This is a genomic window from Nocardia sp. NBC_00565 (genome assembly GCF_036345915.1).
Lineage (GTDB): Bacteria > Actinomycetota > Actinomycetes > Mycobacteriales > Mycobacteriaceae > Nocardia.
In genome coordinates, this window is record NZ_CP107785.1 from 3,318,289 (window position 1) to 3,375,959 (window position 57,671).

Consider the following 57,671-nt stretch of genomic DNA (forward strand, 5'->3'; position numbering starts at 1 on the left):
GACCGGCACGATGCCGAGCTGCTTGTTGCCCAGGCCGAGCAGGTCGAAATTTTCCTTGACCGAATCGGCGGTGAATCTGGTGCCATCGCTGAAGGTCACGTCATCGCGCAGATGAAAGGTGAACTCGGTCAGTCCCGGATTGATATCCCACGACTTCGCCAGCCACGGTTCGATATCACCGGTCGCGGGATTCTGATAGGTCAGCTTGTCGGTGATATTGCTGGTGATCAACGATTCCGGATACGAACTGCCCGAGTGCGGATCGAGGTTCGCCGGCGCGTCGAGCACCGCGAAGCGCAATGTGCCACCGGAAACCGGCGGGCCGGTGTCGTCGCCCGGCGCAACGCGGTTACCGGATGCCGAGCATCCGGTCAGCACCCCGGCGACGAGGGCGGCGACAACGAGAAGCGTCGCCTTCGAAAATCTGCTTGGCACCTGAGACTCCTGAAGAATGACCGACGCCGCTGGCGCACAGTACGAATGGACACCGACCATGACGACCGTCCCGCGGCGGGCACGTGCGGCCACGGCGGCGGGCGAGCTGCGCTCAGCGACAACAGCGGGCGGCAGCCCGAACAGCACGCCGAGACACCGAGCGGCCGCATATCGAGGACCGAATGTTCATACACCGCTCCCTTCACCGCTCGACGAACCATGACCGCACCCGCGATCCACCGTGAAGTCTGCACAGCCGGAAGGGCCGGAACAACCAAGCTGTGCTTCGAGAATCGTTCAGTTTTCGTAAAGCAACGCGGACACGTCAGCGGCGAGCCCGGCGGGCCGGGTCGCCCAGGCCGACGTTGAAGTACAGCTACACCGAGGTTGCAAGCAATCTTGCCGATCCAAACTCGTGGATTGCCCCGCTGCCAGGAATAGCCTGACCTGGAATTCTTCCCCACGAGCGAACCAGTGGTGGTACCGATGACAAGCACTGCAACACAGCCGATTTCGTCCGAATCGACCATTACCGTACTACCCCAGTCGGGCTACACCGGCGCCGAGATCGCGGGGGTCGATCTGGCGAGCGAACTGTCCGACCAGGTGATAGCCGACATTCGTCGAGCCCTCCTGCAATGGAAGGTCGTATTCTTCCGCGATCAATCGATCGGCCATGCCGAGCAGATCGCTTTCGCACGCCGTTTCGGAAAAGTCACACCGGCGCATCCGTACGAGGAGAGTCCGCCGGAGGGGTTCCCGGAGATCCTGCCGATCGACAGCAGGCGTTACGCCGAACGGAACGGCCGCAAGCGCACCTCCTACGACAGCAGCTGGCACACCGATGTCACCGCGCTGGTCAATCCGCCCGCGTTCTCGATCCTGCGCGCGGACACGCTCCCGCCGTACGGCGGCGACACCGCGTGGACCAATCTTGTTGCCGCCTACGAGAATCTGCCCGCCGAGGTGCGCGATTTCGTCGACATCCTGGATGCCGAGCACACCTTCGAGAACCGCGGGACGCAGGGCAGCACGCGGACCGAGCTGATCGCACGTAACCCACTGCGCACCTTCCACCCGGTCGTTCGGGTGCATCCGGAGACCGGCGAGCGAGCGCTGTTCGTCAGCCCGGGGTTCACTCGCAAGCTGAAGAACCTGCGCGGACTCGGACCGCGCCTGAGCTCTCATATCCTCGACGCCCTCTGGGAGGAGGCGACCCGCACCGAATACACCGTCCGATTCCGTTGGCAGCCGGGCAGCGTCGCGTTCTGGGACAATCGCGCCACCGCACATCTGGCCATCTCCGACGCCGGACATCTCGGCCACGACCGCGTCCTGTACCGGGTCACCCTCGAAGGCGATATCCCCGTCGGCGTAGACGGACGGGCGTCGGAATCGGTTGCGGGAGAACCATTCTACGGTTCCTGATCGAGATGCCGAACATCATGAGCCGACCCCGGCTGTTGCTCAACGCATCCACCATGAACACGGTCGGAGGATTGTCAGTATGACCGCCCTACATGTCGAACGCGGATCGCTCGCGGCGACAGCGGATTCCGGGCTCACCGTGGTGGGCATTCGCGCCGCGATCAGCCCGGTCCTGCGGCGACTCGGCGACACCGCCACGGCACGGGAGCAGACGCGTGACTACGCCTTCGCCGAGGTCCGCGCGCTCGCGGACGCCGGAATCGCGCTGGCCGGAATCGCGAAGCAGGACGGCGGCGCCGGTGGCTCGTTGCGTGCGGTGACCGATGTGGTGATCGACGTGGCACGCGCCGATTCCAGTGTGGCGCAGGCACTGCGCAGCACCTTCCTGATCGCCGATCAGGTGGCGGGCCGAGCCGATCTGCCGCACCGCGCTCGCATCCTGACGCGACTGCGAAACCGGGACCTGTTCGCGGGAACCGCGAACGAGCGCACCGGAGGCGCGAGCGGACAGATCAACGCCACGGCCCGGCGCGAAGGTGCCGCCTGGGTGGTCAACGGCGAGAAATACTACTCGACCGGTGGCCTCTATGCGTCCTGGTTCTCCACACAGGCGCTTGCCGAAGACGGTACGGTGGTGCGCTTCACCGTGCCCGTCGACCGTGCGGGCGTCGAGCGACTCGACGATTTCGATGCCGTCGGCCAGCGTCTCACAGCCAGTGGCACAACACGTTTCACCGACGTGCGGGTATCCGATGACGAGGTGACCAGCCTCGGTGCGAGCCAGCCGGACAATCCGTGGACCGGCTCCTTCGCACAGCTGTATCTCGCGGCGGTGCAGGCCGGCGTGGCCGCGCGAGCTCTCGACGACGCGGTCTGGTACGTCCGGGAGAAGGCCCGGCCGATCAAGCACAGTTCCGCGAACAAGAGCGTCGAGGATCCCTACGTGCGGCAGACGGTCGGCGAGATCGCCGCACGTGCGCAGGCAGCACGAGCCGTCGTGTTGTTGGCGGCCGAAACACTAGAGGACGTCCGGGGTCACACCGCACCCGCCGCGCGCGACCCCGGTGCCGCTGCCGCGGTGCACATCGCGCAAGCGGGTGCGGTCGCCATCGAGTCCGCGCTGAAGGCGGCCGAGTTGCTCTTCGACGTCGGGGGCGGCTCCATTACCAACCGCGATCTCGGCTTCGACCGGCACTGGCGCAACGCGCGCACCGCCGCCAATCACAACCCGCGACAGTGGAAGTATGCAGTCGCGGGGGCATATCACCTCACCGGCGAGGAACCACCGACTACCGGCCTGTTCTGACCACTGCCCACCGAACCAACGATCCGGACGGAAGAAATAACACCGATGGCCTCCAGCCCCTTCGATCTGACCTACGCCGCCGCGCAGAATCGCTACGAGAAGGTCCCGTATCGCCGCAGCGGTAACTCGGGCCTCGATCTGCCCGCCTTCTCGTTCGGCCTGTGGCAGAAGTTCGGTACCGACTACGCGTTCGCGACCCAGCGGGAGATCATCCTGCACGCGTTCGACCTGGGCATCACACACTTCGACAACGCCGACCGCTACGGGCCCCCGCACCGCGCCGCCCAGAAGAATTTCGGTGCGGTGCTCGCCAAGGACCTCGCCCCCTACCGTGACGAGCTCATCCTGTCGACCAAGGCGGGCAACCCGATCGGCCCGAGCCCCTACCTCAGGGGCGGATCACGCAAGTCGATCCTCACCTCGCTCGAACACAGTCTGCGCGACCTCGGCACCGATTACGTCGACATCTTCTACCACCACCGCCCCGACCTCAGCACACCGTTGGAGGAGTCGGTCGGCGCACTGGTCAGCGCAGTGCAGCAGGGCAAAGCTCTGTACATCGGCATCTCCAACTACCTGCCCGATCGGACCCATGAAGCTGTCGGCCTGCTCCGGCAGGCGGGTGTCCCACTGCTCGTTCACCAGGCCCGCTACTCGATCTACGACCGGCGACCAGAACAGAACGGACTCCTGGACACCGCCCGCCAGGACGGGTTCGGCCTGATCGTCTACTCACCCCTCGCCCAGGGCCTGCTGACCGACAAGTACCTCGAGACGATTCCCGCGGGCGCACGGGCGCAGAACAGCAGCTTCTTGTCACCGGATGTAATCGATGACAGCTACCGGCAGCGCACATCCGAGCTCAACAAGATCGCCGCGGCCCGCGGCCAGTCACTCGCCCAGCTGGCGCTGCAATGGGTGCTGCGGCGACCGGAGATCACCTCGGCGCTGATCGGTGCGAGTTCCACCGAACAACTCGACCACAACATCGCGGCACTGGACTTCCCAGCACTCACCGACGAAGAACTCGCACTCATCGAGGAGCACGGCGTACACGGAACCGGCCTCAGGCTCTGAGGCCGAATAGCTGGATGACGACCGGATAGTGGGTGCCTGCGCGCTCATTCGCGCAGCAACGGCAGCAGCTGATTGCCCTGACGCTCGATCTCCGGCAGGTACGGAGTGTCGGAGAGGACGAAGTGGGTGATGCCGAGGTCGCGGTATTTGCGCAGCGACTCGGCGACATCATCAGGCGAGCCGACAAGCCAGGTGGTGCCCGCGCCACCGCCACCGAATTTGCCCGGTGCGGTGTACAGGTTGTCGTCGAGTACGTCGCCGCGGGCGGCCAGGTCGAGAAGTCGCTGCTGTCCCACCGCGGTCTGCCGGTGCGGGTTCTGCGCAGGTGCACCCTGGTTTTCGGCCATCTCCGCCACCTTCGCCTCCGCCTCGGCCCAGGCTTGCTCAGTTGTGTCCCGAACGAACGTGGTGATCCGCAGACCGAACTCCAGTGGCGCGTGCTCCCGACCGAGTTCCTCGCTCAGCGACCGCAAGCGCTCGATCCTTTCTCGCACCCCCTCGAGCGGCTCACCCCAGAATAGTTGGACGTCTGCCTCGGTCGCCGCAACCCGCTCGGCGGCTTCGGACGCGCCGCCGAAATAGAGCGTCGGATGGAGCCGGTCTCCGCGTGGCGTAATCCGCGGCGCCACAGTGGAATCGGTTACCTGGTAGTGCTCACCACGGTAGGTGACATTCTCCTCGGTCCACAGCTTGCGGACGAGCTGAATGAACTCTCTGGTGCGGGAATAACGGTGTGCCTGATCGCTTTCGGTCTCGCCGTACGCTCCGAGGTTGTCCTTCCCGGACACGATGTTGACGCGGACCCGACCACCGGACAGATGGTCGAGACTCGCCGCGGCGGACGCGAAGTTCGCAGGTCGCCAGTAGCCGGGACGGATCGCGATGAGTGGCTCGAATGTCGTCGTCCTAGCGGCAAGGGCGGTGGCGACGGTGACCGTATCCGGGCGACCCCAACCGGTGCCGATCAATGCCCCCTTCCAGCCGTGGTCCTCGAGCGCCTTCGCCTGGGCGCTCAGGGTTTCCAAGCTGTTGTGGTCAACCGTGACGGCGTCGCCACGGTGTCCCGGCGTCACCTGATTGGGGATGTACCAGAGAAACTCGAGACTCGAGAGGTGCTTGCTGTTCGGTGCGAGGCCTTCCGCGGCTGCCACAGCCGGGCCGCCCGCCACATTCGCCACTGTCATTGCGTCCCTTCCGTATTCCGCGCCGAGGATGCGGATCACTCGACCGACGATGATCAGCATCCGGACATCGCGATTATCAACCCCGGCTGTCGCCGAAAGCCGTTCACGACGTACGTCATACACGACAAGAACAGGGCCTGAACTGGGATATTTCGATGCGATCAGAGATAAATTCGTCCAGATTCCAGAACAACCAGTGCGACCACTCCCACTGGCGGTTCAGTCGGCGAGGGGCACGGCCACGGCCACTGACTGGCCACCGAATTCAGGACCACGCCTCCTACCAACGCATCCCGCGTGCTAGACGCGAAGCAGGATATAAGCGGCCGTTCCCGAGCCGATGACGGCGGCGCCGTAGCAGGCCAGGATGATCAACGCGCTGAACCGCTCGAGCCGCAAGCCGTCGTACAGCATGTACCGGAAGCGGTGTGCCCAATGGAATAGCGCCAGCACACAGAGTCCGAAAAGGACCAGCCGGGTGACAGGATTGCGCAACACCGAGAGCAGGTATGCGTGGTCGGGCGCGGGAAGCCAGCCCAGTGGGAAGGCGAGGCCGAACAGGAACAGCAGCACCGGTATGAGCAGTGCAGCCGCCATCCCGCCGGCGCTGAACAGCAGCCACCCCAACGGTTCCACGGACTTCCGTTTCGTCATCGCAGCACCACCAAAAGCACGGTCGCCGTCAGCAGACCCCACAGCAGGTAGTGCAGCCCAAGGATCACGACCGGTGCGATGCGCCGGTTCCGCACACGCACCACCATCGCCTTGGGCGCAAGGTTGAACCAGGTGACCGTGTGCAGAAGCACGAACAGCAGGGCGATCATGTTCAGCGCGACCACCCCCGGGCCGGCGCTCCAGTTCAGAAACCGTTGGTACTGCTCGCTTCCGGAACTGACCGCGTTGACCAGAAGCAGGAGGTATACCACGAACCAGGCGACGAACACGCTGCTGAGTTCGCGCAGGACGAAGATCAGGTATGAGCGGCGTCGCATCCACCAGAACGTGGAGATCGGCTTTCGGTACAACCGGGGTGTCGTGGTCATCGTGCCCGCCAAGGCATGAGGAAATCTCGGAGCGATTGCGTCGCCTCGGTCAGTTTGTAGCGTTGGATCGCGCCGGCCGGGTCTACCCCCTTGGGGCAGGCGGTGGTGCACTCGCCGACAAAGGTGCAGGACCAGACGCCCTCGGCGGACGCGAGAACGTCCCGCCGATCTCCGGCTCCCTCATCGCGCGAATCGAGGTTGTAGCGTTGGGCCAGCGCGATCGCCGCCGGACCGAGAAACACGGGCTCGAGCGCGTAGACGGGACAGGCCGAGTAGCAGAGCATACAGTTGATACACATGCTGTACTTCTTGTAGTCGTCCATTTCGGACGGTGTTTGCAGGTACTCACCGTCTTCGAGTGGCCGCTGTTCCTCCCTGATCAGCCATGGCTTGACCTCGGTCAGCTTGTGCATGAAGTCGCTGATCTCTATGACGAGATCCCGGATCACCGGGAAGTTGCGTAATGGCTCGATCCGCACCGGCCCCGGCGCGTAGTCGGTCAGGAAAGTGGCGCAGCTCAGTTGTGGCTCGCCGTTGACGGTCATGCCGCAGCTACCGCAGATGCCCATCCGGCAGGACCACCGGTAGGACACTGTTCCGTCGAGGTAATCCTTGATGTAGTTGAGGCCGTCGAGCACCGTCCATTCCTTGCGCAGCGGAACCTCGTACGACTGCAATACCGGTTCGTCCTCTCGATCCGGTCGGTAGCGCGCGACCTGCAGGGTTATCCGGTCTACCATCGCCATCACCTCCCGTATACGCGTTCGCCGGGAGGCCAGCGAGTAATCGTTACCGGGAGGTACGAGATACGGCTCGAGCCGTCCGGCTGCCGATGGATCACCGAATGGGCCAGGAATCGCTGGTCGTTCCTGGCGGGAAAATCGGTCCGTTGGTGCGCGCCCCGGGATTCCTCCCGCGCCAGCGCGCAGGCAATGATGCATTCCGCCACATCGAGCATGCACGACAGCTCCAGCACCGCCACCAGTTCGGTGTTGAACGCCCGGCTGTGGTCATCGAGGCAAGCGCTGCCGAACCGATCGCGAAGCTCGCGCAACTTGTCGGCCGCCTCGGCGAGGGAGTCGCCATCCCGGTAGATCCCGGCACTGGTCTCCATCGTCGTCTGCATCTCGGTGCGGATGTGCGCGATGCGTTCGGATCCCTCGGCGTGTCGCGCAAGGTCCTGTTCCAGGCGCTCCTGTTCGGCGCGGCCCAGCGCCAGGACCGCCGACGTCCCGCGGGCCGTGGCCGAGCTCGCGTACTCGGCGGCGGAACGACCGGCTCGCGCACCGAAGACCAGCAACTCGGGCAGGGAGTTCGACCCGAGCCGGTTGGCGCCGTTGATACTGACGCAGGCGACCTCTCCGACGGCGTACAGGCCCTCCATGGGTGTCGCGCCATGGATGTCGGTATGGATGCCGCCCATCATGTAGTGGACGACGGGGCGTACCGGGATCAGCTCCCGGACCGGGTCGATGTTCTGGTACTTCGAGCACAGCTCGCGCACGAACGGCAGTTTCGTGTCGATGAGATCCGCACCGAGGTGGCGGATGTCGAGGTGGACGACGTGTCCGTACGGTGTGCCGACGGTCCGGCCCTTATCGAGTTCGTGCACGAAGGCCTGCGAAAGCCGGTCGCGTGGCCCGAGCTCCATGCTTCGCATCACCGGTGCCGGTGATGGCGTCCCGAGGTCGTAATCCTGCAAGTATCGGTAACCGTCCTTGTTGAGCAGCCAGCCGCCCTCCGCGCGCGCTGCCTCGGTGATCAAGATGCCCGTGAACGGAAGGCCGGTCGGGTGGTATTGGACGAACTCCATGTCCTTGAGCGGCGCGCCTGCCCGGTAGGCCAACGCCATACCGTCGCCGGTGTTGATATTGGCGTTGGTGGTGAACGGATACACCCGGCCGCAGCCACCGGTGCACATGATGACAGCGCTGGCGAGAATGGTTTCGACGCGTCCGGTGGCCAGTTCTATGGCTACGACGCCGCACACCTTGCCGTCGTCGACGAGCAATGTGGTGGCGAACCACTCGTCGTACCTGACGATGTCCTGATAGGACAATGCGGTCTGGAACAGGGTGTGCAGCAAGTGAAAACCGGTCTTATCGGCTGCGAACCAGGTGCGGTTGTTCGTCATGCCGCCGAATGCCCGTACCGCGATGTGCCCGTCCGTCCGGCGGCTCCACGGGCAGCCCCAATGCTCCAGCTGGAGCAGCTCCCGCGGTGCTTCCTCGACGAAGGCCTCGACGGCGTCTTGGTCGCAGAGCCAATCGCTGCCGGAGACCGTGTCGTATGCGTGCTCGTCGAGGCTGTCGCCGCGACCGGCGACTGCGGCGGCGCCACCCTCGGCGGAGACGGTGTGGCTGCGCATCGGATAGACCTTGGAAACGATCGCGATACTCAACCGTGGGCTGTGTTCGGCGATGGCGATGGCCGCACGCAGGCCCGCGCCGCCCCCGCCGACGATCACGACGTCGTGAAAAGCGGTCATGGTGGCACCACCCGGGTGTCGTCCGTCAGGCCTCGAAGTCGGCGCTGCGTTCGTCCATCAGGACCTTGCCGTTATGGCGGACGATTCTGATCCGAACGCTGCCGTCATGGAATTCATGCCGAATCCGGCAGCAGCCACAGTCGTAACGCAGATCGTCGATGATCAGGCCCGCATCGTCGTCTTCGCGGTGGCGAGCCCCGGCCCTCAGTTTCCCGCACGGGGCGCGTTCCCTGCTGAACTGCTCGGTGGCGCTGAGCATTTCCACCTCCTGGCAACCCGGTGGCATACCCGGCTGATAGGTGTAGGCAACTAAGCGTACGCGCATTGCGCCCAGGCCGCAGGAGGGTGGTTCTCGCGTCACAACCACTCGTGCAGGACCTCCGCGATACGCCGGAGCGCCGCATCGGTGGTCATCCGCCAGTGCGTCGTGGCAATCGGATGGTTGTGCACGGAACCCGCCACTGCGGCCATCCAGGTCGCGGCGCCGACGGAGCCCGTCGGATCGTCGTGGGCAGCGGTGAAGTAGACGACGTCCCCGTCGAAGGAACGCGCACGATATGCCGCGCTGAGAGCCGCCGAACCGATAGCTGCGCTCACGACCCGTTCGATCCGCGCGGCCCCGAAGGATGCGAACGGCTCGGGGAGCGTGCTCAACCGCTGTGCCAGCTGGGTCAACTCCACGGTTTCGTCCAGGCCGAATTCCGCGGCCTGATCGCCGAGCAGTCCACCGAGCAGTTCCGGCGCCGTTACCTCGATCCCCGCGAGAGTGGATTCGGCGGCGGTGTCGAGTAGTCGACTGTCCATCATGCCCAGCAGCGCCACCTGCGCGCCCTCGTCCTGGAGTTGGACGGCCATGGCATGCGCGAGCACACCGCCGAGTGACCAGCCGAGCAGGTGGTAGGGACCCGCCGGTTGCACCGCACGAATGTGTTTGACGTATAGCCGCGCCCAATCCTCGATCGAATCCGGCAGTGGGGCCGCCGAACCCAGTGCGGGTGACTGCAGTCCGTAGATGGGCCGATCCGCATCGAGGTGGGCTGCCAGCCCGGCGAACGACCACGCGATGCCCCCGATCGGATGGATGCAGAACAGCGGCTCAGCGGTGCCAGAGGTCCGCAGCGGCAACAGCACATCGAATGCCGCGTCGGCACCGGCACCCTCTGCGCCGCGCGCACGCAACTCCGCGACGATGCCCGCCGGGGTGGGGGCGGTGAACGCCCACATCACCGGAATCGTTTGGGCCACCGCCTCGCTCAACCGAGCCGTCAGCTTGGTCGCGATCAGCGAATTTCCGCCGAGTTCGAAGAAGTTGTCATCCAATCCGATGCGATCGAGACACAGTACATCCGCGAAAATCTCGCAGACCATGGTCTGCAGCGCTGTCGTCGGTGCGCGGTAGGCGCGGGTCCCGAGTTCCGGTTCCGGCAGCGCCGCGCGGTCGAGTTTGCCGACCTGGGTCAACGGGACGTCGTCGAGGACCACGATCGCTGCGGGCACCATATGCGACGGCAAGGTCCGCGCGGCCCAGTGGATCAGCCGATCTGGCTCGATCATCCGGTCCGGGGCGGCCACTACGTACGACACCAGAACCGTTGCCCCAGCGGAATTCTCCCTGCCGACCGTGACGGCGAAATCCACTTCCGCATGGGCGGCCAGTACCGCGTCGATCTCGCCGAGTTCGATTCGGAAGCCACGAATCTTCACCTGGAAATCGGTACGGCCCCGATAGTCGAGTTCGCCGTCGGCATTCCATGCCACCAGATCACCGGTGCGATACATCCGGGCACCCGGCTGAAACGGGTTGGCGACGAAACGATCCGCCGTCAGGTCAGCGCGACCGAAGTAGCCCCGCGCCAACTGCACTCCGGCCAAGTACAACTCACCCGCGACGCCGACCGGAACCGGCCGCAACCGCGAATCCAGCACGTACACCTGACTGTTCCACGCCGGCCCGCCGATCGGCACGACCGGTTCATCGAACCGGCCCACCTGATGGCTGGTGATCGACACCGCCGCCTCGGTCGGGCCGTACAGGTTGTGCAGCGACGCCTCGGGCGCCGCCGCCGCGAACCGGCGCGCCAGCGCGGCAGGCAGGGTCTCGCCGATGGCCAGCACCCGGCGCAACGAGTCCGGCAGCCGACCCGTCAGCAATGCGTCCAGCATCGACGGCACCGCGTGCAGCGTGGTCACGCCCGCACGTGTCATCAGTTCGTTCAGGTACGCCGGGTCGCGGTGGCCATCCGGCGCAGCGATCACCAGGCGGCCGCCGCAGACCGCGGCCGACCAGAATTCCCACACCGACAAATCGAATGTCGCCGCCGTCTTCAACAACACCGCGTCATCGACAGTCAAACCGAATTGCGCTGTCTTCCAGACCAACTGATTGACAATCGCACCGTGTGAGACCGCGACACCCTTTGGGCGACCCGTGGAACCCGACGTGAAGATCACATAAGCCGCGTGCTCGGCGCGCAGCGGCGCAATCCGCTCTCCGTCGGTGATCGGGGCCGCGTCCACCGCGGACAGGTCCAGTCGATCCAGCAGCACCACCGGCGCAGCGGAGGTCCCGAAACCCGCATCGGCATTCGTCAGCACACAAACCGGTGCCGCCGTCCCCAGAATGTAGTCGGTCCGCTGCGCGGGTTGATCCGGATCGACCGGCACGTACGCACCACCGGCCTTGCTCACCGCATACATCGCGACGACCAGATCCACCGAACGCCGAATAGCCAACGCCACCCGCGACTCCGGGCCCACACCCAATGAAATCAAGTACCGCGCAACCTTGTTCACGCGTCCATCCAGTTCACCGTAGGTGATCCGAGTGCCATCGGCAGCGACCAGTGCCGTGGACTCTGGTGTGGCAGCGACCGTCTCGTCCAGCAACACCACCAGTGTGGTGGCCGTATTCAGCTGGTGCGCGGTGTCGTTCCACGCCGTCAGGATCCGTGCACTTTCTTCGGCCGCGAGCAGATCGATCGCACCGACCGGTACCTGCGGATCCGCGATCACGGCATCCAGCACCCGCACGAACCGCTCCACGAAACTCTGCACCGTCGACTCGTCGAACAGGTCCGTGGCGTAGGTGAAGAAGCCGCCGATACCCGTCGGCACACCGTCCTCGTCGTAGCTGTCGGCCACGATCACATGCAGATCGAACTGCGACAGCTGTCGATCCGTTGCCAACTCCGCGACGGTCAAGCCCGGCAACTCCATCCTGGCCGGGGCCAGATTCTGGAACGACAGCCCCACCTGGAACAGCGGGTGTCGCGCCGTCGAGCGCACCGGATTCAGCACTTCGACCAACCGCTCGAACGGCACATCGGCATGGGCGAACGCTTGGACGTCGATATCACGTTGCCGCGCAAGCAACTCCGTGAAACCCACACCCGCATCCACCCGGGCACGGAACACCAGGGTGTTGACGAACATACCGATCAGATCGTCCAGTACCGCCTCGCCCCGACCCGCTATCGGTGTACCGATCGCAATATCGTCGGTGCCCGACAATCGGGCCAGCAGCACTGCCAACGCGGTATGCACAACCATGAACAGCGTCGCGCCCTCGGCCCGTGCCAACCCCGCCAGCGCCGCATGCGCACGCGCATCGATGCGCAGCTCCACTCGGCCGCCCGCGAACGACTGCACCGCCGGACGCGGCCGATCTCTCGGCAACTCCAGCTGATCCGGCAGGTCGGCAAGGGCCCACCGCCAGTAGGCGATCTGCTCGGCCGCCATCGACCCCGGCTGGTCCTCGGTGCCGAGCAACGCACGCTGCCACACCGTGTAATCCGCGTACTGCACGGCCAGCGGCGACCAATCCGGGGCCTGCCCCAGCGCACGAGCCGCGTATGCCGACGCCAGATCACGAGTAAGCGGACCACCGGAGTAGCCATCACCCGAGATGTGATCGACGACCATGGCCAGCACGAATTCGCCGTCCGCGACCCGGAACAGCACGGCGCGGACGGGCACCTCGGCAGTCACGTCGAAAGTCGTCGAAACCAGTTCCAGTACAGCCGATTCCACCTCGGCGGCACCGACGGTCCGGACCTCCAGCCGCGGCACGTCGGAGTGTCCGGGCGCCAGGATGACCTGCACCGGATCTGCTGCACCCGAGTCACCCACCCCCGGCTGCGGATACACGGTCCGCAGGATCTCATGTCGCACGACGACATCGGTGAAGGCCTGGCCCAGCGCAGCGATATCCAGATCGCCCGTCAAGCGGATCGCGACAGGAATGTTGTAGGCGGTCGACTCGGTATCGAACCTGTTGAGAAACCACATCCGCCGCTGTGCAGGCGACAGCGGAATACGGTCCGGCCGTCGGCCTGCCACCAGGGCGCGGCGACTCCCGGAACCGGTGAGCTGCGCCACCTCCCGCGCACAACCCGCAACGGTGGGCGCCGTGAACAGCACACGCACCGGAACCCGGGCATCCACCGCCATGCCGAGGCGAGCTGTCACCCGCGTGGCGAGCAGCGAATTGCCGCCCAGCTCGAAGAAATTGTCGTCGGCGCCGATCCGCTCGATGCCGAGCACTTCGGCGAAGACGTCGGCTACGGCCCGCTCCGTTACCGTCGACGGTTCCCGGTAGGTGCGCGCCGCGAACTGTGGTTCGGGGAGGGCATTTCGGTCGAGCTTGCCGACCGCGGTCAACGGGACCTCGTCGAGCACCACGACCGACACGGGGACCATATGCGACGGCAGGCTCCGTGCTGCCCACCGCACCAGTTGATCCGGATCCAGCGCCCGGCCCATCACATACGACACCAGAATCGTGGCCCCGCTGGGGTTTTCGCGCCCCAGGGTCACCACGTAGTCCACGTCGGGGTGTGCGGCGAGCACCGCGTCGATCTCCCCGAGCTCGATGCGGAAGCCACGGATCTTGACCTGGAAGTCCGTGCGGCCCAGGTACTCCAACTCCCAGCCGGTAGCTGCGGCATCCGGTACCTCGACCCATCGGACCAGATCGCCGGTCCGGTACATCCGGTCGCCCGGCGCACCCCACGGATTCGCGACGAAACGTTCCGACGTCGAGCCGGAACGCCCGTGATAGCCGCGCGCGAGTGCCGGGCCCGCCAGATACAGCTCACCGGTGACACCAGGGGGCACCGGGTGCAACCGCTCATCGAGCACCGCCGCCCACCCGCCGGGTACCGGACGGCCGATCGTGACCCGTTGTCCCGCAAGCAGAGTCGTATAGGTGGCGCCGATCGTCGCCTCGGTCGGACCGTATCCGTTGATGAAGCGGCGACCCGGCTGCCACCTGGCCAGCAGTTCGGGAGTGGTGGCCTCGCCACCTGCCGACACCACCTCCAAGTTGTCCAGGCCGGAAGGATCGACAGTGCCGAGCAGCGCCGGGGTGATGATCGTATGCGTCACCCGTTCGCCGCACAGCAGGTCATGCAGTTCGGTGCCGCCGACGATCTCCGGTGCGGCGATCACCAGGGTGGCGCCGCTGTAGAAGGCGCTGGACCACTCCTCGACCGATTGGTCGAAACTCGGCGAACACACATGCAGCATCCGATGTTCCGGCCCGAGTCCGAGCATGTCGACGGTGTGGCCGATGAGTCCGCCGAGCCCGGCGTGGGTGACCGCGACCCCCTTGGGTAATCCCGTCGACCCCGACGTGTAGATCACATAGGCCGGATGCGACATGCGCAGCGGCGCACGACGGTCCGCGTCGGTCACCGCGGCCGCCGAGTGGGCGGCGCAGCGAGCGAGCACGGCAGGATCATCGAACACCAGCCAGTCCACCGCGTCGGGTAGACCGGCCTGCCGAGCGACCGTAATGCCCACCACCGCACCGGAATCGGCCACCATGTGCCGCACCCGGTCCACCGGATAGGTCGGATCGATCGGCAGATACGCGCCACCCGCCTTGGCAACCGCCCATACCGCGGCGATCATCTCGTACGAACGTCGCATCGCCAGCGCCACCACCGTCTCCGGCGCGACACCTCGATCGATCAGTACGCGCGCCAGACGCGACGACAGCTCGTCGAGCTCACCGTAGGTGAACGCCCGCCCCGCGTCGCGCACCGCGACTCGATCACGCCCGAAATCGACTCCCCGGGCCAGCAGATCCGGCAGCAGCCCGACGGCAACCGGGGCGCCGCCATCCATCCGGGTCAGCCACTTGTACTCGTCGTCGGCCAACAGCGGCAGATCGCTCACCCGCGCCGTGGGCTGGTCCACGATCGCCGCCAGCACCCGAACGAACCGCCGGGCAAACATTTCCGCTGTACCGTCATCGAAAAGATCACGCACGAAAGACATCTCGCCGCGCATCTGGGCCGAGTCACCATCGGCGGCCGAGATGGCCAGTGCCAGATCCCCGACCGCATCCGACGGACTCTCGAACGACAGCGCCACCTGGAACAGGGGATGCCGACCCGGCGACCGCCGCGCTCCCAGCAGATCGACCAACTCGTCGAATGGAATACCGGCGTGCGCCAAACCTTGCAGTTCATCCTGGTGCGCGTCCGGTAGGAGGTCGACGAAGCGAGCGCACCGATCCACGCGGGTACGCAGTACCAGCTCGGCTCGGTGGCCGCCCGGCATCGGTGTCCCGATCGCGATGTCGTCGGCGCCTGATAGTCGCGCGAGCACTACCGCCAATGCCGTGCGCACCACCGCGGACCATGTCACGTCCGCCGTGCGCGCAAGCCGTCGTAAACCCAGGTGCACCTCGTTCGGCACCGAGAACTCCACCCGCCCACGGACATCGGACCGCACCGCGATGCGCGGCCGCTGCGTTGGCAGCTCCAGCCGATCGGGCAGGCCCGCCAATGCGGTGCGCCAGTACCGGGACCTGGTGATCGGGTCGTCCAATTCGGCGTCGAACAGCAGCGCGGTATCGGCCGCGGTACGGTCCGGTGTCGCGAGGAGATCGCCGAGCACGCGGCGAAGCCGATCGGCCACGGCCTGCGCTGTCGCGTCGGCGACGATATCGCGCCGGTACTTCACCTGCACCAGCGTGCGGGTATTCAGGAAGACGACAACGGTGATCGGATAGTGCGTGAAATCGGCCCCGCGCATTTCCTCGATCCGCAACCCGTCGATGGCGCCGCTGGCCTGCTGCAGCCCCTCGGCGTCGACTGGGTAGGACTCGAAGACCAGCATGGTGTCGAACAGTTCACCATGGGGGATGGCAGCCGACGGAGCTTGCGTAGTCGGCGGGGTGGGTGAGCACGGCGGGATGGCAGCCGACGGAGCTTGCGTAGTCGGCGGGGTGGGTGAGCACGGCGGGACGGCGGCCGACGGAGCTTGCGTAGACGGCGGGGTGGCGATGCGTTGGATCGCGCCGAGTCCGATGTGGTGATGTTCCAGCAGCGACGCCTGCTCGGCCTGCAACCTGTCCACCAGGGCCCGCACCGTCGTATCCCGATCGAACCGGATCCGCACCGGGATGGCATCCACGAACAGGCCGATCATGTCGCCGATGCCGTCGAGTTGCGGTGGTCTGCCGGAGACGGTCGCGCCGAATACGACATCGTCGCGTCCGGTGCTACCGGCGATGACCAGACCCCACGCCGCCTGTATCACCGTGTTGGCGGTGACCTCGGCCGTAGCCGCGTACGCGGTGAGCGCCGAGGTCTGTGCGGTCGACAGATCGAATTCACAGAGGCCGAACCCGTCGCCGGCTGCCGCGGGCCACGCCAGTTCAGGGGCGAGCATGGTGGCGGTGGCGCCTGTCAACACGTCCGACCAGGCGCGTACCGCGGCCTCCCGGTCTTGCTGCGCGAGCCACCGCAGGTAGTCGCGGTAGGGCCGTACCGGCGCGAGCAGTGCTGTGTCGCCGCCGGTCGCGTACAGGACCAGGAGCTCCTTCATCAACAACGGCATCGACCAGCCGTCGAGCAGGATGTGGTGTCCGGTCAACACGAGGTGGCTGTGCTTACCCACCCCGCCGACTCCGCCGTCTGCCATCCCCGAGTGTCCGGAGTCGGTGGTGTACACAGTGAACCGCAGCAGCGGCGCCACCGCCGGATCGAATCCGCGGCGGCGCTCGGCAACCAGCAGGTCCGGCAGCTCGGCATCGGACACGCCGTCGACAATCTGCCACGGCACCTCGACCCCGTCCACCACCAGCTGCACCGGCGTCCCGTCGACCGTGGGTACGAAGGCCGACCGCAGGTTCGCGTGCCGGTCCAGAATGGTCTGCGCGGCTCGGCGCAACCGACCCATATCCAGCTCGCCCGTCAGCCGCGCCGCCAGCTGGATGATGTAGGCGTCGACCGAACCGTCCAGTAGCTCGATAAGCACCCGCAGCGAGCCCTGCAGCGGCGACAGCGGCAGCACATCCGACAATCCAGGATGGTTCCGCCGCCACTGGTCCAACTCGACCTGGGCGACTCGCACCAGCGGCACATCCGACGGAGTCAGACCGCCGGCAGCCGGATCCGTCGAGTGGGCGGCAATCGCGGTGAGCGCGGCCAGCCAGTCCTCGGCCAGCTCGCGCACCGCCGCCTGGTCGAGAATCGCGGCGGCAAAGGTGAACGACGCCACCATCCGCGGGCCGTCCGAGGTATCGCTGACGATCGTGTTGATGTCGATCACCGCGGACAGTGGGAGGTCCGGATTCGGCTCTGCGGCAATGGCTCCCAGTTCTCCAGTCGGCAACCAGCCCGCATCCGACAGACCGTCGGCCACCGCACCGGCGGAGACGCGGCCGAGGTAGTTGAAGCTGATCTGCCCGAGATCACCGGCCAGCGCGTCGGCGGTATCGGGATTCAGATGCCGAAGTAGGCCGAAACCGATGCCTCGATCCGGCACGGAAAGCAGTTGCTCCTTCACCGATTTCAGCACCGCGGCGGTCGCCTCGCCACCGGCGAGGGCGGCCGCGGTGTCGATCCCGGACAGGTCGATAGCCACCGGACTGACGCTGGTGAACCAGCCCACAGTGCGGGTCAGGTCAGCCCCGGGCACCGCGTCTTCCTCGCGACCGTGCCCCTCGATCCGCAGCCGAGTGACCGGAGCATCGATACCGCGCCGCGCCCGCCAAGAACGCACCGCCATCGCGAGCGCCGCGAGCAGACTGTCGTTGGCACCGCCTTGGTACAGCGCGGGAACCTTGGTGAGCACCGCGTCGGCGACCTCGACCGGAACCCGGATATCGAACACGCCCCTGGTCTCGAAGGCATCGGCGACCGGGTCCAGGGCACGCGCACCGAGCAGCGGATCCGGCGTGGCCAACACCCGCTGCCAATAACCGACCTCGGCGGCACGGTCGGCCGTGGCGGCCGCTTCCACCAAACCGTGCGCCCAGCGCCGGAAGGAGGTGCCGACGGTGGGCAATGCCACCGGCTGCCCGGCGGTGCGCTGCGCCCACGCCAGCACCAGATCCGGGATCAGGATGCGCCACGACACACCATCGATCACATAGTGATGGACCGCGACGGCTACCGCATCGCGCGCATCGGGCCTGCGCAGCCACGTGAAGGTGATCATCCGGCCCGCGGCGGGATCCAACGCGGCCAACGCGGAATCCATGGCCGCGTTGGCAATTCGGTTCAGCTCGGCCTGGTCGACACCAGCGGGCACCTCGACCTCGGCTACCGGCGCATCGGCCTCGACGGCAGCACGCGCCAACACCTCGAACCGCCACGACCCGTCCACCTGCCACACCCGCGAGCGCAGCACATCATGATGATCGAGCACCGCGCCGACAGTGGCCACCATACCCGCGCGATCGATCCCCTCCGGCAAGCCGAGCACCATGCTCTGGGCGAACCGACTGAACGAACCGTTGGCGAGGAACCAAGCAAGCACCGGTGTCAGCGGAACCGCGCCGACACCACCGCCGGGCAACTCCGCCAACACCACCGCCGCCGACTCGTCACCGACCACGGCAACACGAGCCAACCCAGCAACTGTCTTCTGCTCGAACACATCTCGCGCGGTGAACACCATCCCCGCTGCCTTGGCCCGCGACACCAACTGGATCGACATGATGCTGTCACCACCGACCGAGAAGAACGAATCGTCCACCCCGACCCGCTCCACACCCAGCACCTGCGCGAAGAGCTCGGCAAGGCGCGACTCCACCGCACCGACCGGAGCACGCGACACCGTCGACGTGAACACCGGCTCCGGCAACGCTTTACGGTCCAGCTTTCCATTCGAAGTCAACGGAATCCGGTCCAGCACCACAATCGCCGCGGGCACCATATGCGAAGGCAGAATCCCCGCCGCATACTCTCGCAGCCCGACCGGATCCACGACCCGCCCCGGCGCCGCGAGCGCATACGACACCAACGCCGTTGCACCACCTGGCATTTCACGACCCAGGGTGACCACGAAATCGATATCGCCATGCCGGCCGAGCACCGTATCGATCTCGCCGAGCTCGACACGGAAACCGCGGACCTTCACCTGGAAATCAGCGCGACCGACATAGTCGAGCTGCCAATCCGCCGACGGAAGGGCCACATTCCCCGCCCGATCCTCGGGTGCCGCGTACCAGCGCACGAGGTCGCCGGTGCGATACATCCGCGAACCCGGCCCACCCCAGGGATTGGCGACAAACCGATCCGCGGACAACCCGGCACGGTTCCAGTAGCCACGAGCCAACGCGGCACCGGCCAGATACAGCTCACCCGCAACCCCGGGCGGTACCGGATTCAACCGCGAATCCAGCACGAACGCCGAGCTACCCAGAATCGGCTTACCGATCGTGATGTGCTGCCCCGCAACCAGTTCCACATTCGACGACATGACCGTCGCCTCGGTCGGACCGTAGGCGTTGAACAACCGGCGGCCCGGCTGCCACTTGGCCAACAGCTCCGGGGTCAGGACATCCCCGCCCACGAACAGCACTTCCATCTGGTCCACACCGGCCGGGTCGACCGTGCCGAGCACCGCGGGGGTGATGATCGTGTGCGTCACCCTCTCGGTCCGCAGCAACTCACCGAGTTCGGGTCCGCCCAGGACAGTCGACGGCACGATCACCAACCTCGCCCCGACCGAGAACGCGCACATCCATTCCATCACCGACGGATCGAAACTCGGTGAACAGACATGCAGGTACCGATGGTGCGGCTGGAGGCGGTATTGACCGACCGAATGTTCGACCAAACCGCTCAACCCGCCATGGGTTACCGCGACCCCCTTGGGCAAGCCCGTCGAGCCCGAGGTGTAGATCACGTAGGCCGGATGCTGCGTCCGTAACGGCGCAATCCGCTCGCCATCGGTCACCGTGTCGGTGGACTTGCCAGCGCACAACACCGCGGTCGCCGGTGCATCCAGCACCAGCCAATCCACCTCATCGGGTAACCGGTCGACATAGTCCGACCCGGTAATGCCCAGGGCCGCACCAGAGTCCGTCAACATGTGCCGCACCCGATCCGCGGGATGAGCCGGGTCGACCGGCAGGTGCGCACCACCGGCCTTGGCGATCGCGACTGCTACCAGCACCATCTCGTAGGAACGGGGCAGCGACACCGCGACCGGCAGTTCGGGACCGACACCCCGATCGATCAAGACTCTCGCCAACCGCGAGGACTGTTCGTCGAGTTCGCCATAACTGATCGACCGACCCTGGTATCGCACCGCAACCCGGTCCCGCCCCAGGGCGACTCCACGGGTCAGCAGATCAGGCAGCAACCGGGGCGACCGCACATCATCGTCGTGGACCTGGGTCAGCAGGGCCAGTTCGTCGTCGCCGAGCAACGGCAGGTCACCGATCGGGTCCCCGGGGCGGTCTACCGCGGCTGCCAGCAGCCGGAGGAATCGCTCGGCGAAAACCTCCACGGTGCGCCGGTCGAACAGATCGGACGCGAAAGAGAGGTTCGCGGCGATGCCCGCACCGTCTCGGTTCTCCCGAATGTGCAGCGACAGATCGAGCGACCCGCGTGCGACGGGAGTCCGATCACCGGCGGACAACATCGTCTGTACCAGCGGGTGACGCGCATCCGACCGGACCGGATCCAGTAATGCCACCAACCCGTCGAAGGGCAGGTCGGCTCGTGCGAATGCCTGTAGGGCAATGTCTTTCGCCTTCGCGAGCAGATCGTCGAAGGAGATTTCACCTGGCACTCTGGTGCGCAGTACCAGCGTGTTGACCGATCCGCTCGTTTCCGCGGGGGTGCCGATCGCGATGTCATCGGTACCCGATAGTCGCGCAAGCAGTACCGCGAAGGTCGCGTGTACGACGGTGAACACCGTCGTGTCACGTGTCCGCGCGACATGGTGTAGTCGGTGCTGCAGATCCGCACCGATCTCGAACTCGACGCCGGACTCCGCAAGAGAGGACGCCGCAGGCCTTGGGCGATCCGTGGGCAGGTTCAGCTCATCCGGCAGCCCCTCGAGCGCGGTGCGCCAGTAGCGCGTCTGCGAGATCAGATCGCTGCGCTCATCGAAGATCCGATTGATTTCCGCCGGCGTGCGCTCGGGCGTCGCCACGAATGCACCGATCAGCACCCGCAACCGGTCGGCGAGCGCCTGCGCGGTCGCGGTGGTGATCATGTCGTGCCGATGTTGCACCCGCACATGCAGTTGGGTGCCCATCTCGACCTGGACAGCCACCGGATAGTGGGTGAAGTTGCCACCTTGGAGATCGACGACTTCCAGCCCGTCGATCGTCCCCTGGGCCTGCCGCAAACCATCGGTGTCGACGGGATACGACTCGAAGGCCACGAGAGAATCGAACAACTCACCAGCACCAGCGGCCCGCTGAATATCGGCCAACCCGATGTGATGACAGTCGAGCAGCGAAGCCTGTTCGGACTGAAGCCGAATCAGCATTTGCCGCACCGGCGCATCGGAGTCGACCCGAACCCGAACGGGGATGGTGTTCGCGAACAGGCCGACCATTTCGTCGACCCCGTCGACCTGCGGCGGCCGCCCGGAAACCACCGCGCCGAACACGACATCATCGCCACCGGCACAGGCCGCGAGCACCAGACCCCATGCTGCCTGGACCACTGTATTGACGGTGACCTCGGTCGCGGCGGCGAACCTCAGCAGCGCCGCTGTCTCCGCGGGTGACAGATCGGCGGCGCAAACCCCGTGGCCATCGGCGGTCGTCGCGGGCGGCGGCATGGTCGCGGCCAGCCGAGTCGGCGTCAGACCTGCCAGCGCTTCGCGCCACGTCTGCATGGTGGCGTCCCGGTCGTATCGCGCCAGCCAGGCGAGATAGTCCCGATACGGCCTGACTCGCGGCAGCGGCGTCGTAGCGACTGCTTGCGGGTCGCTCGAAAGGGTCGAATCACCGTCGGCCGCATAGGAAACCAGTAGTTCCTTCATCAGCAACGGCATCGACCAGCCGTCCAACAGAATGTGATGCGCGGTCAATACCAGATGTACGCGTCCGGAGTCCGTGCGATACACCGTGAATCGCAGCAGTGGCGCCACCGTCGGATCGAATCCGAGGCGCGCTTCGGCGGCCAGTAGCGACGCCGGATCGGTGTCCGGTACGTCGACGATCCGCCACGGGACCGCCAGACCCTCGGCAACGATCTGGACCGGGGTGCCCTCGGCCGAAGTACCGAACGCGGCCCGCAGGATCATATGCCGATCCAGCACCGCTTGCGCCGCCCGACGCAGGCGATCCAGATCGATCACGCCGGACAACTCGACCGCCAACTGCAGCAGATAGGGATCTGCCGAATCGTCCGAAAGCTGTATCAGGAAAAGCAATCCGAGCTGCAGGGGCGACAGCGGCAGGACATCGACCAGTCCCGGGTGCTCGCGCTGCCAGATATCGAGCTCACCCTGGGTGATCCGCACGAGCGGGACATCCGCCGGCGTCAGGCCACCGGCCGCGGGATCGTGTACATGTCCGGCAAGCATGGTCAGTGCGGCCACCCAGTACTCGGCCAGCTCCCGCACGGCGGCCTCGTCGAGGATCTCCGACGCATACGCGAACGACGCATTCATCTGCGCGCCTGCGTCGGTATCGGTCACGATCGCGTTGATATCCACCACGGCGGGCGCGGGCATCGCCCGATCTTGGTCGGCCTCCGGTGCGCCCCAGTCGGCGGTCGGCAGCCAACTCCGATCCGTCAGCCCTTCCGGCAAGTCGCCCGCAGAAATCCGACCGAGATAGTTGAAACCGATCTGGCCCAACGCGCCGTCGAGCTCATCCGCGACCTCGGTGTCGAGATAACGCAGCATGCCGAAACCGATGCCTTTATCCGGCACCGCGAGTAACTGCTCCTTCACCGCCTTGAGCATCGCCGCGGTCACGTCGCCGTTGTCCCATGCTGCATCGGCGTCGATGCCGGACAGATCGAGCACCACCGGATACATGCTGGTGAACCAGCCGACAGTGCGGTTCAGATCGGCGCCGGCAACGGCGGTTTCTTCACGACCGTGCCCCTCGAGCCGTACTCTTGTCGCCGCGGCATCGACACCTCTTTTCGCCCGCCATGAGCGCACCGCCAGCGCCAATGCCGCGAGCAGACCGTCGTTGGCTCCACCCCGGTACAGCATCGGCAGCTCGGTCAGCACCGCATGGGTGACCTCGGCCGGCACTGCGACGGTGAAATGCCGCACCGTTGCCGCGGTGTCGACGCCCGGGTCGAGTGCCCGCGTGCCCAGCAGCGGATCAGCGACGGCCAGAACCTGCCGCCAGTACGACAGCTCGCTGGTACGGTCCGCGGCGGTGGCCGCCTCGACCAGACCGTGCGCCCACCGCCGAAACGACGTGCCGACGCCGGGCAGGGCGATCCGGTGCCCACCATCGCGTTGCGCCCACGCGGTCACCAAGTCCGAGATCAGAATGCGCCACGACACGCCATCGATCACGTAATGATGCGCGGCGATGATCAGCGCATCCCGGCCGTCCGGTCGAGACAGCCAGGTGCACGCGATCATCCGGGCCGACGCCGGATCGAGCGTTTCGAGGGCGGAATCCATTGCCGCACTGGCAGTTCCGCACAACTCATCGATGTTCAGACCCGCGGGCAGGTCGATCCGAGTGAGCAGCGCGTCCACGTCCACCGCACCCGGCGGCAGAGTTCGGAGCTGCCATCGCCCGTCGGCAGACCACACCCGTGCGCGCAGCATGTCGTGGTGGTCCAGTACCGCGGCAAGCGTGGCCACCACACCGGCTCGGTCGATATGCTCGGGTAGTGCGAGCACCATGTGCTGGGTGAACCGGCCGAACGACCTCCCGCCGGCCAGATAGGCAGCCAGCACCGGCGTCAGCGGAATCTCCCCGATACCGCCGCCGGGAAACTCCGCGAGCCTCGGCACGGGCTCGGCACCGACCACCGCGACCCGCGCCAACCCGGCCACGGTGCGCTGCTCGAACACATCCTGGGGGGTGAACACTATCCCTGCCGCACGGGCCCGCGACACCAGCTGGATCGACAGAATGCTGTCTCCACCGGCGGCGAAGAACGAGTCCTGCGCCCCGACCCGCACACCGAGCACTTGGGCATACAACTCGGCGAGTCGAGATTCCACGGCGCCCACCGGGGCACGCGACACCGCCGCCTCGAACACTGGCTCGGGCAACGCCTGCCGATCAAGCTTTCCATTGGAGGTCAAGGGGATCGCGTCGAGCACAACGATTGCCGAAGGCACCATATGGCCGGGCAATGCGGCTCCCGCGAAGCGCAGGAGTTCTCCGGCATCGATGGAAATGCCGTTCCGCGGCAGCACATAGGAGACCAGTACGGTCGCGCCCGAGGGCGCGACCTTGCCGAGCGTCGCGGCATATTCGATATCGGGGTGATCGGTCAGTGCGGCGTCGATCTCACCGAGCTCGATACGGAAGCCGCGGATCTTCACCTGGAAATCCGAGCGGCCGAGATATTCGATTGCGCCATCGGCGATGCGGCGCCGCACCAGATCGCCGGTGCGATACATCCGCACACCAGGGGAACCGGCTTCCCCACCGAATGGATTGGCCACGAATCGTTCCGCCGTGAGCGCCGCCCGCCCCAGATAGCCCTGTGCCAGCGCGGGACCGGAAAGGTAGAGCTCGCCGGTCACCTCGGCGGGTACCGGCCGCAACCGCGAATCCAGCACCACCGCGCCGACACCCGCGAGGGCGGTGCCGATGGTGATCGGCTGCCGAGGCACCAACTCGGCGCTACCAGTGGCGAGAATGGTGACCTCGGTGGGCCCATAAGCATTGTAGAAAGACCGCCCCGCGACCGCCCACCGCTCGACCAGCCCGGGGCCGAACGCATCACCCGCGACGACCACGACCCGCAACGCGTCGAGTCCGACCGGATCAACCGACTCCAGCGCCGCGGGCGTGATCAGCATGTGCGTGACCCGCTCACGACGTAACAGGTCGGCGAGGTCGGCGCCGCCGAACACCGTTGGCGGGGACACCACGAGCGTCGCGCCGGAACTGAAGGCCAGCAGCAGCTCGAGCACCGATACGTCGAAGCTCGGCGAACAAACGTGCAGCACCCGCGAATCGCCATCGACCGCATAGCGCTCTCGCTGCGCGTTGACCAACATCGCAAGACCTGCATGGGTCACCACGACGCCCTTCGGGCGACCGGTGGAGCCGGAGGTGTAGATGACATAGGCCGGATGCTGTTCGGTCGGTGTGCGCACCCGATCGACGTAGGAGATCGGATGTGCGGGTCGTGCCGCGATCCGCTCCCGGTGCAACGGATCATCGATGTCGAGCCAGTCGATCCCGGTGCCGAGCCGCGAGCGATGCGTCGAGTTGGTGAGCCCCAGTACCGCCCGAGAGTCGGCGATGATGTATGCGCTGCGCTCGGGCGGCAGGGTGGGATCGACCGGCACGTAGGCCGCACCGGTCTTGGCAATAGCCCATACGGCCAGTACCGATTCGATCGAGCGGGTGAAGCCGACGGCAACGATGTCACCGGGGCCCACGCCCCGATCGATCAGTTCCCGTGCCAGTCGCGATGACGACTCGTCCAGCTCCGTGTAGGTGAGTTCGCACTGATCAGCCGGTTCGCCGGTCGGGTTGTAGCTGATCGCAATCGAGTCGGCCGCGGATTCGACCGCGGCGAGCAGCAACTGCACGAAGAGCGGGCTACTCGATCTGCGACGAATTCGACCCCGAACACTGCGACGAACCCCATCCATTCGAGTACTACGTTCCTCTCGCATCGAGCCCGCAGGTTGTGCCGAAACCCACGAACCCGGCTGGATCCCGGCACACCGTTGGCGGACCAGTGTCGAACAAAGCGCGAAGGAATCGATTTTGGAGCATTTGTGCCCTATCAAATCACAGGCAGCGGCGCCACGACGTCACAAGGGCTTCCGTCCGAGGCAGAGCACTCACCAGTTGCTGAATCATAGCTATCTTCGCCGCGACCTGGAGGCCCGCCTGGAACCGGGTAGTCGACGACTAGATCGCTACGGTCTGCAGGGTGAAACGCACCGCCAAAGGCCGGGCCACCAAGCAGTGGATCATCGAGAGCGCGGGACTCGAATACTGTGCCCGACACCAGCACTGACCCCGTGCCTGTCCGCTGTTCGGTAACATCGCTTGCCGTCCGAATTCTGTATCCGCCTGTCCGAGAGGAGCTTTCATCGTGTCGATCGCTACCGGCGGGGAATTGCGGACCGATCTCTACAACGCGAACATCAATGGATTGCGGTACGGACCCTCGCCCTGCGGACTCATGGGTTACCGGTGGCCAGGCCGGATTGGATGCGGGCTGGTCGTAGGCGATGATCGGCCAACCGGACGGCGGCGGGGTACCGGCCGGGATGTACAGCGCTCCGCTAGCCGGCTGGGTCGTCTCATTCGAGCCGCGCATCCAGTACTCGATCACTGCCCCATCGGCATTGGATATCCCGCGCCTGCCGTCGGGTAGCGGGTACTCCGCGATCAGGGTTCCCGGGGTTTCTGCATGCGCCGGTGCGGTATGCATCAGGAGTGCGGCGCGCTGCACGAGTACGCACAAACACGGATGGAGCCGGTATCGAGCCTGGGCGACCACCTGGCACGTACTGAATCGTGTGTCAGGTCGTGATGGAGACGGCCGGGGGTGTCCAGCGGCGGGAGCGCGAAAGTGTGGACGAAACACCGAACTCCGGCTTGAGATGGTCCGGGATGGCGTACTGCATGACGCGGCCGCGGGTGAGGGAGCTGAGTTCGAACAGGGTGGTGAAGTGGCCGAGGCGATCGAGGGCCCAAGCGCCCAACGGGGATTTGTCCTCGATCGTTTCCAGGATTCCGAGCAGGGTGGGCGCGGTCTTGACGGCGGTATCCCAGGCGGTGCGCGGCACTTGCAGCCAGTCGGCGCAGGTGTCTCCGACGAGGTAGCGGATCAGTGCGGAGACGATAGGGTCGAAGAAGGTGCCGGGTACGACTTCTTCGTAGAGGTCGATGAGCTGTCGGGTGAGGCGGACGCCCTCGTCGCTGGGGCCCATATGGCGGGTCATATAGAGGTCGTGGAATTGCCGCGCGGACTCCACATCCTTGGGTGCCTGCTCTTGGTCGACGCCGAGCATGGCACCGACCACACGCCAAGCGTAGAAGTACGCCTCCGCGCCGTCGACGCTCATGTGGATGTTCAGTCGGTGCAGGCTGTCGAGCACGAGGAGGGAAAACAGCAGCTGGCCGCCGATCATGTCCTCCTGACAGATGGGAGTGCCGAATATGTCGGTGTCCCATCGGTTTTCCTGGGAGAGGTGGTGACGGATGGCCGCGTGCAGCAACCGCACTTTCTGGACCGCGGGTATGAAACGGCTGCCTGCCTCGAAGGCATCGGGCTGCATCAGGTAGACGGTGAACTGCCCGGTCTCGGCCATGCGTTTGGAGGGGTACTCCAGCGAATGCGTGGCCGACAGCAGTTTCGCGACGGGCGGCAGAACGTAGCAGGCCGGCATCGCGGCAAAAGACAGTGCGGTGGAGATGTGCACGTTGTTATCGATGAAGAACAGCCTCGCCTTCTCCATCTCGTCCCAGTCCACCCATGCTGGGGGAGCAGAGGTTTCGTGCAGATAGTCCCGGGCAACGTCGGGCAGACCGTCGGGCAGGGGCGCGCCCGCGGTGGAGACATAGCGCATGAGCGTGTTGAACTTGCCCACCTCGCCGTGTTCGAACAGCGTGGCCACGGTGGCATCGGCGATTTCGTCGCCGTACTGCCGCAGTGCATCCAATGACGTTTCGGTGTAGGTCATCTGGGCTCCTGGTTATCACGCGAGGGTTAATGCCGGCGTGCGGTCGCCGCGTGGGCGAGTTCGGTCAGTGCTCGGGCGGCGTGTGCCGCAACGTCGACGCCGCCCAGTGCGGATGTGGCCTCCTCGACCCGCGCGGTGATCATTGCTTCGATGCGGGCAGGAGCCCGGACACGGGTCATCAAATCGCGGATTTCGTGCAGATCGTCATCGCTGGCGTCGCGTCGATTCAACAAGCGCCGCAATTGTTTACGCTGTGAGTGGTCGGCGGCCTGCCAGGTCTCGGCGAGCAGGGCGGTAGGGCGTCGAGTGCGGAGATCGTCGAGGTTCGCCTTACCGGTCCGGGCCGGATCGCCGAACAGGCCGAGCAGGTCATCGCGCAGTTGAAACGCTTCACCCAGCGGTAATCCATACGCGGAGAACGCCTTCAGCAGCCGGGGGTGAGCGCCGGCCAGTGCGCCGCCGATGAGCAAGGGCTGCTCGACGGTGTACTTCGCGGTCTTGTATCGCACCACCTTCAACGACTCGGCGATGTCCGGTGCCGCACCGGTGCAAAGGATTTCCAGGCACTCCCCCGCGATCAATTCCCGAGCCAGCGACGCCCACAGCGGCCGCGCCCGCGACAGGTACGCCGAGGGCAGGCCGCTGGCGACGAAAAGCTGTCCGCCCAATGCCATCAACATATCCCCGACCAGCATCGCGAGCGCCCGGGCGGACGATTTGGAGCTCGGCCGATCCCGCAGCGCTTCCCGCAGCGTGACGTGCGCGGTGGGCAGACCGTGCCGCAGCGGACTGTCATCGATTATGTCGTCGTGCACACTCGCCGCCGCGTGCACCAATTCCATTGCCGCCGCTGCCCGCACGAGTGCGTCACTATCCGGTTGTCCGGCCGCCCGCCAACCCCAGTAGCAGAACGCCGCTCGCATCCGTTTGCCGTGCGTGGTCGCCACCACGATCTGATCGGCTACCGGCCGCAGTTGCGGGTCGATGGCCAGGAACTGGTCGCTCTCCTGCCCGACGAACTGTTCCAGCGCGGCATCGACGCGAGCCTTGAAGGCGCCCGGATCGTAGCGATCAGACATCGCCGGAAGCGCCACGTCGCGCCACGACCTGCCGGGCGAGGATTTCCAGATGCGCTTCGGGCACAGTGGCATACCGGTCCAGCGCAAGCCGTCCGCGCGCCTTCAGATCCGTCTCTACCTCACCCGCCAGCCCCGCCAGGTCCGACCGCCGCAATAGCCCCCGAAGCCGGTCCACCGCAGGCCCGACCCGGCTCAGTGCCAGATCCGCGAGTCCGGCCGCGAGCAGTACGGCGTCCTCTCCGCGGCCACCGGGGTGATTCGAATTCTGCGACATGCGATCACACTCCATCCATACGTTCGGCGCCGGGCACTCGTGCAGTTCCGACCGGCTGGAATCGGCCTGACCCGCCCAGTGTGGCAGCAAGCCCACCTGGACACGCCGAGAACCTGCTGGAGGCTATGGCATCTGAACGATCTCGGAGTGCACCAGGGACGGCCGACCGGTTCCGTTGATGATCACAGACGAGACCCATTGGCGCAGAGTGGCGTTCGATGTTCCAGGCATCGATTGAACAACGATGTGATAATCCCACCGGGGCCGGGGATACGATCCCATCCGATACGGAAGACCCATCCCTGGGATTCTCTGGAGGGGTTGACCTTTCGGCGCATCCAGTCGGCAGCAGCGTGGCCGGTCCGAACAGCGCGCAACGCGGTAACGCAGGATGTTGTGTACTACAACGATTCTCGTGCTTTCATGGCCAAGTCGGCGACGCCGCGATTCGCTCGGGAGAATTCCGCCCGTTCCCGAAGAGTCTACGCGAATGGGCATCTGCGTACATTGACGGACAGGGCTTCTCCGCCTGGCCTAGCATGTCCGGATGCAGAACGGGGACGGTCCCGACAGCGGGCAGTTCGGTCTTCTCGACCTCAGCGTCGACCTTTCGGTGCCGGAGGTGTATTCCGGCACCGATTTCACTCTCTACCTCCACGTCAAGAACCCCTTTCCGTCCCGGATCTGGATCCGCTCGGTCGAACTGAGCCTTCCGACGCAACTGAAATGGCGTCCGTCGGCGAAGTTCAATGAGACGGTTGCCACCAGGAAGCGCTGGTGGCGATCGGCCATAGCGGCCCGGCGGCAGATCCGATCGATCAAGGAGCGCATTAATCACCTGTCGGCCGAACTTGGCGCTCTCAATCCTGATCAGCACGCGAGAGAAGCCGAGATCAGGAGTGAGCTGCAGGCGCTAGACGCCATCCTGCGGAGGTCGCAGCTCGAAGTCGGGTCGGTCATCGAAGCCGGCGGAGACGCCTCCATTTACATCGAGAACGCGCAGACCTCGGGAAACGTGATCCTCGCCGCCGAGGGCCAGGGGCGCATCCATATCGAGAGACTCAACGCTGGGAGCGTGGGGCCGGAGCGTGTCCCGCTGCAGGGGTCGTTGCCGAAGGGAGCCTCGCTCGAACCCGGGTGCACGGATGTATGGACGATCAGGCTCGGCAGCGCCAGGAGCCCGTTCTTCATTCCGGCTCAGTACAAGCTGCAGATGACGGTTATCTACAGCACAACTCCGCCGAAGCCCGAGCAGGTCGGAAGAGACGGGCGCCAGGAGGGCATGGAGGCCGTTTCCGAGCAACTCTATTCGAACACCACGGCCTCCACTGTGCAGGTGAAGGCCGCGTTGTGGGCCGTCATCACAGGTGGGGTGATCGGCGGGATCATCGGGTCGGCTGGGAGGTCCCTGCAGGACGCCAAATCCTTCGACGTCCTTTTCGGGGCGAGAGGCGGGGCGTCGATGGGGGCGCTGGTGCTCGCCGTCATCTTGAGCGGAGCCGCCATCGTGTTCGCCGCGCGGAAGTCGGACGCGCAGGCATTCATCTCGGTGGAGGATTTCTGGGGTGGACTGCTCGTCGGCTTTCTGATCGGCTATTCGGGGACGGCGGCCTTCAGCAATATCACGGGTGTTCCCACCTGAGAGGTGGTGGCGAGGCCGTTGAGGACCCGATGACAACACCGTCAAGCGGGTCTGTGCGAAGTCAGGCCGCGACTGACCGGATAGCTTCGACGACCGCGGCCAAGGCCATCAGCCGGGAAGCGGAGTGAGCGGGCATGGTGGTTCATTGGCCGTAGGAGTAACGGAGATCGGCGAAGAGTATTTGATTGAGGCGGCGGCGGAGGTGCCCGGTCTTACTCGGATCCGGTTCGTCCTGCGCGAGCAGAGTGAACCTCAGCGATGTGCCCCCACTCCCGTCGGCGGTCAGGTCCAAGCGCACCTGAACGTCGGGAATGCTGGGCCACAATGAGGACCACACGACTGTCGCGGGTTCGTCGGCACTCGAGATCGTGGGTTCGACTTCGTCGGGGAGCAAGTTGAGCCAGGGGCGAGTCCGGGGCTGTCGGGGTTGCGCCAATGATTTCCAGACCGTGCGTGGGGGCGCGGGCAAATTCCGTGCTCTCGAACCGATCTCGATCATTCCAGCAGCGTATGCCTTGCCGGATGGTGCGATTGCCCGAAAGACGTGTCATGGACAGGCGCTACATGGCGGAGCGCTGCGGATGTGTCGCGCGGTTCACCGCGCATCCTCACTTGGCGTCCGCGTAGCACTCCACCACCGCAGTCGTGAAAGGGAACCGCACCGGTGTCAGCCCGAAGGCGATCCGGCCGGCGGTCTCTGCCGCGGTTGCGATCGCTTCGGCGACCGTTGCGGCCTCCTCCGCCGGGCAATGCACGATGACCTCGTCGTGCTGAAAGAAGACCAGTTCGGCGCGCAGCCCCGCGCGGGTCATCGCATGACGCAGGCCCGCCAACACCAGAAGCGTCCAGTCGGCGGCGCTACCCTGCACGACGAAGTTTCGTGTAAAGCGGCCACGAGCACGCGCCGCGGGGGTGTTGCCATACCCGTCGGAATACTGCTGCTCCTGGTCGGATGATGCGGCGGGCGGCGAACAGGTGCGGCCGAACCAAGTGCGCACCAGGCGGCCCTGCTCACCAGCACTGGCCGCATCGTCGACATACGCCACCGCGGCCGGATAACGGCGACGAAGTTCGGCCATGTGGGTGAGGGCATCCCCGGAGGTCTGGCCGTAAATGGCGCCCAATAGTGCGACTTTGGCCTGTGCGCGATCGCCACCGAAGGCGCGGACCGCCAGATCCGCGTACAGATCTTCGCCGCGCCCGGCCACCTCCATCAGCCCCGGATCGCGGGAGATCGCAGCAAGCACGCGTGGCTCCATCTGGTCGGCGTCGGCGACCACCAGGCGCCATCCCGGGTCCGCTCGTATCGCTTGACGGATCACCTTGGGGATCTGCAGGGCACCGCCGCCGTTGGTGGTCCAGCGGCCGGTAACCGTGCCGCCCGGCAGGTATTCGGGACGAAAGCGGCCCTCGTGTACCCACTGCTCGAGCCAGGACCAGCCGTGGGCGGTGTACAGGCGGTAGAGCGATTTGTAGGCCAACAGTGGCGCTACCGCAGGATGATCGATCTCCTGGAGTTCCCATTTTCGGGTGGAGGACAACGAGATCCCGACGCGGGCAAAGGCTTTGATGATGTCGTTGGGTAGGTCGGGCCGGACCCGCACGCCTTCCCCGAAGGCACGCGACACTTCGTCGGCCAGCTCCACCATCCGGCGCGGTTCCATTCCGCCCGAAATACGTTCACCCAGCAGAACGTCGAGCAACTCCCGGTGGACGTGCGCGTGCCAGGGGATCCCGGCTCGGGACATCTCCGTGGCCACCAGCATGCCCGCCGATTCAGCGGCGAGGAGCAGCCGCATTCGCTCCGGATATTCGGTCTCGGACGTGCGGGCCACCTGTCCCGCGTAGACCTCCAGCAGCGCGGTGAACTCGTCCGTGCCGGGTGGTAGCGGCACCGGGCCCGACTCGAACAGGGACGGCTGGGTCTCGGCGGCCCGTACGGGCGCGTCCGGCGGGACAGGCAGATTGTGCAATCGTGCCCAGGAGGCGGCCAACGAGTGGGCCTGTCCCGACTGGCCCTGCTCGTGGCCGATCAGTAGCGCCTCCGCGGCCTCCACGTCGTAACAGCGGTCGACCCGCACACCGGCCGCCAGCAAGTGCCGATAGATCTCGGCAGTCGATCGCCAGACCCACCGATCGACCTCTGGGCGTGAACGCACCGCCTCGGCGAGTGAGGACTCGCACAGCACCGCCCCCGCGGGCCGACCGTCCTGATCGAGTGGACACAGCCGGGCACCGCCCTCGCCAGTTTCCGCCACCGCCCATCTCATGTCCCCGAGTCTTGCAGCGGGCACTGACATCGCTGACACACCCGCCACCGTGGCGGGTTCGAGTCGACTTCGCCCACCTAGGAATTCGGCCGACCCGACAACCAGTGGACAGGAGGCTGAGCCACGCTGACCTACGTTGCTGCGGAATGGGACGCATTCCTTGCGGGCGCGGAGTCAGGCCGGGGTGCACAGCTATCACGAACGGACTCTCGCCGATATTCCGATAGACGGGCGGGCGGTTGTCGTGCGGGTGCGGGTTCGGCGGCTGGCCTGCTCAACACTGAACTGCTGCATCACGTTTCGTGAACAGATGCCTGGGTGTTGTGGAACGTTACCAGCGGCGGACGGTTCGTCTGACTCGGCCGGTGCGGGCGGCGGTGTGGGAGCTGGCCGGACGGGCGGCCGGCGGTGCGGTTGTCCCGCCGAGCCACAGCGGGTTCCGCCGGACATAGTCGACTGGTTACGAGAACTGGTCGAGGCATGCGACCTCGTCGGCGTGCAGCGGAGTGTCGTGATCGAATCCGGCCAGCGATATATAGCATTTCCGCATCAGCGCCATGGTCTAGACCACCGTGTTCGGATTGATCCACTGCACCAGGACCAAGGCATGCCCGCGGGTAACAGCCGGTCCGACCGCATTAGACGTACCTGGGGATACAGAAAAGAGGGTTCGACTCCGGGCACTGACATCTTGCGGATCGGCCGGTAAGGGCCGCCGCGTATCGGAGCGTTTCTCGCTTTAGTCGTCAGCGCCGTAGAAGTGCCGTCGGCGCGTACTCGTCGAAAGGTTTGCGCGATGACCATCATGTTCTCGACGGCGCGGTGTCTCGGGTTGGTCATGTTGCTGCTGGGACTGGCCACACCGGCCGCGGCGACACCGACGGCTCCGGAACTGGGGCACGCGGGTCGCTGGCTTACCGACAAACAGGGCCGGGTGGTCACCTTGCACGGCGTGAATATGGTCTACAAGTACCCGCCGTACTTCCCCGCAGCGGGAGGTTTCGGGGAGAACGACGCCCAGTTCCTGGCGGAGAACGGTTTCAACGCGGTCCGGCTGGGTTTCGCATGGAACGCGGTCGAGCCGCGGCCCGGCATTTACGACGACAACTACATCGCGCAGATCGAGCAGACCCAGCAGCTGCTGGCCCGGTACAACATCTACAGCCTTGTCGTATCCCATCAGGACGCGTTCAACGAGTCGGTGGGCGCGAGTTGGAGTGGGTTCCCCGACTGGGCGACGTTCACCGACGGGTTCCCATTGCAGCCCAACCCAGGCTTTCCGTTGGTCTACTTGACGAGCCCCGCACAAAATCAAACGTGGGCGAACTTCTGGCACGATCACGCCGCGCCCGATGGCGTCGGACTGCAGGAACACTATGCGGCCATGTGGGCGCATGTCGCGCAACGCTTCGCAGACGAGCCGTACGTGCTGGGCTACGACCTGATCAATGAGCCGTGGCCCGGTTGGGAATACCCGACCTGCATTCCGCATGGCTGCCCCCAGTTCGAGCGCGGTGCGCTCGCGACGTTCGAAGCGAAAGTGATGAACGCCATCCGCCGAGTCGACCCGAAACACCAGCTGTTCTACGAGCCGTCCATGACCAACGACTTCGGTACGCCGGTCTGGATGCCGAATCCCACCGGCGATCCGAACGCGGGGTTGAGCTTTCACGACTACTGCTTCGGCCAGAACGACAACTGCCCGAGCAACGGATTGGATCGCGCCGCCGCGGACGGCGTTGTCGGGCTGGTGACCGAGTTCGGCGCGACCAAGGATTCGGCGAAGCTGACTCGTCTCGCCGATACATTCGACGACAACATGGTTTCCTGGCTGTTTTGGTCCCAACCGCAGAATCAGACACCTCGTCATCCCCAGGAGCCACCGACCGGACCCAACCTGATAGACCCGGCGATCATCCGGCCATATCCACGTGCAATCGCAGGCACCCCGCTGCAGTGGCACTACGACAGCGCGACTGGGACGTTCACCATCCGATACAACGACCGCCGCGCCGATTCCGGGCAACCGTTCCCCAGTGAAGCCCGCACCGAGGTATATCTGCCGCAGAGCAACTACCCCGACGGCTACCAGGTCGAAATCCAGGGCGCCGACGTCGTGTCGGTGCCCGATGCCCAGCTACTTCAACTCACCACCAGCCCCGGACAGGACACCGTGCAAGTGACGGTGACGCGACGGTAACCGGCACCGAGGCCACCTGAGGTTCTCACCGACAGCGTTACCGGTTCCTGAGCAGTCCGAGCGCGTCGCGGGCCACGTCCCAAACATGTGTCAGGTTCCTTGATATTCATTGGCTATGACAACCCCTCATGATTTCGAATTCGAAGAAATCTACCGAGGTACCGGCGGCCCGTTCGGGCCGGGCGTCAAGCCGCCGTGGAGTATCGGGGAACCCCAGCCGGAACTCGCCGCGCTGATCGAGCAGGGCAGATTCCATGGCGATGTCCTCGATGTCGGATGCGGGGAAGCGGCGATCTCGCTGCATCTGGCCGAGCGGGGCTTCACCACCGTTGGCCTGGATCTGTCGCCGACCGCGGTCGAGCTGGCCCGCGCCGAGGCCGCCAGGCGTGGCCTGGTCAACGCCTCCTTCGAGGTCGCCGACATCGCCTCCTTCACCGGCTACGACGGCCGCTTCGGCACCATCGTCGACAGCACCTTGTTCCATTCGATCCCGGTCGAGTCACGGGAGGGCTATCAGCAGTCGATTGTGCGCGCCGCCGCGCCGGGCGCGGCGTATTTCGTGCTGGTGTTCGACCGGGCCGCCCTGCCCGAAGTGCCTGAACCGGGTCCATCGCCGGTCACCGCCGACGAGCTTCGTGAGGTGGTGTCGAAGTACTGGGTGATCGATGAGATCAGGCCGGCGCGAATCCATGGCGATCTGCCTGCGGTGTTGCCGGCGGACACGGGTTTCCGGTTCGAGGGTATGCGCGACGAACCCAGTGGCCGCAAGTCGGTTCCGGCCTGGCTGCTGTCGGCCCATCTGGACTGATCCCGCCACACGGGATCGTGGGGTGCGTTGCCCGGGCCGGATGCGTCGGGTGTCGGGTGTGGCTCTCAGGCATCTGCCTGGTGTGTGGCTTACTTCGATTGGCCGCCCGACACCCCTCGCCGATTCGGCTGTTGATTGAGCATTGCGAACCAGTCGCTGTGTAGGGATTAGGACAGCGAGGTCGTCTGTGGTGCAACAGGTTTGGTGAGCTCGGTGTACTCCGGAAGCCGCTTGATCTGCTGGCCGTAGAAGTCCAAAATGTTCCAACGCAGCCACCTACCTCCGACCCATGCCCTAGACAGCGGTTGTGTCATCCGAGTTGAGGGAAACAAGGCCGCAGTAGCCCAGATCTGCGCCCGCCTGGACGGCTTGCCCCCTCGCGATCGAGTTGGCCGCCGCACGCCTGCGCTCTATGTCGCCAGAACAGATCCTGCGACATCTCGATGACCGCTACTCGTTACTCACCCGCGGAAGTCATAGTGCACCGACGCGGCAGCAGACGCTGCAATGGTGTATCGACTGGAGCTATGAGCTGTGTGCCCCGGCCGAACAGCGGTTGTGGGCTCGCTTCTCGGTGTTTGCCGGCAGCTTCGAACTCGACGCCGTCGAGCAGGTCTCCGGCGCGGACCTGGCACCGCAGAGTGCGCTCGATGTGCTGACCTCTCTAGTGGACAAGTCGATCCTGGTCCGGGCGGACACGGTCGTGCGCTTCCCGCATGTTCGAAACACTGCGCGACTACGGCCGACAGAAGCTACAAGAGACTGGCGAATACCAGCACCTGCGCCGACGGCAGCTTCGCCCTCATCCGCGGCAACGTCACCCGCGCATGCTCCTCTCTCGAGCGCGCGGTTCTCTCGAGCGCGCGGTCGAGATACTCCGCTTCAATCTCCAGGCACTGGCATGGGTAGTCAGGGATGAAGCCAACGACGAGCGCTCCGCCGTATTGATGGGAACCGCACAGAGTCTCTGGCCGACAGCAAGCGACGCAGCAACAATCTTCCCCAACATGTCACCGTTCCACGAGGAATAGGAGCGAAGGGATTGCCCCCAGTTTGGTTGATTCCTTCTCCTCGGGCAGGTCAAGGAATCAACCAAACCGGGGGCAATCCCGTTGTAGATCTGTGCTCGAGTCCCCTCTCGCGCATGGATTCGCAACAAATCTGTCATTTTTCAGTGCGATGTGTGCGAGTGCACTGAATGACAACATTGTGGCGAAGACAAAAGTCGTCGCAATGGTTGACGAAACGATGCTAATCACAGCAAATAAGCAGGCTCCGGATGCATGTCCTCAGCAGTGACAAAAGCGGTATGCTAAATCCTTTCGGTGTCGATGACATCGAAATGCTACTGAGCAAGCAGTAGCAGGCGACAGCGACCAGATGCCAAGGCGACCGAATGCCCCGCGCCAGAGGATTGTCAACTGAACAAAGCAACCGAGGAGCAGCACCATGACAGTCGTCCAGAACTTCATCGACGGCAAGCTCGTCGACTCGGTCGGCGGTGCGACGACGGCGCTCGTCGACCCCACCACTGGCGATCAGTACGGCACCGCCCCGGCGTCTAACGAACAGGACATCGACAACGCGTACGCAGCGGCGGCCAGGGCGTTCTGCGACTGGAAACGCACGACGCCGTCGCACCGCCAGAAGGCGCTGCTCGATTTCGCCGATGAGTTGGAGAATGTCGCCGACGCGCTTGTCGAGGCCGAGGGCCGCAACACCGGCAAGCCGAACCACCTCACCTTGGCCGCGGAGATCCCGCAGATGCTGGACCAGACCCGGTTCTTCGCGGGGGCGGCACGGGTTCTGGAGGGCAAGTCGGCCTGCGAGTACCTGGCGGGCCATACCTCGTGGATCCGCCGGGAGCCGATCGGCGTCATCGGGCAGGTGACGCCCTGGAATTACCCGATGATGATGGCAATCTGGAAGTTTGTTCCCGCGATCGCGGCGGGCAACACCGTCGTGATCAAGCCGAGCGACACCACCCCGGTTACGACGGTGATGCTGGCCGAGCTGGCTTCCATGCACCTACCGCCAGGCGTGCTCAACGTGGTCACCGGTGACCGGGTGACCGGCGCGGCGGTGGCGGCGCATCCGACCCCGAAGATGGTGTCGATCACCGGTTCGGTGGCCGCGGGCCGTGCGGTCGCGGAGTCGGCCGGAGGCCGCCTGAAGCGCACGCATCTGGAGTTGGGCGGCAAGGCGCCGGTAATCGTGTTCCCCGACGCCGATATTGCTGCTGCCGCCAAGGGCATCGCGGCATCGGGCTATTTCAACGCCGGGCAGGATTGCACGGCGGCCACCCGGGTGCTCGGTCACGCGTCGGTGGCCGATGATTTGACCGCGGCGCTGGCCGAGCAAGCCGGCAGTGCAACAACGACATTCGGCAAGGCCGCCGATGACGAGACCGCCTGGGTGCCACCGGTCAACAACGCCAACCAACTACAGCGGGTGCTCGCCTTCCTCGATGAGGTGCCCGATCACGCTTCGGTCGTGGCCGGCGGGCACCGGCAGGGCGACCACGGGTATTACGTCGAGCCGACGGTCATCGGCGGGCTGCTCCAGCATGACCGGCTGAGCCAGAACGAGATCTTCGGCCCGGTGATCACCGTGCAGTCGTTCACCGACGAAGACGAGGCGATCCGATGGGCCAACGGCGTCGAATACGGGCTGGCGTCCTCGGTGTGGACCAAGGACGTGTCGAGGGCGCTCCGCGTGTCGGCCGCGCTCGACTTCGGCTGCGTGTGGATCAACACCCACACCGCGCTGATCGCCGAGATGCCGCACGGCGGGTTCAAGTCGTCCGGGCACGGCAAGGACCTGTCGATGTACGGGCTGGAGGACTACACCCGCGTCAAGCATGTGATGGCCAAGATCGACTAGCTGGCCTCGGCCGATCATTTTCGCGCTGACCGGCCGCTTTCGTGCAATATCATCGCCGGTTTCGCCGCGCCCAGCCTGCGGATGCAGTACGTGGCGGACGCGCGTACTGCATCCGCAGTACGCGCAACGGCCTCCACTCGCACGATGCCGACTACAGAGCCGTCGAACGACCATGGCGACATGGCGAAATTCCTGTACCGGCTCGGTCGGTTCGCGTTCGAGAAGCGGCGGCTGGTTGTCCTGCTCTGGCTAGGGGTTATGGCCGCGCTGGTGGCCGGGGCAGCCAATGCGCCGACGGCCCCGCCGGATACGTTCTCGATCCCGGGCACTGAATCCCAGCAGGCATTCGATCTGCTCGGCGAACGTTTCCCCGGCACCAAATCCGATGGCGCACAAGCACGAATCGTCTTCGTAGCACCTGATGGCCAGCAAATCGGTTCCGAACCGAACAAGGCGGCGGTCGAGAGGATCGTCTCGGACGTGGCGGGCGGTGCGCAGGTGACGGGCGTACTCGACCCGTTCCAGACCGGTGCGGTCAGTAAGAATGGCACGACGGCCTATGCGACCGTGAGCTACGGCGTGACCAGCGACAACCTCGCCGACGCCACCAAGACGGCGCTCACCGACGCGGTCGACACCGGCAAGGCCGCCGGGGTCACCGTGGAGATCGGCGGGTCCGCGCTGCAGGCCAAGCCTGAAATGGGTGCCGCCACCGAGGTCATCGGCATCGCCATCGCGGCCGTCGTACTGATGATCACCTTCGGTGCGTTCGCGGCCGCCGGTCTGCCCTTGCTCACCGCGCTGGTCGGGATCGGCGTCGGTATCGCCGCGATCGTGGCGATCGGCATGTCCACCACGACCACCACCCTCGCCATGATGCTCGGGCTCGCGGTCGGTATCGACTACGCGCTGTTCATCGTCTCCCGCTACCGGACCGAACGCGCCGAGGGATACAGCGCCGAGGAAGCGGCGGGCCGGGCCGTCGGCACCGCTGGATCGGCAGTGGTTTTCGCCGGACTCACCGTGGTCATCGCACTGGCTGGACTGGCCGTCGTTGGTATCCCCGTCCTCACCAAAATGGGTCTGGCCGCGGCGGGCACCGTCGCCGTCGCCGTCGCGATTGCCCTGACGCTGCTGCCCGCGCTGCTCGGATTCTTTCAGCGGGCGGTTATGCCGCGGGCATTCCGCAAGGCCCAAGCCACTGATGCGCAGACACCGGCCGACGGAAATACGCTGGCGGCCAACCCGATTCAAGCGGAAAAGCCCAGTATGGGCACTCGCTGGGCCGAGTTCGTCGTCCGCCGCCCGGTGGCAGTGCTGCTGATCGGCCTCCTCGGTATGGGCGCGCTCGCCTTGCCGGTGCGCAGCCTCGAACTCGGCATGCCCGGCGACGAATCGCAGCCGACCTCGACGACACAGCGCCGTGCCTACGATGCGCTCGCCGCGGGGTTCGGTCCCGGATTCAACGGGCCGCTCACCATCGCCGTGGACGTGCAGGGCGTCGGTGACCCGAAGGCCGCGCTGGCGCAGGTATCCAGGACCCTGGCAGCGACTGAGGGCGTCGTATCAGTATCGCCCGCGATGTTCAATCAGGCAGGTGACGCCGCCATGCTCACCGTGGTGCCCGCCACCGGTCCATCGTCCACCGAGACCAAAGATCTTGTGCACGCACTACGCGGTGAGGCTGGCGATCTGAAAGCATCCACCGGTGCGACCATCCTGGTCACCGGCGCGACCGCCATGAATATCGATGTCTCACAGAAGATGGCCGACGCACTCCTGCCGTACCTCGCGGTGGTGGTCGGGCTGGCGATCCTATTGCTGATGATCGTGTTCCGCTCGATCGCGGTACCGATCAAGGCGGCGCTCGGCTTCCTGCTCTCGGTCGGTGCGGCGTTCGGTGTGATCGTCGCGGTGTTCCAGTGGGGCTGGCTGGCGAACCTGATCGGAGTCCACCAGACCGGACCCGTGATGAGCATGATGCCGATCTTCCTGATCGGCGTGGTGTTCGGACTCGCGATGGACTACGAGGTCTTCCTCGTCACCCGGATGCGTGAGGCCTTCGCCCACGGGGAGAGCGCGATCGACGCTATTGTCACCGGATTCCGGCACAGCGGCCGGGTGGTGGTGGCCGCGGCGGCCATCATGATCGCGGTGTTCGCCGGATTCATCGGCGGTGGGGAACCGATGATCAAGATGATGGGCCTCGGGCTCGCGGCGGCGGTCTTCTTCGACGCATTCATCGTCCGAATGACCCTGGTCCCGGCGGTGCTCGCGCTGCTCGGCGACAAGGCCTGGTGGCTGCCGCAGTGGCTGGCGAAGATCCTGCCGAACGTGGACGTGGAGGGCGAGAGCCTGAACCGTACCGAGGCCGTCGAACCGGTGCGGGAACTCGAATCCGCCCGCGCCTGAATGGAAACGCACTGGTAGGCCGTCCCGGGTGGGCGGCCTACCGGTCACTTCGGGACCTGCCGATTAGGGTTCTCAACGACAAGGAGGAACGCACATGACCGCCGAATGGTCGCAATGGCCGCGTCGGCACAGCCGCGCCGTCGATGTGGTCATCGCCATTCTGCTGTGCGCTCTGGCCACATACGCGAGCCGGTTGGCCGATGACGGCCACGGGCAGGGTCCGGTGGTGGTCCGTCCGGCGTCGCTCGCGGTGTTCGGATTATCGGCGATGGCCTCGCTCACGTTGCTGTGGCGGCGGCGGTTTCCGCGTGCGGTGCTGGTGGTCACCACCGCCTGCGGTATCGCGATCGGTGCCTTGGGTTTCGAGGTCTCGATCTTCAGTGCGGGTGCGGCCTTCGTCGCGGCGTACTCGCTCGGGCTGTGGTCATCGGATCTACGCACAGCCAAGATCGCACCGGTGATCTCGGGCGGGGCTTTGTTGATCACCTCCCTCATCGAGAATTTCACGCCGGTGCTGACCGGCGGACGCATCACGCTGATCGCCGGAGTGCTGGTGGCGGGCGCGTTCGCCGAAGCCGGGCGCAGCAGACGCAACTACCTGGCGGCCCTGCACGCGAGAGCCGAACTGGCCGAACGCACCCGCGAGGAGGAGGCTCGGCAGCGAGTCGGCGAGGAGCGGCTCCGGATCGCGCGCGAACTGCACGATATCGTCGCGCACCACATGGCCCTCGCACACGCCCAAGCCTCCACTGCCGCATATCTTTTGCGTAGCCAACCGGATCAGGCGCAGGAGATGCTCGATCAACTGGCCGGCACCACCTCCGCGGCACTGCGGGAACTCAAGGCCACCGTGGGACTGCTGCGTGAGGACGACTCCGACGCTCCGCTGGAACCGACGCCGGGCCTGGCTCAATTGCCGGAACTGCTCACCTCTTTCGAGCGGACCGGCCTGACCCTGTCGCTGTCGATCACCGGGGTGCCGCGTCCGCTCTCACCCGGCGCGGACCTGACCGCGTACCGGATCGTCCAGGAGGCGCTCACCAATGTAACCAAGCACGCGGGCACCGCGGCGGCGACGGTGCGGCTCGTCTACTCCCGGTTGCTACTGACGATCAGTGTGGCCGACGACGGCGGCAAGGTATCCGAACGTGCTCGCGGCGAACAGGATTCGGAGAGCCAGGGCTACGGCCTGATCGGCATGAACGAACGAGCCGTCTCCGTCGGCGGCCACCTGCACGCCGGGCGCAGGCCCGACGGCGGCTTCGAAGTCACCACCGAACTTCCGCTCGAGCGACCGGAAACCCCTGACCACGAGGACAAGACATCATGACCATCCGGGTACTGCTGGCCGACGATCAAGCCCTGCTGGCCGGTACCTTCCAGCTCCTGATCGATTCGGCCGATGACATGGAGGTGGTCGGCATCGCCGGAAACGGCCGTGCGGCAGTCGAACTGGCCCGAGCGACCAAACCCGACGTGGTGGTCATGGACATCCGCATGCCCGGCGTCGACGGCCTGGCCGCGACCCAGGAGATCTGTGCCGACCCAGCCCTGCGCGAGACCCGCGTCCTGATCCTCACCACCTTCGAACTCGACGAGTATGTGGCGCAGGCCCTTCGCGCCGGGGCCAGCGGATTCCTCGGCAAAGACGTAGGCCCCGAAGAACTCCTGCGATCCATTCGCGCCGTCGCAGCCGGTGACGCCCTGCTCTCCCCGACCGCGACCCGCACCCTGATCGCCCGCTACCTCGCCCGCCCCGAAAGCCGTATCAGCGCAGCCGAATCCCTCGAGGTCCTCACCGCCCGCGAACGCGAAGTCGTCGCCATGGTCGCCCAAGGCCTGTCCAATGAGGAGATCGCCGAGAAGATGTACGTCAGCCCACTGACTGTCCGCACCCACGTCCAGCGCGCCATGTCGAAACTGGGTGTCCAGAACCGCGCTCAACTCGTGGTAATCGCCTTCCAGTCGGGGCTGGTACGCGTCGAGCCGCCACGGGAGGACGGCACCCGCCACCTCGGATCGACCCGGTAACCCAGTGCACGCATCTGATCGATGAATTGACAGATCAACGGCGGCGCGGGGTCGATCTCCATTGAGGCGAGGAAAATCGAGGCCTCCCACACACCAGCCTGCTCACCGGAGCTACACGACACCAACACCCCGAACCACACCCGATCATCGGCGGGCGGATACTCGGTCAAACACGCCGATGCCACCGCTGCCGCATCCAGCACACCTGCTTCGGCGACAGGCGTAACAGGCATCGCTCATGAAAAGCAGCTGACCGGCACCGGATTCCGCGCAGTCAGTCCACGACATCGGCGGCGGTGATCCGACCACCCTTATCGGAGGTATGAAGCGTGAAACGACCGCCACGAATTGACCTGTGCCCACTCCACAACAACCAATACGTCCGGTCGAACCGCTCCGCAGCTCCGCGCTTTGTAAACGGCCGGCCTCAGCACTCCAAGAGGGCGCCAGTGACGGCGGCCGCCAGACCCGCTCGGCGCCAATTGGATTCGCCCGCAACTGTTTAGCCAACGTCGGCTTGCTGCCCGAAGGGTCGCACGCCCGGGGCACGGCCTTTCCTTTCGCCGGTTGGGCACGACCGGCTCGGCATGTGGCATTTCAGCGCGTTCGCACAGTCAGGGCTACCGACCTGGCGATAAACCCAACCATCTGTGGGAGCCTGCCATCGGTTTGACGCAAAACAGGGTGCCGCTCAGTCCTGACACTCCCCCACCAGGTGAGCGGGGAGGGGCCCCGGCCGATGATGGGGATGGACAAGCGGGCGGCAACGGCGTAAAGCTGTTGATGAAGTGCCGACTACCCGATCTGAGCGATCCACGACCCTCGGTGCGAGAGCCGGGATCAACTTCGAGGCGAGCGACGATGGGTGAGAATTTCGGCGCGAGCACCTCCAACCTCGGTGGCGTCCGCGCGACGGCAACGCAGACCGCGTTGACGACCCTGGTTGCCCAGTTCGCCGAACGCTGGCACTCATCGAGCGAACCGCCCAATCTGTCGATTCACCTGCCGGTCGAGCCCGCACTGCGGCGAACCGTGCTGATCGAGCTGATCAAAGTGGATATGCACGAACGCTGGCAGCGCAGCGACGACGCGCTGCGCCTTGCCGACTATCGCAAACAATTCCCGGAACTGGGCACTGCTCCGCTGCCGCCGGACCTCATCTACGAGGAGATCAGCGCCCGCAGCTGCCGCAACGACGTCGACCTGACCGAATACCAGCACGACTACCCGACCCAGATGGCGCGCATCACCGAGAGTTTCGACCTCAGCGGCCCGCGTACCACGCTGCTGGCCGACCCCACCGCGCTCGATGCCATCGACACCATCGCCCCGGGCGTCACTGTCGACGACTTCGACCTGCTGCTGCCGCTGGGCCGCGGCGCCTTCGCGCGCGTATTCCTGGCTCGGCAGCGATCGATGGGCCGGCTGGTCGCGGTGAAGATCTCCCACGACCGCGGCACCGAACCACAGACCCTGGCCCAGCTCGACCACGACTACATCGTCCGTGTCTTCGATCAGCGCCAGATCACCGAACAGCATCTGAAACTCATGTACATGCAGTACGTTCCCGGCGGCACTCTGCTGGGCGTGCTGCGACTGCTGCACCGCACCCCACCGGCCGAACGCAGCGGCAAACTGCTGCTGGCGGCTATCGACGCCGCCACCAGGAGCGGCGGCGTGGTCGAGCCGCAGCCCTCGGCCGCGCGTGCGGCACTCGAACGGCTCACCTGGCCGGAGACCGTCGCCTGGCTCGGCAGCCGCCTCGCGACCGCCCTGGACTACGCCAACCGCCACGGTGTGCTGCACCGCGACGTCAAACCCGCCAATGTGCTGCTCACCGCCGACGGTCAGCCCAAACTGGCCGACTTCAACATCAGCTTCAGCCAGCATCTGCCCGGCGCGAATCCGGTTGCCTACTTCGGTGGCTCGCTGTCCTACATGTCGCCCGAACAGCTCGAAGCCTGCCACCCCAGCCTGGCCACCACTGCCGCGGATCTGGATACCCGCAGCGACCTCTACGCGCTGGCGGTGGTCCTGTGGGAACTACTCACCGGACGGCGACCGTTCAACGACGGACCCGGGGCCGGTGAATCCGAGCAATCGCTGCAGGCGATGATCGATCGACGCCACCGGCCCGTGGACGCGCACCTGCAGGCCGAGCTGCCCCCCGAGTGCCCTGCGGTATTGCGCGATGCACTGCTCACCTGCCTTGCGTCCGACCCCGCCGACCGTTATTCCAGCGGCGCCGAACTGGCCCTGCGGCTGGAATTGAGCCAGGATCGGGCCGCACGCGACCTGGTCGTCCCACCCGCACACAGCCTGCGGGCACGACTGCGCATGCGGCCGATACCGGTGGTGATTCCGGCGGGCATGTTCGGCCAGGTCGTGGCCGGACTGTACCTGTCGGCGCACAACGTCCGGCTGATCCAACTCCAACTGGGATCCGAGGCCGCCGGGCGGTTGACCCATCTGGGGTATGTGGTAATCGCGATCTCCTTCCCGGTCGCGACCGCCGGGCTGCTGTACTGGTGCCGCAACGTCTTCCTCGTGCCCGACGGCCTGCGCCGGGGCAAGCGCTTCGACGAGGCCACCCTCGCCCGGGCGCGCGCCGACACCCTCGCCTGCGGTGACCGGATCGCTGCCGTCGCATTCATCGGATGGATCCTGGCCATAGGCATCTTCCTGGTGAAGCTGCTGACGCTCGGGCCACTGCCGGCCGGATTGCTGGCGAATCTCATCGCCTCGAGCCTCATCGCGGCCGCGGCGGCGGTCGTGTATACGTACTTTCCAGCCACATTCTTCGTCTTGCGCTGGTACTACCCGGGTTTGGTCGCCGCCGGGCACACCTACCGCGACGACTCGACCCGGCTACACCGGCTGATCCTGCGCAGCCGCCTGTATCTCGGTGTGGCGGCTTCGGTTCCGCTGATCGGTGTACCGGTAGGGCTGATGTTCCTGACTCCGCACCAGCAGCATACGGTGATCGGCTCGATCGTAGCCTTGTGTGTCGGTGGGTTTCTCGCCTTCGCTGTCGCCCTGGCCACCTTCTACGCTCTGCAACGGGATCTGGAGGCCCTCGATCACATCGTGGATCCCCATCCCCACTTCTAATACCCGCCAGCTGCACTGACGGGACCTCGTGGAACCATCCAGCTCGTGGCGGACCGGCGCCACGACCAGACCTGCTTCGCAAGCGAATTCTCTCGAGCTGAGGATTTCGGTATTCGGTGGCTGAGGCAGCGGTTTCGCCTTTGCTGCCGGCCTTCAGGCACTGCCGCCCAGGCCGAGTTGGTGCCGCATGCCGGCGGCGTCGATCAGCGCCCAATGCTCAGCGAGTTTGCCGTCTCGTATTCGAACCATGTCGATTCCGGTGACCTCATACCGTCGTCCGGACGCCACCAGGGTGCCGCGGATGGTGTAGCGGTTGACCGAGAACTCGTTCGAGGAGAGGTTCTGCTCGATCGTCACCGAGACGTCCCGAAAGCCGTCGTCCATGTGTTCCCATTTGTCCTTCCAGGCGTCCAACCCGTAATGGTCACCGGAAACGCCGCCTCGATGGTCGACGACATCGGAGGCTATCAGCGCTAATGCTTCCTCGTATCGCCCTACACCGGTCAACTCGACGATGCGCCGGTGCACCTCGGCGACCCCCATCCTGTCCGTGGTCGGTTCTGTCACGGCGATCCTCCATAGTCGATATCCCGCTAACCAGGGAGCTCCCCAGTTATATCTTCCGGTACGGTAACCAGGGAACTCCCCGGTTAGCAAGGAGAGATATGCCGTCGTTCGGCGATCAGGTAACTGGCCGAGGGCCGCGCCGTGGCCTCCGGGCGGATGCACAGCGCAACTACGACCAACTGGTATCCGCCGCCCGGGAGGTTTTCGCCGAGCATGGTGTGGATGCTCCATTGGACGAGATAGCGCGTCGTGCGGGCATCGGCAACGCCACGATGTATCGACATTTCCCGACGCGCCGTGAGCTGATCATTGCCGCGTACGCAGACGAGGTGGCCGCGCTGTGCGCGGACGGTACGGCATTGTCGGCAGCCGAGTCCGCGGATGAGGCGCTCTTCGAGTGGCTTCGCAGTTTCGTTGCGCATGTGGCCACCAAACGCGAGCTTGCGCTTGCCATCCCACCCGATCGGGACGATCAGCGATCGACGTTGTTCGACCGTTGGCATGAGGCGATGCGCGCGACGGCATCGACGTTGCTCACGCGAGCACAGCGTGCCGGCACCGTGCGTGCCGACGTCGCAGTCTCCGACCTTCTGACGCTGGTCAACGGGATCGCTGTGGCCAGCACCGATCCCGAGCAGATCGAACGCTGTCTCACGCTCCTGCGCCGTGGCATCGAGGCGTGACCGATCACGCGCTCCCATCCCAGTTCGTGCAATCGAAACCGGGCGATCGCTGAACGTCACCTCGTTTCTACCGGGACCTATGAGGGACCGGCAGCAGGTCTGCACAAGCCTCGGCCGCATTTGGCATATCTGGGGTACACCTGCTCTCACAGTCGGGTGTAGTCCTGCTGGTCCTGCTCGAACGCGCTCAGGATTTCCGGTGTCAGGGTCGGGCGGGTTTCGGCGACCGCAGTCAGGTAGTCCTCGGTGGTCGCGGGTTCGCGGGTGTCGTCGCGCATTGCGCGTTCGAACGCGGACTGCGCGCCTGCACGGGCCGCGTATTCGATGTCGGCGGGGGTGAATTGCGCTGTGGCGCACACCAAATGGTCGAGGTCGATGGTTTCGGCCGCGGGGCCGAGATATCGTCGCCAGATCGCGTTCCGTGCCAGTGTGTCCGGCGGGCCGACCGGAATCACATAGTCGAATCGACCGGGCCGCAGGAATGCCGAGTCCAATGAGCGGACCGAGTTCGTTGCGCAGATCAGCAGGCGACTGTAGTTTTCCCGGAACGTCGGTATCAGCTTGAGCAGCTCGTTGGTGACTCCGTGCGCAGGGCTTGTCGCCGTACCCGAACGCGTGCCCGCGATCTCCTCCACCTCATCAATGAACAGCAGCAGCTTGTCGAGTTCGGCCAGGTCGGCGAATACCTCGCGCAGCGAGGCTGCGAGCCCTCCCGACGCCGCGGCGGCCAACCGGGAGGGAAACAATTCGACGAACGGCCAACCAAGCCGGGACGCGACCGCTTTCGCGAAGCTGGTCTTGCCGGTCCCCGGTGGCCCGAACAGGATGACGCTCTTGGGCGGCAAAACCCGATAACGTTCGGCCACATCGGGATTCGCCAAAGGCAACACGACCCGGCGTTCGATGATCTCCTTCTCTCGGTCCATCCCAGCCATCGACTGCCACAGTCCCGGTGGAAGCAGCCGCCCACCCAGTTCGGTCAGCAGGGTGGACTGCGCGGGGGCCAACGGCTCCAGCAGCTCGTAGTAGACCAGGCCGGCGCGGCGCAAGTACCCGGAATTCTCGAACGCCACAGATCCGGTGGCGCCCTCGGGTACGAGCGTGCAGATCCGCCGCACGCCGTTCGCCCTCAGCCGCCGCTCCAGTTCGGCAAGCAGTGCGCTGCCGATACCGCGCCGCCGCCACCGCGCCGCCAGCGCCACCAGCAGGACCCAGGCCCGCTCGCCATGGATCTGGGCGACCGCCATCCCGACCATATCGCCGCCGACCTCGGCCACCACCGCCGACTGACCCGCGCGCGCGGCCGCCATCACCTCCGCCAGCGCGAAGACCGGCTCGCACGGCTCTGCTCCCAGATCTGGATCCCCTGATCCAGATCTTCGTCACGGAACTCGCGTAGTCGCCATACCGGCATACATACCTCGAACGGCCATCGGCGAGTCTCGGAGAACTCGGCCGTCCTCTCAGTAAATACCCTGGGCAAGCCGCCCGCCATGACGGGAACCAGTCTGTCGGTGCTCTGGCGCATCATCGGCTAGATGAGTGCGCACGATCGCATCAACGCCGCCAACGCCGAGGCAGCCCGCACCGCCGGATGGCCGGTGCTCACGGGCACCCCTGCACAAATCGGGTGGGCCAGCACCATCCGCGTCGACAAGATGCGCGAATTCGACACCGCCGCCGCGGCGATCACCGACTCCGACCGGGGCCAGTTCCGGGAGGTCATGCTGCGCGAGACCGCCGCCGGCGTCTGGATCGGCGGTCGCTGCGCGCCCTGGCAGGCGATGCTCGTCACCCACCTGACCGACGATGAGCGCGCCGCCCTCGTCGCCAGGCCGACGGATCGCCCCTGATGCGGTCCGTCGGCGTCAGCAGTCCGGCTGGAACCGATAGCAGCCCGCCGGAAACCGCGGCTGTGGGGCCGGAGCCTCCTCGGCGGGCGGTGGTGGTGGTGAGGGTGGTAGCTCCTGCGATGTTGTCGGTGGCTGGATCGTTTCCTGGTTCGGGATGCGGGACGTCCACCAACCGCTCCTTGGCTCTGAACGCCCGTCTCCGGCTGGTTGTTCAGTCGCGTGATGCCTGTTCGCGCAACGAGCTCAGCAGTCTGGCCAGGATCCGAGAGACCTGCATCTGCGAGACGCCGAGGGATTCGGCGATTTGGATCTGCGACTGAGATTCAAAGAACCGCATCATCAGCACTTGGCGATCCCGCTCGGGAAGCGCGGCAATCAACGGTTTCACGACAAGGCAGTCCTCGACGGTGCGGAACTCCGATTGCTCGGCGCCCAGGGTGTCCAACAGCGACGTCGGCGCATACTCACTGTCGCCGCCGGTATACGCGTCGATCGAGGAGGTCCGATAGCCATTGCGGGCGATCAGCGCCTGGGTCACCTCGACCAGGTCGACGCCGAGTTCCTCGGCGATCTCCGCGGCTGTTGGCGTGCGCCCCAACCGCTGCGACAGCCTGTCCATTGCCGGAACGATGGTCTGCTGGATTTCCTTGAGCCGCCGCGGTACTCGCACCGACCAGGTGTGGTCGCGGAAATGTCGGCGCACCTCGCCCATGATTGTCGGCACCGCGAAAGCCAGGAACGACGCGCCATGATCCGGGTCGAAACGGTCGACCGCGGCCACCATCCCCACCCGAGCGATCTGCAGCAGATCGTCGAAGTTCTCACCGCGCCCTGCGAACTTGCGGGCGATGTGCTCGGCCAAGGGCAGACATCGACTGATCAGCTCCTTCCGCAAGGCAACTCGATGCGGGTCGTCGGTGTCCAGCTCCGCGAGTTCGGTAAACAAGGGTTCGATGTTGTCGTAGCTGTCGGTGCGGCGGCGCGTGCGTTGTGCCCTCGTCGGGGAAGTCAGTGTTGACTGATAGCTCATCGGTGCTGCCTCGGATCAGATCCAGATGAATCGACAATGGCCGCGAGCCCGGAGACCGCAGTGCCGTAGGGGGTTTGGGCCGGGTCGATCGAGTTAGGTGAGTCTCGCCACGACGCACCGACCGAGACTGGCTCGGCCCGGAGCGATATCGGATGCTGCAACCAGGCAGACTTCGACATCTATCGTGGCGTCTTGTCAGGGGCTGGGTTGGGGCAGTTCGCAGTTGTTCACTTTGGGGTTGACGCCTGCGTAGTTCAGCGGACCGGCGATCATGGTCACCGCGATGGTTCCCAGGCTTGCGCAGTTCTGTTCACGGTCGGTGAAGTAACCTCGTTGACCGGCGGCGATCACGCCAATGATCAGCCATACGAGCACCAGCAACGGCACCAAACGCACCATCACTACCTCATTTCTTGTGGATCGAGATCGTCTCGATCCGGTAGTCGAATATCGGACATCGCGTCCTGCTCTGAATCGGGTTGCCGCGCAGACGAACCGAGCGGTGCGGCCGGACCTCGATCCGGCCGCGCCGGGATCGGTCAGTAGTAGTGGCGACGACCGCCGACCGCGTGGCCCGCGGTCCCCGCGACCCACAGCGCCGCTCCCATGAGCAAGACGATGACCCCGACGGTGACGAGCAGAGGGATACCGAGTAGGAATCCGGCGATCAGGAGAATGACTCCGAAAATGATCATGAACTAGAACCTGATTTCTGAAATATATTGAGATGTCATGAGATAGAGGCAGACTGCGCGGTTACCGGCGTTCGCGCCTCGGGGTGTGTCGACCGGCCCGGGACCGGCCGACCTATCTCCGAACAGCTGGCCACGGCTCGCATCGACGGGGCGTAGGCCAACTTTCGGATCCCTGCCCGGCGGCTGTGCCGGATGCATCGGCCGCGGCGGCATTGCCGGTATGGCCGGTGTGAACAGGGGTGTCTGGTGCGCCGAAGGGCTGCGGCCCGCGCCATCGCCCGACGCGGACGGAGCTGGGTTGAGTGGGGTTCCCCGCGGGGCCGAGATCGCGGCGGGCGGTGCGACTCGAGACACCCGAAAGCGTATTCGGTTCGGCCAGCCCGATGGTGATGATCATGGCGATCCTCGACGCCTTCGCTCGGATCTATTGCTCATTTAAGTAGACGCTGCCCAGCACGTGATGTCAACACTGTAGGTCTACATTGGTGAACTACAGCGGTTCATCCGACGAAAGGCCGATCAGCCGCCCACCGAATACGCCATCGACACAATCGGACGTGACCCCATGGGGACCTACCTCGACTCCCCCGGCCGCCACCAGTCCAGCTCGCGACCTCGACGATGCCGCCGCGAACCGCGTCGAATATGAACTCGCCGGAACGACTCGTCTTCTACCCGCTTCCGACCTGGATGGCCGTCACCGGCGCTGGCATCGTGCTCAGCCCCTCCGAGGTGCGCTACGACGGCGCGCCCCGTCCCTCCACGGGAGTTAACATTGTATGTCTCTAATGTAGGCCTACACTGTTGACACCACGTTCTGGGCGGCGTCTACTGGAGATCCACAGATCCAATCCGACCGCTCGGGGTTCCCCATCATGGTCATCGTCATCGGCATGTTCGTTCTGATCGCCGCCATCATCGCCGGGGCCGCCGCCTTGCTCTCCACCGGCGGTGATGCCCACGCGCTGACCGGAGACGTGACCTTGTTCGGCTATCACGTCACCGACACCGCAGGCGTCATGGTGATCTGGGGCATCGCCGTCGGCGTCATCGGGCTCGTCGAACTCAGCCTGCTACTGGCCGACACCCGGCGCACGCACCTCGCGCGCCAAATCCCCGGCCGGTCCGGGAACCAGTCCACCCCACAGGCAACAGACGAGGCGAAAGGCCTCCTCCAACACTGAGTCTCGCCACCGGTGGACGCGCCCGCCCGCGGGCCGACTAGGCCTACCCGATGTTGTTCTGCCCCATACTTATTCACTGAAACCAGGTAGCCATCATGACCGTCCTGATCCTCGGAGCCGCCCTGCTCGTGACCGGGTTCCTGCTCGGCATTTCCCTCCTCGTCACCGCGGGGATCGTGATCCTCCTCATCGGAGCAGTACTGATGTTCATGGGAGTCGGCGGCGGATCCGGGCGCGGCTGGCGCCACTACACCAGCCGACCCCGCCGTCGTCGGCGTCGGGCCCGGCAAAGCTGGTAGACCAGCGCCCTGACCGCGGCCACCCAAGCTGCCAGATTCGTCTCCGGATCGAACTCGCCGAATGGACCTGCTGTGCGCGAGCGGGCTGGTGCACCGTCAGTCGACACTCCTGCTGGGGCTGTTCTCGATCACCGTATGGCCGACCATCGACCGCAACGCCAAAGACGCGTTACGCCAACCACTTCGGCAGGTACTGCTCGACCGACACCGGCCCGACGACCGCACCCCTCGCGTTGATTTCCCTGCCACATGTGGTTCACGCGCTACCCGAACAATGCCCGGGTTGGCAACGTCGCGGCATCGACGAACGCGTTGCCGACGGAGAAGTTCGCCGCGGCCGTGCCCTTCCCGAAGCGGCTACTCGGCGTGCGGGCGGAGTACGCGGCGCTCGCGCAGCATCTTCCAGAAACTCACGGGGACCGGCGGGTTCATCCGCAGCGATTCCTTCATCACGAGGTCGATCTCGATCATTTCCTCGAGTTCCGCATGGGTGAGATTCGGCCCGAGGTCGAAGGCGCGCTGCCGGGCACGGTGCTGCCACTCGGGGAATCGGCCCATGTTGTAGGCGATGGTCGTCAGTGTGGTGGTCGAGGTGTCATGGGCGGCGAACAGTAGGAAGATCATGTGGCTGACGATGTCCTCGTCGGTGAACGAGTGCTGATCGTCGCCCACGGTGTGGCACAGCACCGAGAACAGATCGGGCGTCAGTTCCTTACGTTTCTGCGGGATGAGCCCGTGGAAGAACTCCTCCAGTTCGCGACGGCTCTTGCGGCCCGCCGCCCATTTCCCACCCGGAATCGGGTACCGCACCAGGGCGTTCAGACTTTCCAGGCAGGTGATGAAGGCCCGATTGATGCGGTCGGCCTCGGACTGGGGCAGCTCGACGCCGATGAATACCTCGAGTGCGGTACTCAGCAGCATGGATTTGAACTGATCGGCTAGGCGGACCGATCCGACCGGGAACCGCTCGATACGGTCGACGATACGGGGCTGCAGTTCTTGCAGGTAGGCTTCCAGCCGCGGCCGGGTGAACGCCTGTTGCAACAGGCGGCGGTACTGAGTCAGCTGTAGAACAATCCGACGCGCTGGCCCTCGCGAATGAGCTGCCCCCCGAGTTCGGTATCGGCGGTGGCGGTGCGCTGGAAGGCGGTGACGGGGGTGGCCCAGCGGACGATCTCGTCCGGGGCGGTCCGGGGGCGCTGCTCTTTGTACAGTTCCCACTGGTCCGGATTGTCGACGAACGCTTTCATCCCGTGGGTGATGGCATTGCGGGTGGTCTCGTTGCCCGCGACGGCGAGCAGAATCACGAAGAAGCCGAATTCATCGGAGCCGAGCGCTTCGCCGTCGAGGTCGGCATTGACCAACTGGGTCACGATATCCTCGCCCGGCTCGGCGCGCCGCCGCTCGGCCATGTTCCAGGAGTAGCCGAGGATCTCCACCGAAGCGTTGGTCGAGGCGTCGGTGGTGACGGCGTCACCGTATTCGGGGTCGTCGTAGTTGAGCATCTGGTTGGACCAGTCGAACAGTTTCCGCCGATCCTCCTGCGGGACTCCGAGTAGTTCGGCGATGGCCTGCAGTGGCAGCTCGCTGGCGACCTGTTCGACGAAATCACCGCCGCCATCACGTTTGGCGGCGTGCACAATGCGTTCGGCACGTTCGGCCAGTGCGGCGCGGAGCCCTTCCACTCGCTGCGAGGAGAACAGGTCCGATTTGCGTGAGACCTCTTTGATGTCCTCGTGTCTGCTCACCACCCAGTAGCCACCGTCGCGGAAGCCACCGGAACTCTCGTCGGGCTGCTCGTTCCACCACACTGGTGCGGTACGGCGCAGTTGCGCGAATTCCTCGACGGGGTTGCGGGTTTCCCATAGTGCCGGATCGATGAAATCGAATCCGGCGGGCAGAGATGGCGCTGACACAGCTTGCTCCTGACGGCCGACGTCGTTGTGGACTGAGGGTGTCGGGATCACCGCCGCCGACGGCGGTAGCGGACGCGGCACGGCTGGGCCAGCTGCACCACCATCTTCGAATGGTCGTTGTGATAGGTATCCGATGGCTGCGCCAACTCGAACTCCCAGTCCCGCAGCAGGATCGAGAAGATCGCCTTCAACTGCATGAGCGCGAACGCCGCGCCGACGCAGCGGTGGCGGCCCGCACCGAAGGGAATCCAGGTCCAACGGTTGACCAGATCTTCCTGGCGCGGATCGAGGTAGCGACCGGGATCGAAGGTGTCGGGATCCGGGAAGTCCTCCGGAATCCGATTCGACACCGCGGGAGTCGCGGCCACCATCTCACCGGGGGCGATGCGGCGTCCGCACACCTCGAATTCGTCACACGCAATGCGCATCACGATGATCAGCGGCGGATGCAGACGCAGCGTCTCCTTGAGGGTCGCCTCCAGATTCGGAATCTGGCGCAGCGCATTGTGACTGACCTCGGAACCGTCGGCATAGAGCTCGTCCAGCTCGGCCACCACACTGTCCAGCAGTTCGGGATGACGCAGTAGTTCGATGATCGTCCACGCGGCGGTGCCGGAGGTGGTGTGGTGCCCGGCGAACATCATCGAGATGAAGATGCCGGTGATCTCACTGGCCGAGAATCGCGGGGTGCCATCCTCGTTCTTGACCGAGATCAGGATGTCGAGCATGTCGCGGTCGTCCTTGCCCGCGGCCGGATTCGCCTCACGCTGATTCATGATGCCCTGCACCAGTTCCACCAGTTGCGCGCGCGCCTCGTCCCGGCGGCGGAAGCTGTCGATCGGTGCGTAGGGGTCGACGTAGGCCAGCGCGTCGGTCCCTTGCTCGAGTTCGTGATACAGGTGCGCGAAGCGAGGATCGAGCTGGTTGCGGAATTTCACGCCGATCAGGCAGGCCGAGGAGGTGTAGATGGTCAGCTCGGCGAAGAAGTCGAGCAGGTCGATCTCGCCCTCCTCGCCCCAGTGCGCGAGCATCTGCTCCACTTCGCTCGCGATGGTGCTCGCGTGACCGCGCATGTGCTCGGCGCGCAGGGCCTGGTTGTGCAGCATCTCCTTGCGGCGTTCCGGCGGGGCGTCGAAGACCACGCCCTCCCCGAAGATCGGCTTCATGAAGGGGTAGGCCGCCCCCTGGTCGAGATCCTCGTCGCCGGCACGGAAGAAGAACTCGTTGGCTTCGGCGCCCGACAACAGCACTACATCGCGTCCGGCGAGTTCGAAGGAGCCGACATCGCCGCATTCGGCGCGTACGCGGCGCATGAGGCCGATCGGATCGGTGCGGAACTCCTCGAGGTGACCGTATTCGCCCCCGCCTCCGGACACTTGCTGTGGCTTGACCAACGTCATGGAAATCCTTTCAGGAAACCTGTCCAGACTTCGTATGGACATTTGTCCAGACAGTACTATGATTGATAATTCGCAACAAGGGTCGCAGTTCAGTCAGGCCAGAATCCGAAGGGCGCACGTCTCCAGCCGGTCGGCGACCTGCTCGTAGGACAGATGACCCATCCCGCCCGCCGCCGTGGTCAGGCGCTCGACAGTTTCGACCTGCTTCTCGGTCAGGCGACGCCGTGTGGATTCCGATCCGTTGGACGCTTGAATGGACATATCTCCGCCCCCTCCTGCCGAGAGTCGCGTCCTGGCTCATCGACTGAGCAACGCTTCGAGCCGATGATCGGGATCGCAGGAGGCCCGCGGTCGACGAAACGAAAATCTGCGCCGGTACAGGCGTTGTCCTTCTCGGGGTTGCGCACGGTCAGTGGTCGCCTTCGTCGATGAACAGCGCCTGGTTAGGGCAATACCGCACCGCTTCTTCGACGGCCGCGCGGACCTCGGGGCCGGGCTCGTGGTCGAGGATTTCCACCTTCCCGCGACGGGGAACGGTAAATACGCCGGGCGCTTCGGTCGCGCAGACGGCATGCCCCTGGCAGAGATCGAAATCGACGGAGATTCTCATCGGTGGCTTTCGGATCAATTCGCGCGCACGCGCGCCTCGGGTTGAACTTCGGTCAGCGAAATATGGGCACCGCGTGGTGCCGTAACGACCGCCACAACGGCGGCGGCAAGGTTCGCGGCACGCAACATTTCGGGATGGCGTGCGAATCCCCATGCGGTCCAGTCCTCCAGGACCGGGCCAATGATCTCAGCGGTGGTGTCCATCCCCATTCCGGTCATCGTCGGCCCGGGTCGGACCAGGGACGCACGAACCCCGGTGCCCTCCAGCTCCATCCGCATCTGCCGAGCCATGATTTCCAGGCCGGTCTTCGCGGCCGGATAGGCACCCATACGGGGGCGCGGGTTGCCCGCGGTATCGGAACTGATGATCACGAAATCACCGCGCGCCCGCTCGATCATGCCCGGCAGGATGCGATGCGCCAGTCGCTGCACACCCACCAGATGCACGTCGACCTGGCGTAGGAACTGATCGGGGCTCATCTCGTGCACCAGTGAGAATACGAGGTCACCCGCTCCGGAGACCAGGATCTCGGTAGCGTCGTAGGCATCTTCGGCGGCGGCGGCGAAGGCGTCGACGCTCGCGGTGTCGGTGACATCGAGGTGATGGGCGAGCGCTTCGCCGCCGTTGGCACGGATCTTCGCGGCCAGTGCCGCGCATTGCTCGAGGCGGCGTGCCCCGAGCAC

The 57,671-nt window shown here is 65.5% G+C and carries 36 protein-coding genes and 5 pseudogenes (2 of these 41 only partly in view); 18 read left to right on the plus strand and 23 right to left on the minus strand.

Annotated elements, in window-relative coordinates; genetic code table 11:
- On the minus strand, positions 1-435 hold the start of the coding sequence (locus OG874_RS15895) for an ABC transporter substrate-binding protein (RefSeq protein WP_330255913.1). The gene continues 1,218 nt to the left of window position 1, outside the view; only the first 435 of its 1,653 coding nucleotides appear in the window; its start codon is at positions 433-435; the stop codon falls past the left edge of the window.
- A 486-nt stretch (positions 436-921) separates the two neighbouring features.
- Between OG874_RS15895 and OG874_RS15900 the strand changes: the two genes are divergently transcribed.
- From OG874_RS15900 to OG874_RS15910, 3 genes are all read left to right on the plus strand, one after another.
- Positions 922-1,863 (plus strand): TauD/TfdA dioxygenase family protein, encoded by a 942-nt coding sequence (locus OG874_RS15900; protein WP_330255914.1) that lies wholly within the window; start codon positions 922-924, stop codon positions 1,861-1,863.
- A gap of 79 nt (positions 1,864-1,942) precedes the next feature.
- A complete protein-coding gene (locus OG874_RS15905) occupies positions 1,943-3,169 on the plus strand; it encodes an acyl-CoA dehydrogenase family protein (protein WP_330255915.1) in 1,227 nt (408 codons plus the stop codon).
- A 45-nt stretch (positions 3,170-3,214) separates the two neighbouring features.
- On the plus strand, positions 3,215-4,246 hold the full coding sequence (locus OG874_RS15910; protein ID WP_330255916.1) for an aldo/keto reductase: 1,032 nt from the start codon (positions 3,215-3,217) through the stop codon (positions 4,244-4,246).
- Between the two features lie 44 nt (positions 4,247-4,290).
- On the opposite strand, the gene OG874_RS15915 is transcribed toward OG874_RS15910, so the two are convergent.
- The 10 genes from OG874_RS15915 to OG874_RS15960 form a co-directional block, all read right to left on the minus strand.
- Positions 4,291-5,490, minus strand: a complete 1,200-nt coding sequence (locus OG874_RS15915; protein WP_330255917.1) for an LLM class flavin-dependent oxidoreductase — start codon at positions 5,488-5,490, stop codon at positions 4,291-4,293.
- A 240-nt stretch (positions 5,491-5,730) separates the two neighbouring features.
- Positions 5,731-6,084: a fumarate reductase subunit FrdD gene (gene frdD / locus OG874_RS15920; RefSeq protein WP_330255918.1), complete on the minus strand. Its 354-nt coding sequence runs from the start codon at positions 6,082-6,084 to the stop codon at positions 5,731-5,733.
- On the minus strand, positions 6,081-6,473 hold the full coding sequence (locus OG874_RS15925; protein WP_330255919.1) for a fumarate reductase subunit C: 393 nt from the start codon (positions 6,471-6,473) through the stop codon (positions 6,081-6,083). The genes frdD and OG874_RS15925 overlap by 4 nt, the downstream gene beginning before the upstream one ends.
- Complete coding sequence (gene sdhB / locus OG874_RS15930; protein ID WP_330255920.1) at positions 6,470-7,213, minus strand: succinate dehydrogenase iron-sulfur subunit; 744 nt, start codon at positions 7,211-7,213, stop codon at positions 6,470-6,472. The genes OG874_RS15925 and sdhB overlap by 4 nt, the downstream gene beginning before the upstream one ends.
- Before the next feature lie 5 nt (positions 7,214-7,218).
- Positions 7,219-8,961 carry a fumarate reductase (quinol) flavoprotein subunit gene (gene frdA, locus OG874_RS15935; protein WP_330255921.1) on the minus strand — a complete coding sequence of 581 codons (1,743 nt, stop codon included), beginning with the start codon at positions 8,959-8,961 and terminating at the stop codon, positions 7,219-7,221.
- A 25-nt stretch (positions 8,962-8,986) separates the two neighbouring features.
- Positions 8,987-9,220 carry a hypothetical protein gene (locus OG874_RS15940; RefSeq protein WP_330255922.1) on the minus strand — a complete coding sequence of 78 codons (234 nt, stop codon included), beginning with the start codon at positions 9,218-9,220 and terminating at the stop codon, positions 8,987-8,989.
- Positions 9,221-9,318: 98 nt separating this feature from the next.
- Positions 9,319-25,929 (minus strand): amino acid adenylation domain-containing protein, encoded by a 16,611-nt coding sequence (locus OG874_RS15945; protein WP_330255923.1) that lies wholly within the window; start codon positions 25,927-25,929, stop codon positions 9,319-9,321.
- 948 nt (positions 25,930-26,877) lie between these two features.
- A complete protein-coding gene (locus OG874_RS15950; RefSeq protein ID WP_330255924.1) occupies positions 26,878-28,041 on the minus strand; it encodes an oxygenase MpaB family protein in 1,164 nt (387 codons plus the stop codon).
- Positions 28,042-28,067: 26 nt separating this feature from the next.
- Positions 28,068-29,120: a polyprenyl synthetase family protein gene (locus OG874_RS15955; RefSeq protein ID WP_330255925.1), complete on the minus strand. Its 1,053-nt coding sequence runs from the start codon at positions 29,118-29,120 to the stop codon at positions 28,068-28,070.
- A complete protein-coding gene (locus OG874_RS15960) occupies positions 29,113-29,394 on the minus strand; it encodes a hypothetical protein (RefSeq protein ID WP_330255926.1) in 282 nt (93 codons plus the stop codon). Before OG874_RS15960 ends, OG874_RS15955 begins: the two co-directional genes overlap by 8 nt.
- Before the next feature lie 547 nt (positions 29,395-29,941).
- Here OG874_RS15960 and OG874_RS15965 point away from each other — a divergent pair.
- A complete protein-coding gene (locus OG874_RS15965; protein WP_330255927.1) occupies positions 29,942-31,036 on the plus strand; it encodes a hypothetical protein in 1,095 nt (364 codons plus the stop codon).
- A gap of 608 nt (positions 31,037-31,644) precedes the next feature.
- Here OG874_RS15965 and OG874_RS15970 read toward each other — a convergent pair.
- Positions 31,645-33,306 (minus strand): bifunctional 3'-5' exonuclease/DNA polymerase, encoded by a 1,662-nt coding sequence (locus OG874_RS15970; RefSeq protein ID WP_330255928.1) that lies wholly within the window; start codon positions 33,304-33,306, stop codon positions 31,645-31,647.
- A 184-nt stretch (positions 33,307-33,490) separates the two neighbouring features.
- Here OG874_RS15970 and OG874_RS15975 point away from each other — a divergent pair.
- From OG874_RS15975 to OG874_RS16015, 9 genes and pseudogenes are all read left to right on the plus strand, one after another.
- A pseudogene (locus tag OG874_RS15975) lies at positions 33,491-33,707 on the plus strand (ISL3 family transposase); the annotation flags it as partial.
- A 395-nt stretch (positions 33,708-34,102) separates the two neighbouring features.
- Positions 34,103-35,506: a cellulase family glycosylhydrolase gene (locus OG874_RS15980; protein ID WP_330255929.1), complete on the plus strand. Its 1,404-nt coding sequence runs from the start codon at positions 34,103-34,105 to the stop codon at positions 35,504-35,506.
- A gap of 115 nt (positions 35,507-35,621) precedes the next feature.
- Complete coding sequence (locus OG874_RS15985) at positions 35,622-36,314, plus strand: class I SAM-dependent methyltransferase (protein ID WP_330255930.1); 693 nt, start codon at positions 35,622-35,624, stop codon at positions 36,312-36,314.
- A gap of 321 nt (positions 36,315-36,635) precedes the next feature.
- Positions 36,636-37,105, plus strand: a pseudogene (locus OG874_RS15990) (ATP-binding protein); the annotation flags it as partial.
- 658 nt (positions 37,106-37,763) lie between these two features.
- Complete coding sequence (locus OG874_RS15995; protein WP_330255931.1) at positions 37,764-39,197, plus strand: aminobutyraldehyde dehydrogenase; 1,434 nt, start codon at positions 37,764-37,766, stop codon at positions 39,195-39,197.
- Between the two features lie 180 nt (positions 39,198-39,377).
- Positions 39,378-41,609 (plus strand): MMPL family transporter, encoded by a 2,232-nt coding sequence (locus OG874_RS16000; RefSeq protein WP_330255932.1) that lies wholly within the window; start codon positions 39,378-39,380, stop codon positions 41,607-41,609.
- A 94-nt stretch (positions 41,610-41,703) separates the two neighbouring features.
- Positions 41,704-42,939, plus strand: coding sequence for a sensor histidine kinase (locus tag OG874_RS16005; protein ID WP_330255933.1), 1,236 nt, complete (start codon positions 41,704-41,706; stop codon positions 42,937-42,939).
- Entirely contained in the window at positions 42,936-43,640 is a 705-nt protein-coding gene (locus OG874_RS16010; protein ID WP_330255934.1) for a response regulator transcription factor, read from the plus strand. The genes OG874_RS16005 and OG874_RS16010 overlap by 4 nt, the downstream gene beginning before the upstream one ends.
- Positions 43,641-44,501: 861 nt before the next feature.
- Positions 44,502-46,751 carry a serine/threonine-protein kinase gene (locus OG874_RS16015; RefSeq protein WP_330255935.1) on the plus strand — a complete coding sequence of 750 codons (2,250 nt, stop codon included), beginning with the start codon at positions 44,502-44,504 and terminating at the stop codon, positions 46,749-46,751.
- Positions 46,752-46,904: 153 nt separating this feature from the next.
- On the opposite strand, the gene OG874_RS16020 is transcribed toward OG874_RS16015, so the two are convergent.
- Entirely contained in the window at positions 46,905-47,318 is a 414-nt protein-coding gene (locus OG874_RS16020) for an ester cyclase (protein WP_330255936.1), read from the minus strand.
- Between the two features lie 98 nt (positions 47,319-47,416).
- Between OG874_RS16020 and OG874_RS16025 the strand changes: the two genes are divergently transcribed.
- Positions 47,417-48,001: a TetR/AcrR family transcriptional regulator gene (locus OG874_RS16025; RefSeq protein ID WP_330255937.1), complete on the plus strand. Its 585-nt coding sequence runs from the start codon at positions 47,417-47,419 to the stop codon at positions 47,999-48,001.
- 146 nt (positions 48,002-48,147) lie between these two features.
- Here the strand turns inward: OG874_RS16025 and OG874_RS16030 are convergent.
- A pseudogene (locus tag OG874_RS16030) lies at positions 48,148-49,415 on the minus strand (ATP-binding protein).
- Between the two features lie 124 nt (positions 49,416-49,539).
- On the opposite strand from OG874_RS16030, the gene OG874_RS16035 reads away from it, so the two are divergent.
- The gene (locus OG874_RS16035) at positions 49,540-49,854 is read left to right on the plus strand and encodes a hypothetical protein (RefSeq protein WP_330255938.1); all 315 of its coding nucleotides are present in this window, start codon (positions 49,540-49,542) and stop codon (positions 49,852-49,854) included.
- A 211-nt stretch (positions 49,855-50,065) separates the two neighbouring features.
- Here the strand turns inward: OG874_RS16035 and OG874_RS16040 are convergent, their stop codons facing one another.
- From OG874_RS16040 to OG874_RS16050, 3 genes are all read right to left on the minus strand, one after another.
- The gene (locus OG874_RS16040; RefSeq protein WP_330255939.1) at positions 50,066-50,884 is read right to left on the minus strand and encodes an RNA polymerase sigma factor SigF; all 819 of its coding nucleotides are present in this window, start codon (positions 50,882-50,884) and stop codon (positions 50,066-50,068) included.
- A gap of 195 nt (positions 50,885-51,079) precedes the next feature.
- The gene (locus OG874_RS16045) at positions 51,080-51,283 is read right to left on the minus strand and encodes a hypothetical protein (protein ID WP_330255940.1); all 204 of its coding nucleotides are present in this window, start codon (positions 51,281-51,283) and stop codon (positions 51,080-51,082) included.
- A gap of 140 nt (positions 51,284-51,423) precedes the next feature.
- Positions 51,424-51,579 (minus strand): DUF6131 family protein, encoded by a 156-nt coding sequence (locus OG874_RS16050; RefSeq protein WP_330255941.1) that lies wholly within the window; start codon positions 51,577-51,579, stop codon positions 51,424-51,426.
- Positions 51,580-52,454: 875 nt separating this feature from the next.
- On the opposite strand from OG874_RS16050, the gene OG874_RS16055 reads away from it, so the two are divergent.
- From OG874_RS16055 to OG874_RS44735, 3 genes are all read left to right on the plus strand, one after another.
- The gene (locus OG874_RS16055) at positions 52,455-52,763 is read left to right on the plus strand and encodes a hypothetical protein (RefSeq protein ID WP_330255942.1); all 309 of its coding nucleotides are present in this window, start codon (positions 52,455-52,457) and stop codon (positions 52,761-52,763) included.
- A 95-nt stretch (positions 52,764-52,858) separates the two neighbouring features.
- Complete coding sequence (locus OG874_RS16060; RefSeq protein ID WP_330255943.1) at positions 52,859-53,062, plus strand: hypothetical protein; 204 nt, start codon at positions 52,859-52,861, stop codon at positions 53,060-53,062.
- Positions 53,063-53,123: 61 nt separating this feature from the next.
- A complete protein-coding gene (locus tag OG874_RS44735; RefSeq protein ID WP_442943350.1) occupies positions 53,124-53,627 on the plus strand; it encodes a GPP34 family phosphoprotein in 504 nt (167 codons plus the stop codon).
- Here OG874_RS44735 and OG874_RS16065 read toward each other — a convergent pair.
- The 6 genes and pseudogenes from OG874_RS16065 to OG874_RS16090 form a co-directional block, all read right to left on the minus strand.
- Positions 53,531-54,229 (minus strand): annotated as a pseudogene (locus tag OG874_RS16065) (cytochrome P450); the annotation flags it as partial. The gene OG874_RS44735 and the pseudogene OG874_RS16065 overlap by 97 nt on opposite strands.
- A pseudogene (locus tag OG874_RS16070) lies at positions 54,127-54,978 on the minus strand (steroid C27-monooxygenase); the annotation flags it as partial. The pseudogenes OG874_RS16065 and OG874_RS16070, both read right to left, overlap by 103 nt.
- A 47-nt stretch (positions 54,979-55,025) precedes the next feature.
- A complete protein-coding gene (locus OG874_RS16075; protein ID WP_330255944.1) occupies positions 55,026-56,378 on the minus strand; it encodes a cytochrome P450 in 1,353 nt (450 codons plus the stop codon).
- A gap of 93 nt (positions 56,379-56,471) precedes the next feature.
- The gene (locus OG874_RS16080) at positions 56,472-56,639 is read right to left on the minus strand and encodes a hypothetical protein (RefSeq protein ID WP_330255945.1); all 168 of its coding nucleotides are present in this window, start codon (positions 56,637-56,639) and stop codon (positions 56,472-56,474) included.
- A 148-nt stretch (positions 56,640-56,787) separates the two neighbouring features.
- Positions 56,788-56,988, minus strand: a complete 201-nt coding sequence (locus tag OG874_RS16085) for a ferredoxin (RefSeq protein WP_330255946.1) — start codon at positions 56,986-56,988, stop codon at positions 56,788-56,790.
- A gap of 14 nt (positions 56,989-57,002) precedes the next feature.
- Positions 57,003-57,671: the 3' portion of an SDR family oxidoreductase gene (locus tag OG874_RS16090; RefSeq protein ID WP_330255947.1), read on the minus strand. Its footprint extends 111 nt past the window's final position; 669 of the gene's 780 nt are visible here — the last part of the coding sequence; its start codon lies off the right edge, out of view; it ends in the stop codon at positions 57,003-57,005.

What these genes read in the sequence shown, in the direction of transcription:
- OG874_RS15900 (WP_330255914.1), top strand. Translation starts at nt 922, where the DNA reads ATGACAAGCACTGCAACACAGCCGATTTCGTCCGAATCGACCATTACC.
- OG874_RS15905 (WP_330255915.1), top strand. Translation starts at nt 1,943, where the DNA reads ATGACCGCCCTACATGTCGAACGCGGATCGCTCGCGGCGACAGCGGAT.
- OG874_RS15910 (WP_330255916.1), top strand. Translation starts at nt 3,215, where the DNA reads ATGGCCTCCAGCCCCTTCGATCTGACCTACGCCGCCGCGCAGAATCGC.
- OG874_RS15915 (WP_330255917.1), bottom strand. Translation starts at nt 5,490, where the DNA reads ATGCTGATCATCGTCGGTCGAGTGATCCGCATCCTCGGCGCGGAATAC.
- frdD (WP_330255918.1), bottom strand. Translation starts at nt 6,084, where the DNA reads ATGACGAAACGGAAGTCCGTGGAACCGTTGGGGTGGCTGCTGTTCAGC.
- OG874_RS15925 (WP_330255919.1), bottom strand. Translation starts at nt 6,473, where the DNA reads ATGACCACGACACCCCGGTTGTACCGAAAGCCGATCTCCACGTTCTGG.
- sdhB (WP_330255920.1), bottom strand. Translation starts at nt 7,213, where the DNA reads ATGGTAGACCGGATAACCCTGCAGGTCGCGCGCTACCGACCGGATCGA.
- frdA (WP_330255921.1), bottom strand. Translation starts at nt 8,961, where the DNA reads ATGACCGCTTTTCACGACGTCGTGATCGTCGGCGGGGGCGGCGCGGGC.
- OG874_RS15940 (WP_330255922.1), bottom strand. Translation starts at nt 9,220, where the DNA reads ATGCTCAGCGCCACCGAGCAGTTCAGCAGGGAACGCGCCCCGTGCGGG.
- OG874_RS15950 (WP_330255924.1), bottom strand. Translation starts at nt 28,041, where the DNA reads ATGACCTACACCGAAACGTCATTGGATGCACTGCGGCAGTACGGCGAC.
- OG874_RS15955 (WP_330255925.1), bottom strand. Translation starts at nt 29,120, where the DNA reads ATGTCTGATCGCTACGATCCGGGCGCCTTCAAGGCTCGCGTCGATGCC.
- OG874_RS15960 (WP_330255926.1), bottom strand. Translation starts at nt 29,394, where the DNA reads ATGTCGCAGAATTCGAATCACCCCGGTGGCCGCGGAGAGGACGCCGTA.
- OG874_RS15965 (WP_330255927.1), top strand. Translation starts at nt 29,942, where the DNA reads ATGCAGAACGGGGACGGTCCCGACAGCGGGCAGTTCGGTCTTCTCGAC.
- OG874_RS15970 (WP_330255928.1), bottom strand. Translation starts at nt 33,306, where the DNA reads ATGAGATGGGCGGTGGCGGAAACTGGCGAGGGCGGTGCCCGGCTGTGT.
- OG874_RS15980 (WP_330255929.1), top strand. Translation starts at nt 34,103, where the DNA reads ATGACCATCATGTTCTCGACGGCGCGGTGTCTCGGGTTGGTCATGTTG.
- OG874_RS15985 (WP_330255930.1), top strand. Translation starts at nt 35,622, where the DNA reads ATGACAACCCCTCATGATTTCGAATTCGAAGAAATCTACCGAGGTACC.
- OG874_RS15995 (WP_330255931.1), top strand. Translation starts at nt 37,764, where the DNA reads ATGACAGTCGTCCAGAACTTCATCGACGGCAAGCTCGTCGACTCGGTC.
- OG874_RS16000 (WP_330255932.1), top strand. Translation starts at nt 39,378, where the DNA reads ATGGCGAAATTCCTGTACCGGCTCGGTCGGTTCGCGTTCGAGAAGCGG.
- OG874_RS16005 (WP_330255933.1), top strand. Translation starts at nt 41,704, where the DNA reads ATGACCGCCGAATGGTCGCAATGGCCGCGTCGGCACAGCCGCGCCGTC.
- OG874_RS16010 (WP_330255934.1), top strand. Translation starts at nt 42,936, where the DNA reads ATGACCATCCGGGTACTGCTGGCCGACGATCAAGCCCTGCTGGCCGGT.
- OG874_RS16015 (WP_330255935.1), top strand. Translation starts at nt 44,502, where the DNA reads ATGGGTGAGAATTTCGGCGCGAGCACCTCCAACCTCGGTGGCGTCCGC.
- OG874_RS16025 (WP_330255937.1), top strand. Translation starts at nt 47,417, where the DNA reads ATGCCGTCGTTCGGCGATCAGGTAACTGGCCGAGGGCCGCGCCGTGGC.
- OG874_RS16035 (WP_330255938.1), top strand. Translation starts at nt 49,540, where the DNA reads ATGAGTGCGCACGATCGCATCAACGCCGCCAACGCCGAGGCAGCCCGC.
- OG874_RS16040 (WP_330255939.1), bottom strand. Translation starts at nt 50,884, where the DNA reads ATGAGCTATCAGTCAACACTGACTTCCCCGACGAGGGCACAACGCACG.
- OG874_RS16045 (WP_330255940.1), bottom strand. Translation starts at nt 51,283, where the DNA reads ATGGTGCGTTTGGTGCCGTTGCTGGTGCTCGTATGGCTGATCATTGGC.
- OG874_RS16050 (WP_330255941.1), bottom strand. Translation starts at nt 51,579, where the DNA reads ATGATCATTTTCGGAGTCATTCTCCTGATCGCCGGATTCCTACTCGGT.
- OG874_RS16055 (WP_330255942.1), top strand. Translation starts at nt 52,455, where the DNA reads ATGGTCATCGTCATCGGCATGTTCGTTCTGATCGCCGCCATCATCGCC.
- OG874_RS16060 (WP_330255943.1), top strand. Translation starts at nt 52,859, where the DNA reads ATGACCGTCCTGATCCTCGGAGCCGCCCTGCTCGTGACCGGGTTCCTG.
- OG874_RS44735 (WP_442943350.1), top strand. Translation starts at nt 53,124, where the DNA reads ATGGACCTGCTGTGCGCGAGCGGGCTGGTGCACCGTCAGTCGACACTC.
- OG874_RS16075 (WP_330255944.1), bottom strand. Translation starts at nt 56,378, where the DNA reads ATGACGTTGGTCAAGCCACAGCAAGTGTCCGGAGGCGGGGGCGAATAC.
- OG874_RS16080 (WP_330255945.1), bottom strand. Translation starts at nt 56,639, where the DNA reads ATGTCCATTCAAGCGTCCAACGGATCGGAATCCACACGGCGTCGCCTG.
- OG874_RS16085 (WP_330255946.1), bottom strand. Translation starts at nt 56,988, where the DNA reads ATGAGAATCTCCGTCGATTTCGATCTCTGCCAGGGGCATGCCGTCTGC.